Source organism: Micromonospora sp. IBHARD003 (assembly GCF_056106285.1).
On sequence record NZ_JBWBBX010000001.1, the window covers coordinates 5,166,144 to 5,222,451 of the forward strand.

Annotated in this window: 53 protein-coding genes (1 of these 53 running past the window's edge); 32 read left to right on the plus strand and 21 right to left on the minus strand. The window is 68.7% G+C overall.

Annotated features, from left to right (window positions below; translation table 11 throughout):
- Both ACTWOL_RS23010 and ACTWOL_RS23015 read left to right on the plus strand, forming a co-directional pair.
- Positions 1-1,023, plus strand: partial view of a metallophosphoesterase gene (locus tag ACTWOL_RS23010; RefSeq protein ID WP_474298639.1) — the 3' portion only. Its footprint begins 369 nt before the window's first position; only the last 1,023 of its 1,392 coding nucleotides appear in the window; its start codon lies beyond the left edge, outside the window; it ends in the stop codon at positions 1,021-1,023.
- A gap of 327 nt (positions 1,024-1,350) precedes the next feature.
- Positions 1,351-2,025, plus strand: coding sequence for a hypothetical protein (locus ACTWOL_RS23015; protein WP_474298640.1), 675 nt, complete (start codon positions 1,351-1,353; stop codon positions 2,023-2,025).
- A gap of 149 nt (positions 2,026-2,174) precedes the next feature.
- Here the strand turns inward: ACTWOL_RS23015 and ACTWOL_RS23020 are convergent, their stop codons facing one another.
- Genes ACTWOL_RS23020 through ACTWOL_RS23030 form a run of 3 tightly spaced genes read right to left on the minus strand, consistent with a single transcriptional unit; the run spans position 2,175 to position 3,766 of the window.
- Positions 2,175-2,915: a TetR/AcrR family transcriptional regulator gene (locus ACTWOL_RS23020; RefSeq protein WP_474298641.1), complete on the minus strand. Its 741-nt coding sequence runs from the start codon at positions 2,913-2,915 to the stop codon at positions 2,175-2,177.
- Positions 2,916-2,926: 11 nt separating this feature from the next.
- Positions 2,927-3,331 (minus strand): thiol-disulfide oxidoreductase DCC family protein, encoded by a 405-nt coding sequence (locus ACTWOL_RS23025; protein WP_474298643.1) that lies wholly within the window; start codon positions 3,329-3,331, stop codon positions 2,927-2,929.
- Between the two features lie 6 nt (positions 3,332-3,337).
- A complete protein-coding gene (locus ACTWOL_RS23030; RefSeq protein ID WP_474298644.1) occupies positions 3,338-3,766 on the minus strand; it encodes a hypothetical protein in 429 nt (142 codons plus the stop codon).
- Positions 3,767-3,891: 125 nt separating this feature from the next.
- Here ACTWOL_RS23030 and ACTWOL_RS23035 point away from each other — a divergent pair, with 125 nt between their 5' ends.
- A complete protein-coding gene (locus ACTWOL_RS23035) occupies positions 3,892-4,734 on the plus strand; it encodes an alpha/beta fold hydrolase (protein WP_474298645.1) in 843 nt (280 codons plus the stop codon).
- Between the two features lie 45 nt (positions 4,735-4,779).
- Here ACTWOL_RS23035 and ACTWOL_RS23040 read toward each other — a convergent pair whose 3' ends face one another.
- The gene (locus ACTWOL_RS23040; RefSeq protein WP_474298646.1) at positions 4,780-5,223 is read right to left on the minus strand and encodes a MarR family winged helix-turn-helix transcriptional regulator; all 444 of its coding nucleotides are present in this window, start codon (positions 5,221-5,223) and stop codon (positions 4,780-4,782) included.
- 150 nt (positions 5,224-5,373) lie between these two features.
- Here ACTWOL_RS23040 and ACTWOL_RS23045 point away from each other — a divergent pair, with 150 nt between their 5' ends.
- Positions 5,374-6,417 (plus strand): SMP-30/gluconolactonase/LRE family protein, encoded by a 1,044-nt coding sequence (locus ACTWOL_RS23045; RefSeq protein WP_474298647.1) that lies wholly within the window; start codon positions 5,374-5,376, stop codon positions 6,415-6,417.
- A gap of 84 nt (positions 6,418-6,501) precedes the next feature.
- Here ACTWOL_RS23045 and ACTWOL_RS23050 read toward each other — a convergent pair whose 3' ends face one another.
- The 6 genes from ACTWOL_RS23050 to ACTWOL_RS23075 all read right to left on the minus strand — a co-directional run bounded on the left by ACTWOL_RS23050 (position 6,502) and on the right by ACTWOL_RS23075 (position 11,281).
- Positions 6,502-6,990, minus strand: a complete 489-nt coding sequence (locus ACTWOL_RS23050) for a hypothetical protein (RefSeq protein WP_474298648.1) — start codon at positions 6,988-6,990, stop codon at positions 6,502-6,504.
- 93 nt (positions 6,991-7,083) lie between these two features.
- Positions 7,084-7,848, minus strand: coding sequence for a succinate dehydrogenase iron-sulfur subunit (locus ACTWOL_RS23055; protein WP_474298649.1), 765 nt, complete (start codon positions 7,846-7,848; stop codon positions 7,084-7,086).
- On the minus strand, positions 7,848-9,602 hold the full coding sequence (gene sdhA / locus ACTWOL_RS23060) for a succinate dehydrogenase flavoprotein subunit (RefSeq protein WP_474298650.1): 1,755 nt from the start codon (positions 9,600-9,602) through the stop codon (positions 7,848-7,850). Before sdhA ends, ACTWOL_RS23055 begins: the two co-directional genes overlap by 1 nt.
- A gap of 25 nt (positions 9,603-9,627) precedes the next feature.
- Entirely contained in the window at positions 9,628-10,104 is a 477-nt protein-coding gene (locus ACTWOL_RS23065; protein WP_474298651.1) for a succinate dehydrogenase hydrophobic membrane anchor subunit, read from the minus strand.
- 8 nt (positions 10,105-10,112) lie between these two features.
- Positions 10,113-10,490 (minus strand): succinate dehydrogenase, cytochrome b556 subunit, encoded by a 378-nt coding sequence (sdhC, locus tag ACTWOL_RS23070; RefSeq protein WP_474298652.1) that lies wholly within the window; start codon positions 10,488-10,490, stop codon positions 10,113-10,115.
- A 155-nt stretch (positions 10,491-10,645) separates the two neighbouring features.
- Positions 10,646-11,281, minus strand: a complete 636-nt coding sequence (locus ACTWOL_RS23075) for a 2-oxo-4-hydroxy-4-carboxy-5-ureidoimidazoline decarboxylase (protein ID WP_474298653.1) — start codon at positions 11,279-11,281, stop codon at positions 10,646-10,648.
- A gap of 192 nt (positions 11,282-11,473) precedes the next feature.
- Here ACTWOL_RS23075 and ACTWOL_RS23080 point away from each other — a divergent pair, with 192 nt between their 5' ends.
- The 3 genes from ACTWOL_RS23080 to ACTWOL_RS23090 all read left to right on the plus strand — a co-directional run bounded on the left by ACTWOL_RS23080 (position 11,474) and on the right by ACTWOL_RS23090 (position 14,796).
- A complete protein-coding gene (locus ACTWOL_RS23080) occupies positions 11,474-13,090 on the plus strand; it encodes a beta-N-acetylhexosaminidase (RefSeq protein ID WP_474298654.1) in 1,617 nt (538 codons plus the stop codon).
- A 193-nt stretch (positions 13,091-13,283) separates the two neighbouring features.
- On the plus strand, positions 13,284-14,141 hold the full coding sequence (locus ACTWOL_RS23085) for a DUF4328 domain-containing protein (protein WP_474298655.1): 858 nt from the start codon (positions 13,284-13,286) through the stop codon (positions 14,139-14,141).
- A gap of 127 nt (positions 14,142-14,268) precedes the next feature.
- Entirely contained in the window at positions 14,269-14,796 is a 528-nt protein-coding gene (locus ACTWOL_RS23090) for a hypothetical protein (RefSeq protein ID WP_474298656.1), read from the plus strand.
- Between the two features lie 50 nt (positions 14,797-14,846).
- Here the strand turns inward: ACTWOL_RS23090 and ACTWOL_RS23095 are convergent, their stop codons facing one another.
- Positions 14,847-16,610 (minus strand): FG-GAP-like repeat-containing protein, encoded by a 1,764-nt coding sequence (locus ACTWOL_RS23095; RefSeq protein ID WP_474298657.1) that lies wholly within the window; start codon positions 16,608-16,610, stop codon positions 14,847-14,849.
- 148 nt (positions 16,611-16,758) lie between these two features.
- Here ACTWOL_RS23095 and ACTWOL_RS23100 point away from each other — a divergent pair, with 148 nt between their 5' ends.
- Together ACTWOL_RS23100 and ACTWOL_RS23105 are read left to right on the plus strand one after the other, a co-directional pair.
- On the plus strand, positions 16,759-17,409 hold the full coding sequence (locus tag ACTWOL_RS23100; RefSeq protein ID WP_474298658.1) for a maleylpyruvate isomerase N-terminal domain-containing protein: 651 nt from the start codon (positions 16,759-16,761) through the stop codon (positions 17,407-17,409).
- A 98-nt stretch (positions 17,410-17,507) separates the two neighbouring features.
- Positions 17,508-18,872, plus strand: a complete 1,365-nt coding sequence (locus ACTWOL_RS23105; protein ID WP_474298659.1) for an FAD-dependent oxidoreductase — start codon at positions 17,508-17,510, stop codon at positions 18,870-18,872.
- A gap of 6 nt (positions 18,873-18,878) precedes the next feature.
- Here the strand turns inward: ACTWOL_RS23105 and ACTWOL_RS23110 are convergent, their stop codons facing one another.
- The 5 genes from ACTWOL_RS23110 to ACTWOL_RS23130 form a co-directional block, all read right to left on the minus strand.
- Complete coding sequence (locus ACTWOL_RS23110; RefSeq protein WP_474298660.1) at positions 18,879-19,820, minus strand: squalene/phytoene synthase family protein; 942 nt, start codon at positions 19,818-19,820, stop codon at positions 18,879-18,881.
- Positions 19,821-19,919: 99 nt separating this feature from the next.
- Complete coding sequence (locus tag ACTWOL_RS23115; RefSeq protein ID WP_474298661.1) at positions 19,920-21,182, minus strand: MAB_1171c family putative transporter; 1,263 nt, start codon at positions 21,180-21,182, stop codon at positions 19,920-19,922.
- Positions 21,175-21,660: a hypothetical protein gene (locus ACTWOL_RS23120; RefSeq protein ID WP_474298662.1), complete on the minus strand. Its 486-nt coding sequence runs from the start codon at positions 21,658-21,660 to the stop codon at positions 21,175-21,177. The genes ACTWOL_RS23115 and ACTWOL_RS23120 overlap by 8 nt, the downstream gene beginning before the upstream one ends.
- 518 nt (positions 21,661-22,178) lie before the next feature.
- Entirely contained in the window at positions 22,179-22,907 is a 729-nt protein-coding gene (locus ACTWOL_RS23125; RefSeq protein ID WP_474298663.1) for a helix-turn-helix domain-containing protein, read from the minus strand.
- A gap of 419 nt (positions 22,908-23,326) precedes the next feature.
- A complete protein-coding gene (locus tag ACTWOL_RS23130; RefSeq protein ID WP_474298664.1) occupies positions 23,327-23,854 on the minus strand; it encodes a hypothetical protein in 528 nt (175 codons plus the stop codon).
- A gap of 360 nt (positions 23,855-24,214) precedes the next feature.
- On the opposite strand from ACTWOL_RS23130, the gene ACTWOL_RS23135 reads away from it, so the two are divergent.
- The 9 genes from ACTWOL_RS23135 to ACTWOL_RS23175 all read left to right on the plus strand — a co-directional run bounded on the left by ACTWOL_RS23135 (position 24,215) and on the right by ACTWOL_RS23175 (position 39,391).
- Positions 24,215-32,899 carry a golvesin C-terminal-like domain-containing protein gene (locus tag ACTWOL_RS23135; RefSeq protein ID WP_474298665.1) on the plus strand — a complete coding sequence of 2,895 codons (8,685 nt, stop codon included), beginning with the start codon at positions 24,215-24,217 and terminating at the stop codon, positions 32,897-32,899.
- A gap of 122 nt (positions 32,900-33,021) precedes the next feature.
- A complete protein-coding gene (locus ACTWOL_RS23140) occupies positions 33,022-33,558 on the plus strand; it encodes an SMI1/KNR4 family protein (protein WP_474298666.1) in 537 nt (178 codons plus the stop codon).
- A 310-nt stretch (positions 33,559-33,868) separates the two neighbouring features.
- Entirely contained in the window at positions 33,869-35,026 is a 1,158-nt protein-coding gene (locus ACTWOL_RS23145) for an SMI1/KNR4 family protein (protein ID WP_474301239.1), read from the plus strand.
- Positions 35,027-35,097: 71 nt separating this feature from the next.
- Positions 35,098-35,691 (plus strand): SMI1/KNR4 family protein, encoded by a 594-nt coding sequence (locus ACTWOL_RS23150; protein ID WP_474298667.1) that lies wholly within the window; start codon positions 35,098-35,100, stop codon positions 35,689-35,691.
- 83 nt (positions 35,692-35,774) lie between these two features.
- Positions 35,775-36,044: a hypothetical protein gene (locus ACTWOL_RS23155; RefSeq protein ID WP_474298668.1), complete on the plus strand. Its 270-nt coding sequence runs from the start codon at positions 35,775-35,777 to the stop codon at positions 36,042-36,044.
- 44 nt (positions 36,045-36,088) lie between these two features.
- On the plus strand, positions 36,089-36,868 hold the full coding sequence (locus ACTWOL_RS23160) for an RNA polymerase sigma factor (protein WP_474298669.1): 780 nt from the start codon (positions 36,089-36,091) through the stop codon (positions 36,866-36,868).
- Positions 36,865-37,695 (plus strand): hypothetical protein, encoded by an 831-nt coding sequence (locus ACTWOL_RS23165; protein WP_474298670.1) that lies wholly within the window; start codon positions 36,865-36,867, stop codon positions 37,693-37,695. The genes ACTWOL_RS23160 and ACTWOL_RS23165 overlap by 4 nt, the downstream gene beginning before the upstream one ends.
- A 211-nt stretch (positions 37,696-37,906) precedes the next feature.
- Complete coding sequence (locus ACTWOL_RS23170) at positions 37,907-38,824, plus strand: L,D-transpeptidase family protein (RefSeq protein WP_474298671.1); 918 nt, start codon at positions 37,907-37,909, stop codon at positions 38,822-38,824.
- Positions 38,825-38,959: 135 nt separating this feature from the next.
- Positions 38,960-39,391 carry a hypothetical protein gene (locus ACTWOL_RS23175; protein WP_474298672.1) on the plus strand — a complete coding sequence of 144 codons (432 nt, stop codon included), beginning with the start codon at positions 38,960-38,962 and terminating at the stop codon, positions 39,389-39,391.
- Positions 39,392-39,449: 58 nt separating this feature from the next.
- On the opposite strand, the gene ACTWOL_RS23180 is transcribed toward ACTWOL_RS23175, so the two are convergent.
- The gene (locus ACTWOL_RS23180) at positions 39,450-40,379 is read right to left on the minus strand and encodes a helix-turn-helix transcriptional regulator (RefSeq protein ID WP_474298673.1); all 930 of its coding nucleotides are present in this window, start codon (positions 40,377-40,379) and stop codon (positions 39,450-39,452) included.
- A 56-nt stretch (positions 40,380-40,435) separates the two neighbouring features.
- On the opposite strand from ACTWOL_RS23180, the gene ACTWOL_RS23185 reads away from it, so the two are divergent.
- From ACTWOL_RS23185 to ACTWOL_RS23230, 10 genes are all read left to right on the plus strand, one after another.
- The gene (locus ACTWOL_RS23185) at positions 40,436-40,606 is read left to right on the plus strand and encodes a hypothetical protein (protein ID WP_474298674.1); all 171 of its coding nucleotides are present in this window, start codon (positions 40,436-40,438) and stop codon (positions 40,604-40,606) included.
- Positions 40,603-41,151 carry an NIPSNAP family protein gene (locus tag ACTWOL_RS23190; protein WP_474298675.1) on the plus strand — a complete coding sequence of 183 codons (549 nt, stop codon included), beginning with the start codon at positions 40,603-40,605 and terminating at the stop codon, positions 41,149-41,151. The genes ACTWOL_RS23185 and ACTWOL_RS23190 overlap by 4 nt, the downstream gene beginning before the upstream one ends.
- Before the next feature lie 303 nt (positions 41,152-41,454).
- On the plus strand, positions 41,455-41,934 hold the full coding sequence (locus tag ACTWOL_RS23195) for an XRE family transcriptional regulator (RefSeq protein ID WP_474298676.1): 480 nt from the start codon (positions 41,455-41,457) through the stop codon (positions 41,932-41,934).
- Positions 41,935-41,970: 36 nt separating this feature from the next.
- Positions 41,971-42,528, plus strand: a complete 558-nt coding sequence (locus ACTWOL_RS23200; RefSeq protein WP_474298677.1) for a hypothetical protein — start codon at positions 41,971-41,973, stop codon at positions 42,526-42,528.
- Between the two features lie 34 nt (positions 42,529-42,562).
- On the plus strand, positions 42,563-43,786 hold the full coding sequence (locus ACTWOL_RS23205; protein WP_474298678.1) for an MAB_1171c family putative transporter: 1,224 nt from the start codon (positions 42,563-42,565) through the stop codon (positions 43,784-43,786).
- Positions 43,783-45,354 (plus strand): amidase, encoded by a 1,572-nt coding sequence (locus ACTWOL_RS23210; protein WP_474298679.1) that lies wholly within the window; start codon positions 43,783-43,785, stop codon positions 45,352-45,354. Before ACTWOL_RS23205 ends, ACTWOL_RS23210 begins: the two co-directional genes overlap by 4 nt.
- Positions 45,355-45,603: 249 nt before the next feature.
- Positions 45,604-46,029 (plus strand): hypothetical protein, encoded by a 426-nt coding sequence (locus tag ACTWOL_RS23215; RefSeq protein WP_474298680.1) that lies wholly within the window; start codon positions 45,604-45,606, stop codon positions 46,027-46,029.
- Positions 46,030-46,042: 13 nt separating this feature from the next.
- A complete protein-coding gene (locus ACTWOL_RS23220) occupies positions 46,043-46,378 on the plus strand; it encodes a hypothetical protein (RefSeq protein WP_474298681.1) in 336 nt (111 codons plus the stop codon).
- Positions 46,359-47,375, plus strand: a complete 1,017-nt coding sequence (locus ACTWOL_RS23225; protein WP_474298682.1) for a hypothetical protein — start codon at positions 46,359-46,361, stop codon at positions 47,373-47,375. The genes ACTWOL_RS23220 and ACTWOL_RS23225 overlap by 20 nt, the downstream gene beginning before the upstream one ends.
- Positions 47,376-47,466: 91 nt before the next feature.
- Complete coding sequence (locus ACTWOL_RS23230; protein WP_474298683.1) at positions 47,467-48,024, plus strand: hypothetical protein; 558 nt, start codon at positions 47,467-47,469, stop codon at positions 48,022-48,024.
- A gap of 107 nt (positions 48,025-48,131) precedes the next feature.
- On the opposite strand, the gene ACTWOL_RS23235 is transcribed toward ACTWOL_RS23230, so the two are convergent.
- The gene (locus ACTWOL_RS23235) at positions 48,132-48,410 is read right to left on the minus strand and encodes a DUF397 domain-containing protein (RefSeq protein WP_474298684.1); all 279 of its coding nucleotides are present in this window, start codon (positions 48,408-48,410) and stop codon (positions 48,132-48,134) included.
- Positions 48,391-49,245, minus strand: a complete 855-nt coding sequence (locus ACTWOL_RS23240) for a helix-turn-helix domain-containing protein (RefSeq protein ID WP_474298685.1) — start codon at positions 49,243-49,245, stop codon at positions 48,391-48,393. Before ACTWOL_RS23240 ends, ACTWOL_RS23235 begins: the two co-directional genes overlap by 20 nt.
- 173 nt (positions 49,246-49,418) lie before the next feature.
- Between ACTWOL_RS23240 and ACTWOL_RS23245 the strand changes: the two genes are divergently transcribed.
- A complete protein-coding gene (locus ACTWOL_RS23245; RefSeq protein ID WP_474298686.1) occupies positions 49,419-49,625 on the plus strand; it encodes a hypothetical protein in 207 nt (68 codons plus the stop codon).
- Positions 49,622-50,062 carry an ATP-binding protein gene (locus ACTWOL_RS23250; RefSeq protein ID WP_474298687.1) on the plus strand — a complete coding sequence of 147 codons (441 nt, stop codon included), beginning with the start codon at positions 49,622-49,624 and terminating at the stop codon, positions 50,060-50,062. Before ACTWOL_RS23245 ends, ACTWOL_RS23250 begins: the two co-directional genes overlap by 4 nt.
- Positions 50,063-50,103: 41 nt before the next feature.
- Here the strand turns inward: ACTWOL_RS23250 and ACTWOL_RS23255 are convergent, their stop codons facing one another.
- Entirely contained in the window at positions 50,104-52,395 is a 2,292-nt protein-coding gene (locus tag ACTWOL_RS23255) for a peptidoglycan recognition protein family protein (RefSeq protein WP_474298688.1), read from the minus strand.
- A 444-nt stretch (positions 52,396-52,839) separates the two neighbouring features.
- On the opposite strand from ACTWOL_RS23255, the gene ACTWOL_RS23260 reads away from it, so the two are divergent.
- Positions 52,840-53,814 carry an AraC-like ligand-binding domain-containing protein gene (locus ACTWOL_RS23260; protein WP_474298689.1) on the plus strand — a complete coding sequence of 325 codons (975 nt, stop codon included), beginning with the start codon at positions 52,840-52,842 and terminating at the stop codon, positions 53,812-53,814.
- 128 nt (positions 53,815-53,942) lie between these two features.
- Positions 53,943-54,308 carry a hypothetical protein gene (locus tag ACTWOL_RS23265; protein ID WP_474298690.1) on the plus strand — a complete coding sequence of 122 codons (366 nt, stop codon included), beginning with the start codon at positions 53,943-53,945 and terminating at the stop codon, positions 54,306-54,308.
- Between the two features lie 1,270 nt (positions 54,309-55,578).
- On the opposite strand, the gene ACTWOL_RS23270 is transcribed toward ACTWOL_RS23265, so the two are convergent.
- Complete coding sequence (locus ACTWOL_RS23270; RefSeq protein WP_474298691.1) at positions 55,579-55,797, minus strand: hypothetical protein; 219 nt, start codon at positions 55,795-55,797, stop codon at positions 55,579-55,581.
- Between the last annotated feature and the right edge of the window lie 511 nt (positions 55,798-56,308).

A 56,308-nucleotide genomic window follows, 5' to 3' on the forward strand; every position in this document is an offset into this window, starting at 1 on the left:
CCCACGGCAGCGGTGACGGCCCCCACTAGGGCCGGTGGCTCCGCGACGGGCGGTGGCTCCGCGACGGTGGCCGCGGAACACACGGCCCCGTCCGGTCCGGTCGCCGTGGACACCCCGCCGGACGCCGTAGCGGACACCCCCGCGGATGCGCCCTCCGCCGGCACGGCCCCGGAGCCCGGGGCCGTCGCCCCCGGCGATCTGACGCGCCGCCTGTTCGTCGCGCGCGTCGCCGGCGGTGCCGCGGCAGCGGTCGCCGCGGGGACCGTCGGCTACGGGACGTACGGCGTACTGCGCGGGCCCCGGGTGAAGCGGATCACCGTGCCGCTCGCCAAACTCCCGCGCGGGACGCACGGTTACCGCATCGCCGTCGTCAGCGACATCCACCTCGGTCCGATCCTCGGCCGTGCCCACACCCAGCGGATCGTGGACACGATCAACGCCACACAGCCCGATCTCGTGGCCGTCGTGGGCGACCTCGTCGACGGCAGCGTCGCCGATCTCGGCCGGGCCGCCGAGCCGCTGGCGCAGCTCGAGGCACGGGACGGTGCGTACTTCGTCACCGGCAACCACGAGTACTTCTCGGGCGCCGACGCCTGGGTCGACCACGTCCGTGAACTCGGTCTCACCCCGCTGCGCAACGCCCGCGTCGAGGTCGCCGGCTTCGACCTCGCGGGCGTCGACGACGTGGCGGGTGAAAGCGAGGGTCACGGCCCCGACTTCGCCCGCGCCCTCGGCGACCGTGACCGCGGCCGGGCCGCGGTGCTGCTCGCCCACCAGCCCGTCGTCATCCATGACGCCGTACGCCATGGAGTGGACCTCCAGCTGTCCGGGCACACCCACGGCGGCCAGCTGTGGCCGGGCAACCTGATCGCCGACCTGGCCAATCCGACCCTCGCCGGACTCGAACGCTACGGCGACACCCAGCTCTACGTCTCACGCGGAGCGGGCGCCTGGGGCCCGCCCGTCCGGGTCGGCGCACCGTCCGACATCACGATCGTGGAGCTGGCCTCCCGCCAGGCCTGACGGCGCCGAGTCAGCCCCCGAGTCAGCCCCCGCGCGAGCGGCCGGTTTCGCCGCGGGGGCGGGTCAGACCGAACGGTCCCGGCCCTTCCCCTTCGCCGTGTGCCTCGGCTTGCCCGTTGCCGCCGTGCTCGCCGCACTGTCTCCGTGCCGCGCCCGTCCGCCGCCGTGAAAAGCAACGGTCCCGGCCGGACCGTCCGAGCCCGGTGACGGCTGTGTCCCGGGTCGGTGACACCGGGCCTCCCGGTACTGCGCCGCGACGAGGCCGTTGCTACGTTCCCGGTCCTGGGTGCGGCCGTGGGGCCGCCTGGAACAGGGGGGAAGTCTCAGATGAACGTCAACGGCAACCGCTTCAGACCCGTCGTCCTCGCGCTCACGGCCGTCGCCATGGCCGCCGTGCTCACCGGGTGCCGGGACGACGGCTCCGCGGCCGGAGCCGGCGCGCCGAGCGCGGGTGCGACGGCCGTCCCGTCGCCCGGGGCCGCCGACGTCGCCGAGCCCTCCGGGACGCCCAGTGCCAAGCCCGCCGGAAAGCCGGGTGCCAAGCCGGCCGGCAAGCCTGCGGAGAAGCCGGCCGGGAAGCCTGCGGAGAAGCCCGGAGCCAAGCCCGCCGGTCCGGCAGCGCCGGGCGCCGACTGCGCCAGTGAGGCACCGGACCCGGACCATGTCGACCCCGACGAGCTCGCGGTCTACCGCGTCGAGGAGCTCGACGGCTCCACCGGGAAGGTCAACCTCGTCATCCAGCACGGAGCCTGGGGATGCCCCGGGAAGGACACCGACGGCGCACCCTTCGTCGTCACCGGCGAGGACAGCCGCTGGGCCCTCGACCAGGCCGCGTACGTCACCGCCACCACGCCCATCACCGAGAGCACCGAGAACCAGCGGATCGGTGTGCAGGAGCTGATCGACTGGATCAACGCGCACCCCGACTCCGGTCTGGTGTTCAGGTACAAGACCGGCGACGACGGCGCCATCCACCGTCTGGAGCAGGTCTTCACGCCGTAGCGAGCGGCCTGCCCGACGGCCCCCGGACGATCGGGCATCCGGGGGCCTGGGGCGTTGAGGGTGGTGTGGGGGCGTGAGGGCTCGGGAGTCCTCGGGCCGCGCCCACCGGCGCCCCAGGGTTCCGGCAGACGGCCGGGCCGGGGTTTTCGCTACTTGGCCACGCCGCTGCGGACCTTGGGCACGACGAACTCCTGCATCAGGTCCACCGCGTCACGCACCAGCGGGCGGACGATCTTGAAGCGGGACAGGCGAACCGCGCGGGCCACGAGCGGCGTGCACTTCAGCACGAAGGCCTGGGTGCGCTCCGTGCCCTCGGTCCGGTCGAAGACCCAGTACAGGACCACGCCCATGAGGTACAGCCACAGGAGATCCGGCAGCAGCGCGCTCAGCTCCCGGTCCAGCTTCGCGCCCACCTGGGAGCCGTCGAGCACGTCACGGAAGATCTGCACGGCCTGGGCGCGGGCGGGGTGGGACTCGTCCGAGAAGGGGCTCAGCGGGCTTTCCGGATCTGCCGCCGTGCTGAAGAACTGGGCCGCGAACTCGTGGTACGGGCGCGCGCATTCCACCCAGGCCGTCACCGCGATCTGAAGGCGTTCTTCGAAGTCCTCGATTCCCCGAAGGCGCTCTTGCGTCATGGCGGCGTGCTCGCGGGTCATCCGGTCGTAGAAGCCGGTGATCAAGGACGCCTTCGAGTCGAAGTAGTAGTACGCGTTACCGACCGACACTCCGGCTTCCTGGGCGATGGCCCGCATGGTCGTCTTGTCGTAACCGCGCTCCTGGAAGAGCCGCATGGCGGTCTCGAGGATGAGCGTGCGGGTCTGCTCGCTCTTGGGCGGCTTCGCGGCGGACTTGTCGCTCTTGTCGTCCTGGGGGGCGTTCACGTCGGTCACGGTGCCCGAGCCTAACGGGGCGGAACGGGGGCCTCGCACCGCCCGTCCTCGCAGGACGCCGCCGTGGCCTCCCGGTACTTCGCGGCGGCGATGACGGTGGCCCGGGCGAAGGGCGCGCCCGCGGGGGTCGCCAGCCAGTGGGCCTTCGGCCGGTGCTCGGCCAGGGCCCAGAGGCAGACGACGAAGGCGGCGGTGGACCGGTACACCTGGCCGCGGTCCCCGACCACGGTGATCTCCCGCAGGGTGCTCTCGTGGTCGAGGTCCGGGAAGCGGCGTCTGGCCTCGGCCGATGCCGCGGGCACCAGGTCCAGCGGGACCAGCTGCCGCTGCCGCGCCAGCCAGTGCCGCAGATGGACGCAGAGCGAGCACTGTGCGTCGTAGAGCACGGTCAGACGCTTCACCGGTACGCCGCCCATGACCGCTCACACTCCCGAGGCCGGTGCCGCCCAGGGACCCTGCTCGCCGGTCCAGCCCTGCGGCGGCATGGGCGGGGTCTGCTCCCGCTCCATCATTCCCCGCCGGCGGATCTTGTTGAGGACGTAGACGTTGCCCAGGTGCATCACCCCGAGGACGAGCAGGACGACACCGAGCTTGACCGAGAGCGCCTCGAAGAGCCCGCGGGCGCTGGTGACGCTGTCGTCCTGGTTGAGGTAGAGCGCGACGAAGCCGAGGTTGACGAGGTAGAAGCCGACCACCAGCAGATGGTTGACGGCATCGGCGAGCTTCTCGTTCCCCTTCAGTACGTCGGCGAGGAAGACCCGTCCGTTGCGGCTGAGCGTGCGGGCCACCCAGACGGTGAGCGCCACGCTGATCAGCAGGTAGACGGCGTAGGCGAGCACAGTGAGGTCCATGCCTCACCCTCCTTTGAACGTGTTCAAGCGGTGTTGTCATGGACTGTAGACCCGTTCTTGAACATGTTCAAGTCGCTCCGGAAATAGGGCGGCGGGCGTCCGGGACAGCCCTTAGGGTGGGGCGGATGACGCTTTCTCACGATGTGACGGGGCAGGGCCCCGTGGTGGTGCTCCTGCACTCGTCCGTCTGTGACCGCCGGATGTGGGACGCCCAGTGGCAGGACCTGGTCAGCGGCGGATACCGGGTGGTGCGCTGCGACTTCCGCGGCTTCGGCGGCAGTCCGGCCGAGGCGGTGCGCCCCTACCGTGACGCGGACGATGTGCTCGCCCTCCTGGACGAGCTCGGTATCGGCAGCGCCGCACTCGTCGGCGCGTCCTTCGGCGGTGGGGTCGCCGTGGAGATCGCGGCGCGTCGTCCCGGCCGGGTGACCGCGCTGGCGCTGCTCTGCGCCGCGCTGCCCGGGCATCAACCCGGTCCGGCGCTACGGGACTTCGGTAGTCGCGAGGACGAGCTGATCGAGGCGGGCGACCTCGAGGGTGCCGTCGAGCTGAACGTGGCCACCTGGCTGGGCCCTGACGCGGAGGAGCCGGTGCGTGAGCGCGTGCGCGCGATGCAGCGCCACGCGTTCGAGATCCAACTGGCCGCCGACCGGGCGGCCGAGGCGGCGGGCGATGAGCGGGGCGACGAGGTGGCGGCCGACGGCACGGCCGACGCGACCGCCTCGGAGGTGGGGGCGCCCGAACCGGTCCTCGACCTCACCGCCGTGAGGGCGCCCACGCTCGTCGTCACCGGGGCGCACGACCTGGACGACTTCCGCGCCATGGGTTCCGTTTTCGCCGGACGGATCCCCGGCGCCCGGACCGTCGAACTGGCCTGGGCAGGTCATCTGCCGTCGCTGGAGCGGCCCGCGGAAGTGAGCGACCTTCTCGCGGGCTTCCTCCGCGACCGTCTTCCGCCGGTCGGCTGATCGCCCGTAAGCCCGCTGCCGCGCACCGGCGGCCACGGCGCGGTCTCAGTCCGTACGGGCCGCGTCGAGGAAGCCGATGCAGCGGCCCAGCAGCTCGATCAGGGTGTCCCGCTCCTGGGGGCTGAACTCCGCGGCGAGGCCGCGCTCGACGCGTACCGCGCGGGCGTCGGCGTCCGCCACCACCTCCCGGCCCGATTCGGTGAGCCGGGTCTCGAGGATGTTCTTGTGCCACTCGTGCGGGGTGCGTTCGATCAGTCCGCGCTCCTGCAGGTTCTTCAGCACGGTGGTCATCGTCGGTGCGGTGACGCCGCACGCCCTGGCCAGGGCCGCCGCCGACATACCGGGGTTCCCCGACAGATGCAGCAGTGCCGCGTACTGCGGCACCGTCAGGCCTGCCGGCTTGAGCGCGGCGTGCTTGGTCGCGTTGAGCGCCTGTTCGGCTCGCTTGATGTGGGAGCCAAGGCGCTCGGGGGCAGGCATCGACGTCATCTGCGCATGGTAACGACCCCGGATCTTCGAACCTTGACGATCATTAGAGTTCTAACTATGGTTCGTGTTCGTAGTAAGGCTACGGCTCTAATGAGAGTCGAGAGCGCGAGAACACCAGGCACCAAGACGAGAACACCAAGAGAGGACGCCATGCCCCGCGTACTTCAGCGCCGCATACGCACCCGCACCCTCGCCGTGGCGGTGACCGCCGTCGCCGCCGTCCTCCCCCTCGCTTCCACGGCGCAGGCCGCCGGCCCCGGCACCCGTACGGCCTTAGCGGCCGGCGCCGAGGCGCACACACGGATCTCCCCGGCGTACGTACTCCCGGGCGACCGCGTCTACCCCGAAGGCATCGCCGCCGACCCGCGCACGGGAGACCTCTACGCCGGGTCCTACACCGACGGCACGGTCTTCAGGATGACGCCCGGCCGGCGGGTGGCCGAGACGTTCCTGCCTGCGGGCGCCGACGGACGGCACACCGCCAACGGTCTGAAGGTGGACCGGAGCGGAAGGCTGTGGGTGACCGACTCCACGGCCGGAGTGTCCGTGTACGACGTGAAGAGCCGCCGGCTGCTCGCACGCTTCCAGGTGTCCGGCGACGGCCCGGTCTTCGTCAACGACCTCGCCCTCACCCCCGACGGCACCGCCTACCTCACCGACAGCCGCCGCGCCGTGGTCTATCGCGTCACTCCGCGCCAACTGCGGCGCGCCCAGGCCGCCGGCGTGCCCGCCCCGCTCACCCCGCGGTTCGACCTCAGCCGCCGTATCGAGCCGCACACCCCGGACGCGTACACCCTCAACGGGATCGTCGCCGACCCGGCCGGACGTTATCTGCTCACGGTGGACATGACCGGGGGCGATCTGTACCGCATCGATCTCACCACGGGACGGATCGATGAAGTCGCCCTGCACGGGGGCGACATGGCGATGGCCGACGGAATGGAACTGCAGCACGGCAGGCTGTGGGTGGTCCACAACACCACCGACACGGTCAGCCGCTGGCGGATCACCGAGGACGGCCACGCGGCCCGCGTGGAACGCCGGGTGACCGACGAGGCCCTGCAGTTCCCGACGACCGCGGTGCGCCGGCAGGGGACGCTGTACGTGGTGCGCTCGCAGTTCGACAAGGGCGGCCCCGTGGGGCCGGGCACTCCCGAGGTTCCGTTCACCATCGCGGCCGTGCACGGTATCTGAGCACGCCAGGCGAGCACCCGGGGAACCCCGGGTGCTCGCTGCTCTGACGTTCGGCCGTACAGACGCCCAGGCGACCGAAATCGCTCAGACGCTCAGCGTGCGCGCGTAGTTGATCTGCCCCATCACCCAGTGAAGGGTGCCAGGGCCGGTCGCCGGGATCATCGTCGTGTGGTGGCGGCCGCCGCTGGTGACGCTCACCTGGACGAAGCCCGTCGTCGTCTTCTCCTTCATCAGCAGGAAGAACAGGCCGAGCAGACAGAAGACCGCGAAGACCACCGCCAGCACGATGCCGACGGTGGGGATCTTCTCCTCGGTGCGGGACATGTCCGTGACGTTCCACACCGCCCCCTTGAGGGGGAGCGTGCCCGCAGGGGTGACGATCGAGTCCTGCAGCACGGTGATGTCCCCGATGGAGAGCAGCGGCATCCCCTGAGCGCCCGCGACGGCCGGCACTCCTTGTGGATAGCCGTATCCGGGCGGGGTGTTGGGGTAGCCGTAACCGGCGCCGGCGGTGCCCGGGGGCTGTGTCGGCCCCCACTGGTATTCCCCGCCGTCCTGGTAGGGGTTAGGCACGCTCATCAGTCCCCGCTCTCGCATGACAAAGGCCCGTTTCCGTACGGTGAGCGTACAGAAACGGGCCCCTGGCCGGTGCTTTGACCCGTCGGATCAGAAACGGCGGGTGATCAGCGCGCGCTTGACTTCCTGGATCGCCTTGGTGACCTCGATGCCACGCGGGCAGGCGTCCGTGCAGTTGAAGGTCGTGCGGCAACGCCACACGCCGTCCTTGTCGTTGAGGATCTCCAGACGCTGCTCCCCGGCCTCGTCACGCGAGTCGAAGATGAAGCGGTGCGCGTTGACGATCGCGGCCGGGCCGAAGTACTGCCCGTCGTTCCAGAACACCGGGCAGGACGACGTGCACGCCGCGCACAGGATGCACTTGGTGGTGTCGTCGAACCGCTGGCGGTCCTCGGCCGACTGCCGGCGCTCACGCGTCGGCTCGTTGCCGGTGGTCACCAGGAACGGCATGACGTCCCGGTACGCCTGGAAGAACGGCTCCATGTCCACGACCAGGTCCTTGAGGACCGTCAGGCCCTTGATGGCCTCGACCGTGATGGGCTTCTCCGGGTTGATGTCCTTGATCAGCGTCTTGCAGGCGAGCCTGTTCTTGCCGTTGATCCGCATCGCGTCGGAGCCGCAGATGCCGTGCGCGCAGGAGCGCCGGAAGGTCAGCGTGCCGTCGACGTCCCACTTGATCTTGTGGAGGCCGTCGAGCACCCGCTCCTTCGGGTCGATCTCGATCTGGAAGTCCTGCCACTCCGCCTCGGCCGAGACCTCGGGGTTGAAGCGGCGGATCCGGAACGTGACCGTGATGTACGGGGACGCGGGGCTCGCCGGGACCGCGTCGGACTTCTCGAGTACGGGGGTTGCCATCAGTACTTACGCTCCATCGGCTGGTAGCGGGTCTGGACGACGGGCTTGTAGTCGAGACGGACTGTCTCGGAGCCGTCGGCGCCGACCTCGCGGTACGCCATGGTGTGGCGCATGAAGTTGACGTCGTCGCGGTTCGGGAAGTCCTCGCGGTAGTGACCGCCGCGGGACTCCTTGCGGGCGAGCGCGGAGACGGCCATGACCTCGGCCAGGTCGAGCAGGTTGCCCAGCTCGATCGCCTCGAGCAGGTCCGTGTTGAACCGCTTGCCCTTGTCCTGGATGGACACGTTCTTGTAGCGCTCGCGCAGCTCGGCGACCTTCTCGACGGCCGTCTTGATGGTCTGCTCCGTGCGGAACACCATCACGTTGGCGTCCATCGTCTCCTGGAGCTCCTTGCGGAGCTGGGCGACCCGCTCGCTGCCCGTGGAGTTACGCAGCTGGTCGATCTGCTTCCGCACCAGGGAGGCGGGGTTCTCCGGCAGGTCGACGTAGTCGGCCTTCGCCGAGTACTCGGCGGCGGCGATACCGGCGCGGCGCCCGAAGACGTTGATGTCGAGCAGCGAGTTGGTGCCCAGGCGGTTGGCGCCGTGCACCGACACACAGGCGACCTCGCCGGCGGCGTACAGACCCGGGACGACGGTGGTGTTGTCGAGGAGGACCTCACCCTCGACGTTGGTGGGGATGCCGCCCATCGCGTAGTGCGCGGTCGGCTGGATCGGGATCGGGTCCGTGTAGGGCTCGATGCCGAGGTACGTACGCGCGAACTCGGTGATGTCCGGGAGCTTCGCGTCCAGCTGCTCCGGCGGCAGGTGGGTGAGGTCCAGGTAGACGTGGTCGCCCTCGGGACCGCAGCCGCGGCCCTCGCGGATCTCCGTGTAGATGGAGCGCGAGACGACGTCACGCGAGGCGAGGTCCTTCATGACGGGCGCGTACTTCTCCATGAAGCGCTCACCGTCCTTGTTGCGGAGGATGCCGCCCTCGCCACGGGCGCCCTCGGTGAGGAGGATGCCCATGCGCCAGATGCCCGTCGGGTGGAACTGGAAGAACTCCATGTCCTCCAGCGGCAGACCGCGGCGGTAGACGGCCGCCTGGCCGTCACCCGTCAGGGTGTGCGCGTTGGAGGTCACCTTGAAGAACTTGCCGCAGCCGCCGGAGGCGTAGATGACGGCCTTCGCCTGGAAGATGTGGATCTCGCCGGTGGCCAGCTCGTAGGCCACCACGCCGGCGGACTTCTTGACGCCGTCGACCTCGGTGATCAGCTGGTCCAGGACGTAGAACTCGTTGAAGAACTCCACGCCCTCCTTGACGCAGTTCTGGTACAGCGTCTGGAGGATCATGTGGCCGGTGCGGTCCGCGGCGTAGCAGGACCGGCGGACCGGGGCCTCGCCGTGGTTGCGGGAGTGGCCGCCGAAGCGGCGCTGGTCGATGGTGCCGTCCGGCGTCCGGTTGAACGGCAGGCCCATCTTCTCCAGGTCGAGGACGGCGTCGATGGCCTCCTTCGCCAGGATCTCGGCGGCGTCCTGGTCGACCAGGTAGTCACCGCCCTTGACCGTGTCGAAGGTGTGCCACTCCCAGTTGTCCTCCTCCACGTTCGCCAGCGCGGCGGCCATGCCGCCCTGCGCGGCGCCCGTGTGGGAGCGGGTGGGGTAGAGCTTCGTCAGCACGGCGGTGCGGCTGCGCTTCGTCGCCTCGATGGCGGCGCGCATACCGGCGCCGCCGGCGCCGACGATGACGGTGTCGTACTTGTGGATCTTCATCAGTGGTTTCGCCTCTGCCCCGTGCCTAGCGGATGTTCGGGTCGAAGGTGAAGATCACCAGCGTGCCCAGAAGGATGGTGAACACCGTGGCGGTGTACAGCAGGCCCTTGAGCCACAGGCGCGTGTTCGCCCGCTCCGCGTAGTCGTTGATGACGGTACGCAGGCCGTTGGCGCCGTGCAGCATGGCCAGCCACAGCATCAGCAGGTCCCAGACCTGCCAGAACGGGGACGCCCAGCGGCCGGCCACGAAGGCGAAGCCGATCTTGGAGACGCCGCCGTCCAGCACGAGCTGGATCAGCAGGTGGCCGATGACGAGGACGACGAGCACGACACCGGACAGGCGCATGAAGAGCCATGCGGCCATCTCGAAGTTGCCGCGGGTGGTCCTCGGGGTCCTCGAGGTGCGCTTGCGCGGCGGCTCGATGACGGGGGCCGGGTGGTCGGCGTCGTAGAGGCCGACGCCCTCGACGGCCCCGATCGCGGAAGGGGTCTCAGCAGACATGTCGTTCCTCACCCGAACAGTTCACGTGCGGCGTGGCCGAGGACCGGGTAGATGGCGCCTGCCATCAGCACGATCCAGACGACCAGGACGTACCAGAGCATCTGCTTCTGATAGCGGGGGCCCTTGGACCAGAAGTCGACGGCGATGACACGAAGGCCGTTGAGCGCGTGGAAGAGGATTGCGGCCACGAGGCCGTACTCCATCAGCGCGACGATCGGATTCTTGTACGTCGCGACGACCTCGTCGTAGGCCTCGGGTGAGACGCGGACGAGCGCGGTGTCCAGCACGTGTACGAACAGGAAGAAGAAGATGAGGACGCCGGTGACTCGGTGAGCCACCCAGGACCACATACCTTCCCGGCCGCGGTACAGCGTTCCAGCCGGCACGGAAAAACCCTCCGGGAGCGGGGATTGGAGCCGGCCGCCAGCGTTCTACCAAAGGTGACAGCTCTGTCGGTCTGGCCCGGCCGGGTACGGTCCACCGGCCCCGGCCATGGTAGCGACGAGTTGTCGGTTCCCTCGCGCGGGGTCGTTATGTGTGATCAAACAGGCACGGACGGGCTATCAGGACGGCCTTCCGGGTGACCGGAATGGCTCTGTGCAGCGGGATTCGCCACCAGGTGCGTGAGCCGGGCGCGCGCCAGCCCGCGGAGTTCGTCGGTGGCGACGACCCGCTCCTCGTCCGGATCGTTGCCGAGTCGTGAGCGGATCGCAGCCAGTATCTGGTTGGGCTGTTCGTCGGGCCGGTAGCCGTCGAGGCAGATCACGAAGGCGTGGCCGAACCGGCTCTCGTAGGCGGCCTGGGCGGCGTGCAGCGCCGTGTGGGCGGCAGCGGGCGCGCCCGGCGGCAGCGCCGAGGACGACTCGTCGGTGAGCGCCTCGACCAGGTCGGCCACCGCGAGGTCGTAGCTCGCCTCGTCGGCGGCGGCGAGCAGCGAGTGCAGATCGGGGTAGGGCCGGTGGGCGGCGACGCGCCGGCACCAGCGGCGGCTTCCGCAGCAGGCGAGAAGGGCGGCTTCGGCGGCGCCCGGGGGTGCGGTGTTGAACCGTTCGAGACCGGGCAGGGGAGTGGGACGGGAGGGGCCGGCGGGGGCCGGGACCCGCGGGAGGCCGGTGTGCGATGCGCTGGACAGCGTGTGCTCCTCGGCTCCTCGGCAGCTGCCACCTGGGTGTTCCACGCAGGCGGATGCCTGCGAACGTGTGAGGTGGATGAGCTGTAACGCTATCCATGGCGGGTCGGAAAGCGTCCGGTTGATGCATGATTTTCACTCGGACGAGAGGTTTTCGGCGCGCATGATAGACGAAGTCGCCCGACTTCGCCTGATTCATCTTGATTGGTCATACTTCTTCGGGATGAGGAGGCTGATCGGATGATCTGGCGGTCCAGGCGTACATGGCTCACGGGCTCGACGGCGGCGGTCGTGGCCGCCATGACGGCGGTGGTCTCCTGCTCGTCGGGGGCCTCGGGGAGTGCGCCGGCGGACTCCCGGGCCGACGCTCAGCGGCCCCCCGCCGCCACCCCTTCCCCCACGCCCACGCCGAGCCCCACGAAGAGCTATCCGCTCTCCACGGCGCCCCGCACCATCCCGTCGGTCCGCACGCACGAGGCGGCCCGCGGCCCCGGCTGGCGGCCCGCTCCCGGCAGCGCGGTCGTCGTCGCCAAGGGCAGCGAGGCGCTCGCCGACGAGGCCCGGCTGCTGGCCGGGGAGCTGAAGACTGGCGTCCGCAACAGCGGCCCCGTGCGTCCGGGCGATGTGGAGCTGGCCCTCGGCCCGGCCGGTTCGGGGGCGCCGGAGTCGTACACCCTCACCACCCGTGGCAACCGGGTCCGGATCACCGGACCCGACGAGGCGGGCGTCTTCTACGGCACCCGCACCCTGAAGCAGGCGCTGCACTCCGGCGGCACCATGCCGGAGGGGGTCGTGCGCGACCAGCCGGACCGGCCGCAGCGCGGGCTCAACGTCGACATCGCGCGCAAGCACTACACCGCGGGCTGGATAGAGGCCCGGCTGCGCGAGATGGCGGACATCAAGCTGAACACGCTCGGCCTGCACTTCTCCGACGACCAGGGCTTCCGCATAGCCTCCGACTCGCATCCCGAGGTCGTGTCGGCGCAGCACCTCAGCAAGGCCGAGGTGCGCCGGATCATCGCCCTCGCGAAGAGTCTGCACATCACCGTCGTGCCCGAGATCGACTCGCCCGGACATCTGGGCGCGGTCCTGCGGGCCCACCCGGATCTCCAACTGCGCAACACCCAGGGCACACCGCGGCAGGGCGCCATCGACATATCCAAGCCCGGGTCCGCGAAGATCGTGGACGATCTGCTGCGCGAGTATGCGGGCCTCTTCCCCGGCGGCTGGTTCCACGTCGGCGCCGACGAGTACCAGGCGCTGACCGTGCGGGATCCGGCGGCGTCGTACCCGCAGCTCGCCCAGGCCGCGATACGCAAGTACGGCCCGAACGCCGGTGTGAAGGACCTGGCGACCGGCTGGCTGAACGACCGCGCCGCCGTCGTGCGCGCCGCGGGGAAGCAGCCCAAGGCGTGGAACGACGGGTTCTTCCGCGGGGGCGTGACCAGCGCCGACAAGAACATCGAGGTCGAGTACTGGACCGGCAAGGAGATCGGGGCGCGGCCGCCGCAGGAGTATCTGGCGGAGGGCCGCAAGGTGGTCAACCTCAACGACGAGTACCTCTACTACGTGCTCGGCGAGCCCAACGAGTTCACCTATCCCACGGGCCGGCGCATCTACGAGGAGTGGAACCCGCTGGTCCTGCGCGGCAGCACGGCGGTCCCGGCCCGCTACTCCGGGCAGATACCCGGCGGCCGGCTCGCCATCTGGAGCGATCTGGCCCAGGCCCAGACCCAGGACCAGGTGGCGGCGGGCATCCGGATGCCGTTGCGGGCGGTGTCCCAGAAGCTCTGGACGCCGGGCAAGCCGCCGCTCGGCTGGGCGGCGTTCACCGGGCTGGCGAACCGGCTCGGCTGAACCGGCCGAACCTGCCTGGGCGGAACCCCGGGCGCGGCCGGGCGTAGGGACCAAGCGCAGGGGCCGGATAACCCGCTGGACGGCGCTCGGCCGGGGCGCATAAGGTCCGCGGGCGGTCGGTGACCGGCCGCGAGCGCCTCCCTGGGGAGACGAGGCGCGACGTTCGTACCACTTCAGGGGGGAAGTCTCAGCCGTGCTCTGCTCCAACTGCGCCACGCAACAGGCCACGACGGCCGGAGGACTGTGCGGCGGCTGCGCCGCTGCACAGGGCGACACCGCTGCACAGGGCAACACCGCGGCCATGCCGCCCGCGCCGCAGGCGCCGTCCGCGGGGCCGTACCCGCACCCGGCTCAGGCACCGGTGGCGATGTACGCACCCGGGCCGCCGCTGCGTGTGCCCACGGGGCTCGCGCAGGCGGTCGTCGTGCTGCTGTCGCTCGTGATAGTCGCCGATCTGGCGATGCTGGCGGCGGCCGTCCAGGTGCGCGCGTTGCTGCAGAACGTCGCCGCCCACACCCAGGACGAGCTGGACAGCGCGGACCTGTTCATGGCCGGCTCGAGTGTGCTCTACACGGTCCTGTTGCTGGCGACGGGCGTCGTGTTCATCATCTGGTTCCACCGGGCGCGCATCACCGCCGGGCTGTTCCGGCCCGATCTGCAGCGCCGCGGCTCCGGCTGGGCGATCGGCGCCTGGTTCATCCCGATCGGCAACCTCTGGCTCCCCCGGGGAGTGGCGAGCGACATCCTGAACGCCTCCCGGCCCGACTTCGGTCAGGAGAAGGTGAAGGGTGCCGCGTCGGACGGCCTCCTCAACGCCTGGTGGGCGATGTGGGTGGTGTCGTGGGTGATCGGCCGGTTCACGGACAAGGCGTACGAGAAGGCCGAGAGCGTCGACGAGATCCGTGAGGCCGCGAGCGGTCTCATGCTCGGGGATCTGGCCGACATCGCCGCGGCGGTGCTGGCGATCCTCTTCGTGCGCAGGCTGACGCGCATGCAGGAGGCCAAGGCCTCGGGCGCGATGGCGCCCATGGGGCAGTTCCAGCCCGGATAGGCGCGTCAACCGCCCGGCATTTCGGGCGAGTCGGGCACTTTTCGGCTGACCAGGTGACGATTTTGAGCCACCTGGCGCAGAATGAGGCACGTGACCATGCAGCGTCCGCACCGTTCGGGAGGCGTCGATGAGCCTGGTGGAACTAATCGCAGAAGCGGATGAGAGGAGCCTGGCCGCGAGCGGCCTGGCCTGCCTCGACCGCTGTCTGCCCCTCCTCGTCGACGAAACCGACGTGCTCCGTCCGCTCTGGGCGGGAATCGCCGACGGTGCGGACGGCTGGGCAGGGCAGCTCGAGACCACCAGGGCAGCGCTCGACGACCCGGCCGTGATCGGCGAAGCCGTCGCCCCGGTACGGAAGATGATCTGCGCCGCTCCCGCCGAGTGGTCCGCGGAGCCGCTCGCCGAGTGGGCCGCGGCCTGCTCGGCCCTCGTGCTCGAACTCCATCAGGATCTCGACCCGAGCGGCGGTGCGCAGGGCCCGCTGGCCACGGGGGAGCAGCGCCGGCAGGTCCAGATCCTGGAGGCCCTGTCGTCGATCCCGGGCGGTGCGGGCCTGCGCAGGGCGCTGGACCTCTCGGTGGAAGGGCAGCGTGTGCTGCGCGCCGCCCTGTCCCGCCGGGCGCGGGCGGCACAGGACCCCGGGGACCCGGCCTGAGCGTCGCCACCGCATCCGGCCGGGCTCGTTGACGTGCCCGGCCGGCCGGTTCACCTCCGTGACGCGACCGCCCCGTCGCGTCCGCCCTTCGCCAGGACCGTCCCGTCGGCCACGAGCTCCGCGTATCCGTCGCCGTCGGTGTCCCGCGCCGTGAACGACGTGCCGAGAGTCCACGGACCGTCCAGCGTCGGCGCGCCCGTGGTGGTGAGTCCTGTGGCCGAGCCGTGGAAGGTGGCGATGACCCGGGCGCTGGCAACGGCCAGGTCGGCGAATCCGTCGCCGTTCAGATCGCCGGCGGCGATGGCCTGTCCGCCCGCCCCGTAGAGGGTCGCTGGGGAACCGGTCCCGAAACCGTTCGCGGTGCCCTTGAGCAGGACGAGGGACAGAGCGCCCGTCTGCGTGTGCACGGAGAGTACGGCGTCCTCGAAGCCGTCACCGTCGAAGTCTCCGGTCGCCACCTGGACGTCCGCGCCCATGGCCGCGCTTGTGCCCGGGGCCGCCGCGCCCGTGTTCTGCACCGTCTGCGCCGGGTTCAGTCCGGCGGCCATGGCCGCGGCCAGCGCACGGATCTCGGGCAGCTTGGCGTACAGCTTGTCACCCGGGCAGTCGGTTGCGGAGCCGTCGCGATGGCCCGAGATCCGGCGGAGGCTGACCCGCTGCCCCGCCCGGTACTTGCCGTTGTTCGTGGACACGGTGAGCGTGACGCTCCCCGAGGGGTCCTGACGGTAGAGCCCGAGCTTCCAGGCGGCGACCGAGGCGACCGCCTTGCGGACGGCCGGGACGGTGGTTGCGGTCATGTAGTCGCCCAGCACCGAGACACTGCTGGTGTCGACGTTGAGCCCGAGGGTGTGGGCGCCCTGTACGGGGCGGTCGATACCGCCGGCCCGGCCCTCGAAGATCTTGCCGCACTTGTCGACGAGGAAGTGGTAGCCGATGTCGTTCCAGCCCTGGCTCACCACGTGGTAGCGGAAGATGGCCCGGATGATCGAGGGCGACTGGGCACAGGTGTAGTTGTTCGAGCCCGCGGTGTGGTGGACGAACACCGCCTTCGTGGTCTGGTTGTACCGGGGCGGTTCCTCGACGAGCGACTCGTCCGCGCCCCAGCCCGAACGGGGAACGACGGGCGGCCTCGGGGCCACGGCCTGGACCTGTGCACCCGCGGTCGGGGACGGAGAGGCCGGCGACAGCGGCAAGGTGGGTGACAGCGGCGAGGCAGGCGCCGACGGCAAGGGGAACGACTGAGGCGCCGACGGCAAGGGGAACGGCTGAGGCGGCGACGGCAGCGGCGACACCGGCACCGAGGCCCTGTCGTCCTCCCCGGGGTCGATCAGCTCGAGCCGCAGGCCCTTCGGCAGCGCCTGGCCCTGTGCCCGCAGCTGGATCCCGTCGGACGGCCCGGTCCACAACGGCGACGTCCCGCCGCGCAGCGCGACGCCCGACCGCTCCGGACCCGGCTCGGGCGCACCGATGTCGTCGTCGAGCGCCCGCCACTCGGACCAGACCCCCGTACGGCTGTCCCGGGCACGGACCTTGACCGTGCCGCCCAGTTCGGCGCGAGGATCGTTCCAGGTCAGGCCGATCAGGCTGAACGGCTGTGTGGTGCGTGCGGGGAGGTTCTGCAACGCCGGGTCGTCTCCGGCGGGCACGGGGACGCTGTGGACGTCGCCGGCCCGCGCGTCGGGCGTGGAACCGGCTTGCGCACCCGTCGTGGAAGCGGGCACGGCGGATGTCGTGGGCCCCGTGAGCGGGAGTCCCACGGCAAGGGCGGCGGCGAGTACGGCACTGCGTGAGCGCATCGGGACGCGGCTGGTCATGGCGCGCGAGCTTACGTACGCAAGTCCCGGCAGCGGCGCGACCCGGCCCTGACCGCTCCGTTGATCGCCCGAAATGAGGAGGTGATTGACGGGCTATCGGCGTACGTCCCGACTGCTGTTCGGGTGATGTCGTTGATACGGTCCCGGCATGGCCGGAGATCACGTATCGACACGCACGCCCGTCTCCCCGGACGACGTCCAGCACGCCGTGCGACTCGCGCTCACGGCCCTGCGGGCCGGTCTCGGCGGCGACTGGGAGACGAAGGCCGGGACCCTGGAGTGGACGTGCTGGGAGACGGTCGAGCACCTCGCCGACGACCTCTTCGCGTACGGCGCCCAGCTCGGCCCGGAGGCGCCCCCGCTGGACGGCGACGTGCCCTTCGACTGGGTGAAGCGCCGAGAGGGTGGACCGGCGAACGTGACCTTCGCCGACCGCGCCGCCGGCCCGGCCGGGCTGCTGATGGTGCTGGAGGCGTGCGGGGCGATGCTCACCGCGATGGTCCGCACGGCATCGCCCGAGACGCGGGCCCACCACGGTTACGGGGTGTCGGACCCGGAGGGCTTCGCGGCGATGGGCGTCGTCGAGACCCTCGTCCACACCCATGACATCGCCCAGGGCCTCGGCCTGCCCTGGAACCCCCCGGCCGGACTGTGCGGCCGGGTCCTCGCCCGCCTGTTCCCCGACGCGCCCTCGGACACGGACCGCTGGCCCACCCTGCTGTGGGCGACGGGCCGCGGCGAACTGCCGGGCTACGACCGGCGGGAGTCCTGGCGCTGGTACGGCGCGGTGCCGGGGTAAGGGGTCCTGGGCGGTGGCCGCCAGGGCCGAATCCTCGGGGCTTCCGGCAGGCGTTAGCGTTACCGCACCGTAGCGGTGATGCGTCGAGGGGATGCGGTATGAGCCATGCTGTCGTTGTCGGGGGAAGCATTGCGGGTCTTATGGCGGCTCGGGTGGCGAGTGAGCACTTCCGCAAAGTGACGATCGTGGAGTCCGACGACCTCGATGTGCCAGGGGCGGTGCGTCGTGGCGTGCCGCAGACTCCTCAGCTCCATGCGCTTCTCCATATGGGACGTGTCCAGACCGACCGGTGGTTTCCAGGTCTCTCACAGGAAATCCTGGAAGCCGGTGCGGTCCTGGGAGCCGATGAGCAGCTGCGTCAATATGCCGACGGCGTAATGAAAGTGCCGGTATCGGGATACGAACTCATCGGCGCCACACGCGAGCTGATCGAGTCCCATATTCGGCGGCGAACTCTGAGCGTCGGAAACGTTCAGACGCTTCGAGGCCGGGCCGTCGGAATCGCGCTCGACGATCCCCATCGGCCGGACCGGGTGAGTGGCGTCCTCTACGAGCCGAGGCACGGAGCGGGCGAGTCCGGCGAGCGCCGGATATTGCACGCCGACTTTGTCGTGGACGCCACAGGCCGCAACAGCCGCATGCCCCAGTGGCTCGAGGAACAGGGCCGGCAGGCGCCGGAGACCGAGACCATGGCCATTGACCTCGGATACGCCACTGCTCTGTTCAGGCGTGGTGATGAGCTCCCGGACGTGAAGGTGGTCCATTCCCTGCCCGGCAGCGCTGTGGTGGGGGACGGCCAGCCGGATACCGGAGCCATGGCAGAGGTGGAAGGCCGTCGATGGATGGTCGTCATCGCGAACTACGCCTCAAGGAGACCGAGTCGCGATCGCGAGGAGTTCCTCCAGCGCTGCAAGGAACTTCAGGCCGCACCTTTCGGAGAGGTCGCGGCACGATGCGAGATGCTCGGCGACGTGTCCACGTACCGCATGGTCGACAGCCGACGGCATCACTACGACGTGATGGACCGGCTGCCGGGGGGACTTGTGGTCGCGGGAGACGCCGTCGCCAGTTTCAACCCCGTCTACGGCCAGGGCATGACGTCGGCCGTCCTGCACGCATTCTGTCTTGCCAGGCATCTGGAGCGCTGTGCGTCACCTCACGAGCCCGCCAGAGGGTACTTCCGCGATGTCGGCGTATTCGTCGATGCCGCCTGGCAGGTCTCCACGCTGCGCGACCTGGCCCAGCCTCATGTCGACGGCCCGTACCCCCGCGGATACGGAATCACGAAGCAACTGGGCCGGCTCGTCTCCGAGGCGACCGTCACGGACGCCAAGGTGAACAGGCAGTTCCTTGATGTCGCCCATATGATCAGTCACCCGCGTTCCATGCGGAGCCCGGGCTTTGTCCTCGCCGTGACCAAAGCCGTACTCGCGCAGCGGTTGAAGCGTCGGCCGGTGCGATGACCGGGGTCAACGGTCGCGGTGGTCGGGGTGGCCGCCGGCTCGTCCACCCCGACGTACGGAGCGGTACTCCCGGGCCAGAATGCGGATGGCTGCGACGACGGGCGTCCTCGGAGCGCTTTCGGTAAGCGCCGGTCCTTTCTTCTCCAACGCGGACAGCCGTGCTTCCTGGAGAGCCACGAAAGCGCGGATGAACGGCCGGCTCGCCGGCTCCACGAAAGTCGTGAGTTCACGCGACGCGGTCAGCCCTGGGCGGATCCGCGCGGCCTGCTGCTCGATGAGTTCACCGATACGCCCGGAGCCGTTGCCGTCATGGAGTTCCCTCCGTGTGACGCCATGCTGGTCGAGTGCCTCTTGCGGTATGCCGAGGCGTCCGTTTCGCAGGTCTTCCGCAATGTCTTCCAGGAAGTCGAGGCGCTGGCTCGACTCGATGAACGTGCGGCACGCACCCGAGTACTCGTCTGCTGCCGACGGGGGCGCGAGCAGGCAGGCTATGAGCATGAAGGCAGGATGCGAGTAGGCGTCGACGTAGCGCTGGAAGTCGGCTTCGGTGGCGAAGCCTTCGCATGTCACCTCGGCGGGAGCGCCGTCGAGGAAGCTCTCGACATGGCTTCGCAACTGCGGGTGCCTGGTGACGGTGTGGAGCAGGGCTCGCAGAACCGGCAGGCCGGCTGATCCGCCGTCCAACGCTGCCCGTACGCGCCCGTCCCAGTCGGAAAGCGCCGTGAGACGCTGCTCGAGAGGGCCCTGATCGATGCGGTCGTCAGTGACGTGCATGAAGGCGGTGGCGGCGATGACGTCCGGTACGAGAGCAGGGGGCAGCAGCAGCCTGACCGCTGTGTACTCGGCTCTCGCGAAGCGAGCCACCGTGCGACGCTCCTCGCTGTAGTCGCGTCGGTGTGAGGGCTCCTCGATGCCCGCCCGGTCGAGGGTGTCCGACCATGTGGTCACGATCACGTTGGTACTTCCTCCGAACCACTGGATCTGGCGTGTCGCCGTGTTCGCACGGTCTGTCTTCGCCGCCGGCCCCCTGGGTAGCGGTCCTGCCCCCTATGGCTCACGGCCGGGAACGTCTCCTGCGGGGGCGGGCAGGCCCGGAGCTGGGATTTCCGCCATGAACGGGTGGCCGAGGGCCCTCGCGACTCGGAGCAGACGCTCTCGTTCACGGCCGGCAGGAGTGCTTTCGCCCGGCAGGGGAGGTGGAGGGCCGTCGGGCTCGGCGACGCGGCCGCCGACCGCCACGCGCCGTGCGTGCTGAAGGCGCTCGACCGCGTCACGAAGGACCGCCGCGGTGGCGAGTGCTTCGAGTTCAGCGGCGGGCAGACGCTGAGCAGGGTCCAGGCTCTCCTGGAGGACGCGGACGGCGTCGAGCGGTTCGGCTGACACCCACGGGCGCAGCGCGCGGATCCCGTCGAGGATCTCGATGATGCGCCGGTGAAGGTTGAAGCTCACATTGGCCGTCGGATGGTGGTTCCGGGAGCTGTTCGCACCGAAGGCGAGGTCCTGGTCCACTTTGCCTACCACCAGGTCCCACAGGGGCTGCAACGTCTTGATGTCCCGGCGCTCTCGCAGCCACGCGCCGACGACAGCTCCGGAGAGACCGTAGTACGCGATCAATGCGCCGATGGAGCCGAACGTGGATCCGATGACTCCGACCTGGTCGAGTGCGTGGTTGCCCAGTGCGGCTGCGGCGATCGCGGGGACTCCGCACACCACGTACCCGAAAAGGAACAGCATCGCGATCGCGAAGGACGTCAGGGAATGTTGTACCTGAGGGTCGGCGACCCGAATCCTGCGGCATTGCCGGAACGTGTTCAGGGTGCTGGTGGTCAGCGTGCACAGGAACACGGTCAGGAACGTGAGGATCAGAGGATCCTGCGCGTACACGGTGTTGAACTTGAGCGGATCCGATTCCGCGGACAGATCGGCCGACAGAAACAGGATGATCATCGAGACCGCGGCGACCGCGTAGGTCACGGCCCAGAGGGCGACCCGTCGGCGGAGCACCCCCTTGGACTGCTGCATCTGCGGATTCCACAGGAGCGTGAGCAGATGGAGGTGGGCGAAACTCGCCAGGATGCCGACGTAGACCGGCAAGGTGGCGAAGCTGGGCCGGCCGGTGGCCTCTCCCACGATCCGGTACACGGTGGGAGAGGCCAGTGCGAAGTTCGCACAGGAAATCGTGTTGGCGGACACGATCAGCGCCAGCGTGGGCGTGGGGTCACGCAGCAGAGCCAGGAACTTCCAGCTCGCGAGGATGAGGCTCAGAGCGGCGATGACCAGGTAGACGATGTTTGAGACGCTCTCAGACACCCGATCTCCTGTGTGTGAGGACCGAGGTCAGGAACCCCGCGTTTCCCTGATCGCTCCGCAGTTGCAAGTGCCGCTGGAGCATCACGGTGGCGAAGGCCTCCGCGCGTCTTTCGTGGACGTTGTCGTAGTGGGACCTGGTGAGGACCTGGAGCACCGGCCCCGGATTGAGACCGGGCAGCAGCTGCCGCACGGTGTCCTCCATCAGAGGCTGGTGCGTTTCGTCCTCCGAGGGGTGCTCCTCCCACAGGTGCCAGAGTTCGTGCAGGCTCGCATGGAGCCTGGTCAGTTCGCTCGCGTTGGCGTCGACGACGATGTAGTCCCGTTCGCGGCCGCGGGCACAGAAGGCCGAGACCTGGCGCGGTAGGGGAGCTTCGGTGAGCGTGATGGGTTTGCCGCGGCGTTCCGCCACCGTGTCGACGAGATCCTGCAGTCTGCGAACGCCCGACAGTCTCAGGTCGCGGCGGATGAGTCGTGACATCGACCATGTTGCGGCGGAGATGGACAATTGTTCCCGCGTGGACGCCAGGAGAGATCTCGCGTCACGGCGCCACCGGCGATCCACCGGCTCGGATGAATGGCCGCCGTCTGATGGGGACTTGTTGCTCGTGGGCTCATCCATGACTCAGTGAGTGGCCTATCTCCGCCGTGTGGACGGCGGCAGGAACCGCGCCGAATCCCGCAACCGTCAATTCCCTCCGAACCCTCTCCATGTGCTCTCCTCGGGTGGCGACTTGAGCAACTCGCAGCTCACAGACCGCGTAGGGGTTGCCGAGGAATGGTTCTCCCGGTCACTCGCGTCCGTACGCGTCTTCGAGACGAGTCACCGTCAGAAGGCTGGTCGATCTTATACGTGGCTTCGAGTCAAGAAGCCCTCCAGATCGGGCAGTTCCGAAAGAGGCGCGGCGCAAGAGTGGGCATAGCGGATGAACTTCGCAGCAGGAATGCCAGTGTCGGCGCACCAGTGCCGGGAGCGTCTCCGCAGAGGCCGGTCCGGAGTCAGGACCGGGTGGAGGAGTCGGCGTCCGGCCCGTCGCCGTCCGGCCGGACCAGCCCGAGCACGCCCCAGATCAGGGGAAGGATCCGCTTCCTGCTCCTGGACGGCAATGACCGCACCTGGTCGGTGAGGGCGCGCACCTCCGGATCGTCTTCCTGGTTCAGTGCGATGGCGAGTGCCTCTCGCAGCTCCAGGCCGATCGTGTCCTGTCCTGTGTGCGCCAGACTGCTTCGCATCGCGAGCTGGGAGATGCCCTTGCCCTGGATGAGGGCGAGGTGGGTCAATTGCTCGTGGATGGGGACCAGGGCCCTGAGGAGTGCCTGGCGGTCGGTGGCGGTGAAGAAGCCGGGCGGAACCCCGAAGAACGCTTCCAGGTTGGCGAGGACTGCAAGCCCGGGACTGCGCTGGCCCTTCAGCAGATAGCCCACCGCTCCGTGGGAGATCCCGGCTCCGGCGCCGATCTCGTCGAGTGTGAACTGCTTGCCGTCGGGCTTGAGGCGTGTGGATCTGAGGAAGACGAGGCGCTGCTGGAAGATCTCATGGACGTCTTCGGCCTCTACTTCCCTGCCGTCGAGGAGAGCGTGTATCCGGTCGGCGGCGATGCCCGTCTCGTGCGAGACCTTGCCGATGTCGATCGCGCTCCGGTCCAGGCCCAGCCCCCTGAGCAACTCGTCGATCGCTCCGACAGCCGCGGCGAGCTCATCGACCTGAGCGGCAGCAGCGGCTTCCATGCGGGGGAGTCTCCTGGTCGGTAGGCAGTTCCGGCCGCATGCGCGGGCCTGCCGGAAGGTTATCGGTCGCTCAGGCCCTGCGTCACCCGCTCACCGACACAACTGTGACAGATATGCGGAAGAAGAGCCCTGGGCAACGGCGCATCCATCGTTTGATTCAACGATTGTTGACAGTCTTCGGCTTGGTGCAGCAGGATCAACCCTGCCGTGAGCTGACCCTGCCCGTACCCAAGTTCGTTGCCACCGCCCGTTGTTGACCGGTGCGGCGGACATGTCCGCGACGCTTCTTCCCACCATGCCCGGTCGCCCGTGTCCCTTCGTGGACCGCGCGCCCGATCACCGGGCTCGCCCTGCCCTCACGGGGGTGGGGCGGGGCGAGCCCGTACCGCACGCGGGGGCCTTGGTGAACCGTTTTGTGGTCAGCCGGCGGCGGGCAGTGCCCCCGTGCAGGTCGTACGCCCGAACGCGCCCATGGCCGTGGCCCGTTGCACGTGCTTGCCGCGGATGGCGAGCGTGCAGGACGCCTGTCCGCCCTTGCCGTCGAGGACGACGCCGACGGTGGGAGCCTTGCCGAGAGGCACCTGGACCGACTTCTTCCAGGGGAGCGTGACGTCCTTCTCCACCGTTGCCGCGCCGGACTCGCTGCGGGCGAGATACGAGATCTCCGCCCTGCCCGACCCCGTGACCTCGTAGGTCACCTCGGCCGTCGGGACCGCGCGGGGCTTCGGCGGCTCCGGCGTGCTGAGGATGCCGTATCCGACGAGCCCGCCGCAGGCGAGCAGCACGGCGGCGGCGATCAACAGGCCACGCCGGTCGGGGGAGTTCTCGCCGCGCCCGCTCTCCGGTGCCCCCGGGACTTCACTCCCCTGGCCTTTCGTCTCCGGGGCTTTCTGCTCCGTAAGTTCCTTGTCCGGTGCCGTGTTTGTCGATGGTGCTTTCGCTGACATGGGTGGGCTCCGGCTTTCGGTGATTGGCTGACGTGGAACCGGGCGGTTATACACCACGCCGCAGATCCGGTGCGAGCGAGCGGAGGAAACGGGCGAACCGCATCGCATTCTGCCTGTGGATTGTCCAGTATGTCTGGGCAGTTGACATGGCGTCAGCCCGCTGGTTAGAAATCCCGCCGCGATCTCCGCGAGTCGTGAACTGCCTTCTTCTCGCGGTTGTTTCGCATTGCTCCAAGCCGGGCGGAAACCTCCGCGACGGCTCATTCGGCGTGCCCATTTCGCATGCGGCGGGATGGGCACGCCGATGCGAAAGGCATTGAGGTGAAAGTTCCGTACAGGAGATATCTCTCCTGTCTTGTCGTGTCGGCGGTAGCCGGTACGCTATTGCCGCAAGTCGCCTATGCGGCCCCCGCGTCGGCGTCGAAGGACGACGACAAGGGCGTCATCGACAGCATCGTGGGCTGGTTCTCGGACGACGACGAGGGCCCGAAGCCCCCGGTCGGCGGAAAGCTGGAGATAGCCAGCCGGCAGAAGCTGCCGAAGGGCAAGGCGCTACCGCAGGCGAAGCGGGTCAAGGAGCTGACGGGCAAGCGCACGTCGCAGGCGCGCTACTGGCAGCTCTCGGACGGGCGGATCGAGGCCGAGCTGACGGCCGTGCCGACGTCGTACAGGTCCGGGAAGTCCTGGAAGCCGGTCGAGACGACCGTGCACACCAGCCCGGACAAGGGCTTCGACTTCGCCAACACCACCAACACCGGCAAGAGCTGGTTCGGTTCCGACGCCCGCAGGCTGATGCGCTTCGAGGCGGAGGACGGCCGGGCGGTAACCCTCGGGCTCGAGGGCGCGGCCAGGCTGCTCACGCCGCAGGCCAAGGCCGACCGGGTCCTCTACAAGGACGCGGTCTCGGGCGCGGACCTGTCGTACCGGGTCGGGCACGGCGAAGTGAAGGAGGACATCGTCCTGGGCGAACGCCCGGCCAAGCCGGTGTCGTTCACCTTCACCCTGAACACCGAGGGCCTGACGCCGAAGGCCCGCAAGGACGGCTCGATCGCCTTCTACGGTGAGGCGCCGCAGACCCCGGCGATGGTGATCCCGGCGCCGTACATGACGGACGCCACGAAGGACCCGCTGTCCCCGACCGGCGGCACCTACAGCAACAAGGTCACCCAGACCCTCAGCCGCAGCGGCAAGGGCTGGAAGCTCACCGTCACACCGGACGCGAAGTGGCTGGCGGCCAAGGAGCGTCAGTACCCGGTGGTGATCGACCCGACGATCACGGTCACACCGGACGCGACCGCGTCCCAGGACACCATGATCCTGTCCGACCAGCCGGGTGTGAACTTCAACAACACCTGGAAGCTGTCGGCGGGCAAGACCGACACGGGCACTTCCCGGTCGCTGATCAAGTTCCCGCTGACAGAGATCCCTTCGGGTGTGACGGTCGACACCGCCCGCCTGGAGATGTATTTCGACCAGGCGCACACCACCAACGGCAACGACGTCACCATCGGCGCCTACCGGGCGACCGGCGCATGGGACGAGTCGACGGCCAACTGGACGAACACCAACGCGCTGGTGGGCGAGCTGTCGGGCACCACCGTCCAGCAGGACGACGGTGATCCGGGCACGGCGGCGGTCGGCGAGTGGCCGGGCGGCACCACCACGGGTGGCGCGGCGACCGACAACGACTACGCCTCCAACAAGAACGCGCTGACGGGCGAGACGTACACCTGGCAGCCGCAGATCCCGGAGACCGCGTCGTACCGCGTCGACGTGCACTACCCGGCGGCGGCGGACGCGGCCACGGCCGCGCCCTACACGGTCACTCACCGGGACGGCACGAACAACTACACGGTCAACCAGACCGGTTCGGGCGGTGTGTGGAAGACCCTGGACTCCACCCAGCGGTACTTTTCCAAGGGCAACGCCGGCAAGATCGTGCTCGGCGACACCGGATCGGCCACGACCCGTACCCTCGCCGACTCGATCCGGCTGGTGAACCCGGCCTCGATCGTGAAGAACACCGGCGAGTACAACCAGTGGCACAAGTTCGCGGTGACCGACACGGTCCAGAAGTGGGTGTCGGGCACGGCCGCGAACCACGGGTTCGTGATCAAGGGAACCGACGAGTCCGCGACCGCGCTCACCGGCGGCCCGCGCTACGAGGCGGCCGACGGCAACAGCTACGGCGGCGAGACCTCCACCTACCCGCGGCTGACGGTGACGTACGACAAGGTCGGCGCCGCGCTGAACTCGCCGACCGTGGTGCACTCCACCGGCCCGGAGCTGTCCTGGCCGACGTACACCAACACCACGGGTGACACGGACCTCGACATCGTCGAATACCAGCTGCACCGCTCCACCCAGCAGGTCTTCACCCCGTCCGCGGCCACGCTGGTCGCACCGATCGACAAGGCCGCGACGGCCTACACGGACACCACGGCGGTGCCGACCCCGGACTCCAGCTCCAGCGAGATCGGGAAGTCGTACTTCTACCAGCTCGCGGTCAAGACCAAGGGCGGCGAGCTGCTCGGGTCCCCGACCCGGGTGGTGGGCATCCCGAAGGCCGGCCGGACGATGAAGATCATCCAGGCGGGTCAGACGGACACCACGCTCTCCTCGCAGCTGCCTACGGCCAACCACGACGGACTGATGTCCTGGAGTCTGCCCCAGACCTGGCTGAGCGTCGGCAACAACTCCACCACCTACGGCAAGACCCGTGCCGTGCTGAAGTTCCCCACCAGTGACATCCCCTCCACCGCCACGGTGCTGGAGAACAAGATGTACATGTGGGGAGCGGAGACCACCAGCACGACCAACGGTGCGATCTACGAACTCCATTCGCTGACGCGGGACTTCAACGAGACCCAGGCGACGTGGAACAACGCGACCTCGACGACGCCGTGGACCACGGCCGGCGGTGACTTCTCCGCCGCGGTCGCCGACACCGTCCCGCAGATCACCGACGAGGTGGGCCGCCACTGGTGGGACGCGACCGGACTGATGCAGTCCTGGGTCCGTACCCCCGCCAACAACAAGGGCGTCGCCGTCAAGCTGAAGGACGAGACGGCCACCGGCCCGCAGGAGCGCACCCTGTTCCTGTCCGCCGAGGCCGCCGACCCGCAGCTGCGGCCGTATATGCAGGTCATCTACGTCGACTCGACGACCGAGGACACGTACTACGCGCCGACCACCCCGGCCCGTATGACCCCGAACTCGCAGTACACGGTCGAGTTCACGGTCACCAACACCACGTCGACGGCATGGGCGGCCGGTGAGCGGCAGCTGTCGTACACCTGGAAGCTGCCCGACGGCACGGACGTCACCACCGGCGGCAACCAGCTGTCCACCGCGATCCCGGCGCTGCTGCCGGGCAAGTCGGCCACGATCCAGGCACAGGTCAAGACGCCCATCAACTCCGATGAGGGCAACAAGCGCCTGGACTACGTGCTCGGCTGGGACATCAAGAAGGTCGCCGACGGCTCCTGGCTGTCCGCGGGCACGGGCGCCATCCCGCCGCTGAAGCAGAACGTCAGGGTCGAGGACCCGACCTCCAACACGCTGGGCCTGGAGAAGTTCTACTCGTACACGGGCAAGAACACCGGTGCGGGCTCGACGGTCATGAACAACCTGGGCTCCGGCAACAGCGTCTGGTCGTACAACGCGTTCGCCAACCCCGGCCGCGGGCTCAACACCTTCGCCCGGTTCGCATACAACAGTCTCGACACCTCCGACACGGTCGCCGGTCACGGTTGGTCGTTCCAGGCAGCCGGACCGATCCGGCTGGGCGCGCCGCTGGACTTCCACCCCAACCCGAACCCGACGGAGATCCGGCTCCCGGACGGCGACGGCACCACGCACGTCTTCCGTAAGCAGCCCGACGGGACCTGGAAGGCCCCGGCCGGTGTCCACTTCAACGTCACGATGAAGGCGGGCCTGGACTGCAAGCCCACCAAGGACCCGGTCCCGGACGCCTGGACGCTCACGCGCCCCGACGGCACGCGCTTCCTGTTCGGCTGCGACGGCTACATGACCTCCACGGTCGACAAGAACGGCAACACGCAGACGTTCACCTACGAGGAGCGCAAGTCCAACAACAAGCCGACCAAGTTCCTGGCCTACATCACGGACCCGGCCGGCCGGCAGTCGCTCACCGTCGACTATTACAAGAAGGGTGATGCGTCCTACGAGTACATCAACGACACGGGCGCGAAGGTCACGGGCTCGAACCTGACCAACTCCAAGATCTACGACCACGTGAAGTCCATGACGGACATCTCGGGTCGCAAGATCGCCTTCTATTACACCGCCAAGGGCCTGCTCGGCCAGATCACCGACGGCGTCGGTTCCAGCCAGCCCAAGGACTTCCGATTCACCTACGACGCCACGCAGGGGAACAAGAACGTCAAGCTGGTCAAGGCGACCGACCCGCGCGGCAACGCCACAGAGCTGGCGTACTACGCCCCGCAGACCGGAGACGACCCGAAGTACCACTGGTGGACCAAGACGATCAACGACCGTCTACAGGGCGCCACGGGCTTCACCTACGTCGCGAACGCCGGGAACACCAAGTTCACCGACACCACTGCCACTGACGCCGAGTCGCACGCGACCAAGTACGTCATCGACGACTTCGGGCGCGGTGTGCAGACGACGAACGCCAACTCTCAGGTCACCAAGATGGGGTGGGACGCGGAGAACAACGTCACCTACTTGGAGGAGAACAACGGCGCGAAGACGGCGTACTGCTTCGATCAGAAGACCGGTTACCCCCTGTGGTCGAGGGACGCGGAGAACAACAAGGCCGGTGTCCCCCCGTCCTCGGACTGCGCGCCCGGCGTGTATCCGGCGAACTCGACGAGATTCGAGTACCAGACGCGCTTGGACGGCTACTCGGCGGACATCTTCACCAAGACCTCTCCGGAGGGCCGCAAGTGGCAGTTCGGGTACGACTCGTTCGGCAACCTGAAGACGGTTACCGACCCCAAGGGGGTCGCCACCACGACGGCCGGTGACTACACCACGTCGTACGAGTACGACTCCTACGGCCAGCTGAGCAAGGCGATCGACGCCAACAACCACTCCGCCTCCAATACAGGGTTCGGGCCGACCGGCTACCCGGAGAAGATCACGGACGCACTGAACAATTCGATGTCGTACGTGTACGACGAGCGCGGCCAGGTCACCGAGGCCGTCGACCCGCTGGGCAAGAAGACCACGCAGACGTACGACACCTTCGGACGCCCGCTGGTTTCCACGGTGCCGAAGGACCAAGCCGCCGGCGTGCTGATCACCTCTCAGGCCCCCGTGTACGACGCCAACGACAACGTGACCAAGTCGACCGCGCCCAACGGCGCGGTGTCCACAGCGGTCTACGACGCGGCGGACCAGGTGGTGTCGGCCACCGCACCGGCGAACAACAACACCGATCCGCGCACGTCGACGTACACCTACGACAGGGTCGGAAACCTGAGGACGTCCACCGAGCCCAAGGGCTCGCTGACGACGTCGGACGCCACCGATCACCTGACGACCAGCACCTATGACGCGATCTACCAGCTCACGGCAGTCGAGAACGCCCAGGGCCACCGGATCACCTACGCCTACGACGACGTGGGCAACGTCAACAAGGTCGTCGACCCGAAGAAGCACGCCACGGCCGACCCGGACGACTTCACGTCATCGTCGCTGTACGACCTGAATCACCGGGTCGTACAGGTCACTGACGCGGCCGGCAACTTCACCAAGCAGTCCTACGACAAGGACGGCCTCGTCGTCTCTACGACGGACAAGGAGAACAACACCACCACCATCACCTACGACGAGCGCGGCAAGAAGACCGAGGTCAAGGTCCCACGTGAGGGCGCCACGACTCGTTCGACGAAGTTCGAGTACGACCAGGTCGGCAACACGACCCGGGTGATCACCCCGCGCGGCACGGCCACCGCCAACGCCGACGACTTCGCGGTACGAACGACGTACGACGAGCTGAACCGTCCGAAGCGGCAGTACCAGCCGTACGACCCGAACGATGCCCGTCACAACAAGGCGGATGTCTACACGGAGACCACCTACGACGCGGTGGGCCGTGTGGCGAAAAGCTCCTCGCCGCCGTCGGAGGGTGAGACGGTCCGCAACGACACCACGTACACCTACTTCGACAACGGTTGGGCCAAGTCCGCTACGGACGCGTGGGACATCGTCACCACGTTCGACTACAACGACATGGGCCAGCAGGTGAAGCGCACGCTCACCTCGGCGGGCGGATCTTCCGACCGCACCATGGCCTGGTCGTACTACGCCGACGGTAGCCTGAGGTCGAAGTCGGACGACGGTGTGCCGGTCGGCAAGAGTGTGGTCCTCGTCGACAATTCGGACGCCCAGAACGTCTCCTCCACCGGTACCTGGGCAACGGGCAACCTCACCGGGCAGCACGGCTACGACCACCGCACCCACACAGCGGGCAGTGGCACGGACGCGTTCACCTGGACACTGCACATCCCGAAGGACGGCACCTACACCGCGTATGTGAAGTACCCGAAGGTGACCGGAGCGGCGACGGCCGCCAAGTACACGCTGACCCGCGGCACGACAACCGAACCGTCGGTCACGAAGGACCAGAACGCGTCCGCCGGCGCCTGGGTGTCGCTCGGTTCCTACAGCCTCAAGCAGGGCGAGGACACCAAGCTCAAGCTCGACCAGAACAGCAGTGGCGTGGTCGTCGCGGATGGTGTGAAGCTCGTCCGGGACACCACCGGTGAGACGGACACGGAGAAGAACTCCTTCGCGTACGCCTACGACGTCAACGGCAACATGACGTCGATCGACGACACCTCATCCGGCGCGAAGATCGACGCCTACACGGTCGCGTACACGGGCCTCAACCAGGTCCAGAAGGTGACCGAGGCGCTGGCAGGCCAGGAGAAGAAGGTCACGTCCTTCACCTACGACATCAACGGCCAGACCGATACCGTCACGCACCCGGACCAGTTCGCCGAATACACCTACGACCTTCGTGAGCTGGTCAAGACTGTCTCCGTGGGCAAGTCGGCGACCGACACCTCGCCGAAGGTGTCGTCGTACACCTACACCGCCCGCGGGCAGAAGTCGAAGGAGACCAAGGCCAACGGAAACACCGTCGACCACACATACCTCCTCGACGGAGCTGTGAAGACGACCACGGAGAAGAAGCCCAACGGAACCCTGGTCGCCTCGCACACCTATGCCTACGACGCCAACGGGAACAAGGCGCAGGACGTCGCCAGGAAGATGAACGCCGACAACCACGCGGCGTTCCTCGACTCCACGACGGACTACACCTACGACCCGGTCGACCGGCTCACCAAGACCGTCAAGACGGGCAACGGCGCGGGGACGGACACCTACGTCCACGACGACAATGCCAACGTCATCAGCCAGACGGTCAAGGGCACCACGACCACGTACAACTACGACCGCAACCGGCTGCTGAGCGGCGCGTCGGGCGGCCAGACTTCGAAGTACACCTACGACCCGTTCGGCCGTCTCGAGACGGTCACTGCGGGCGGCAAGGTCATCGAGCGGAGCGTGTACGACGGCTTCGACCACGTCGTGGAGTCCCAGAAGGCGGACGACGCGGGCGTGCTGAAGTCGACCAAGTACACGTTCGACCCGCTGGACCGCACGTCATCGAAGACGGCGGACGGGAAGACGACCGACTTCACCTACCTGGGCCTCTCAGGCGAGGTGCTGGGTGAAGAGGTCGCCGGCAAGGTCACCAAGTCGTACCAGTACAGCCCGTGGGGCGAGCGTCTGTCGCAGGTCAAGCACAACGACGACGGCACGACGGAGGATGGTTACTACGGCTACAACAGCCACACCGACGTCGAGACGCTCACCGACAACAACGGTGACACCAAGGCCACCTACGGTTACACGGCCTACGGTTCGGACGACAAAGACGACTTCACCGGTATCGACAAGCCCGACACCGCCGACCCGACGAAGGAGGCCTACAACCCGTACCGATTCAACTCCAAGCGGTGGGACGCCCATTCCGGCACCTACGACATGGGCTTCCGCAACTACAGCCCCGGCCTGAACCGTTTCACCACCCGGGACATGTACAACGGGGCACTCGCCGACATGAACCTCGGCAACGATCCGTTCACCGGAAACCGGTACGCCTTCGGCGGCGGTAACCCGTCCAGCAGTGTCGAGATCGACGGACACTTCGACTGCGGCATCTGCAGTGAGGTTGCCGATACCGCGAGCGACTGGCTGAAGAGCGCGGCCAATGAGGTGGACGATGCTGCCTCGAAGACGGCGTCCAAGGTCGGTTCCGGTGCGCTGAGGTTCCTCGGCAAGGCGTCGGGAGTCGGCACCGCGATCTATGTCTTCCTCGATACGCTCGGTTTCGACCTCGACGGGTCGTCGACAGCGTCCCGTGAGTCGGCGATCGGCGAGGAGTACAACTACAACCTCGGACGCCTCACCACTCCGGACAAGGACGTCGAGTGGCGGCCCTACGCCGACTTCGCTCTGAGGCAGGACAACTGCAGCAAGGGCCAGAGCGCGATCTACTACCTGCCGCTCGACGGGCAGGGCAGGGCACAGGGCGGGCGCGCCTGCCTGACGGCCGGTGACTACAACTACGAGAAGGACGACGGTTCGGAGGCATTCCCGGGGGTCACGTCGAAGATCTTCGGTACCCGTACCCAGTTCCCGATCGACTGGTCGAAGATCCCCAAGGGCTACTACAGCCGCCAGACAGCGGACAGGCAAGGGCTCGACTACGTTCAGCGCGGCCATTTGATCGGCAAGCAGCTTGGTGGCAGCGGTACCGACATGCGTAATCTGGTGCCCCTGTACAACGAGACGAACTCTCCGGTCATGTCGAGCTTCGAAAACGAGGTCGCCGCCCGGGTCAAGGCCGGTGAGACGATCTACTACCAGTCCGATGCGAATTACACCGGGAACAATTCGATCCCGGACAGTATTTCCATCAGCTGGACCAGTCTGACCACTGGCCAGTCAAAGGCAATTAACATACCCAACGTACCTTGACCCCGATGAAGGGGAAGAGGTCGCCGAGGTAAACTGAGAAGAGGCTCCGCCCCCGAGTGCCGACCCGTGCTCGGGGGCGGAGCCACCTTCGGTTGCCCCGCAAAAATCGGAGAATTTTGCAAATGTCGTGGGTCGAGCAGATCTTGGAAGCGGTCGGCCGTGGGTCGGAAAATGTGCACGTCGACTGGCCGGCGGTGGAGTCGGAACTGGGCACGCCGCTTCCGACGGACTTCAAGCAGTTGTGCGAGGTGTTCGGTAGGGGTGAGTTCAACGGCTTTTTGTATCTCTACGCGTCCAAGGGTGGTAGCCATCTGGAGGTGATCGACAACCTGCGACGGCTAAATCGCGCGCTCGAGCGATTTCCCGAGTCCGAGAGTGTTTACGAGCCCTATCGGATCTACGCCCCCGGTAAAGGGGGGCTCATCAGGTGGGCAGGCGCAGCGGCCGAGGGGTACGAGTACTTCTGGCTCGCGAACGACCCGGATCCAGAGAACTGGCCGATCGTCGCGCGTACGGATTGCACGGAGGAATGGCACACTTACCGGACGAGTACTTCCGAATTCGTGCACCGCATGTTGACGGATGAGGAGTTCAAGCCGTTCACCATGACTCGGTACGCGCCGTCGCCGCACTATGTGTCCTACGCCGATCCGGAGTGACGAAGCCAGTTGCGGGACAGCCCTTAGGGCCCGCCGATCCGTCGGCGGGCCCTGACTGCTTTCCGGCGGGTGCGGTCGCGAATTCCCGCGGATGCGGCCGGCGCACCGCACGGCCCGTTGTGCCCGAAATGTCCGGTGCCTGGTTTTCGGCGGCGCGGCCGTTGTATAACCGGCCGACTCGAAGCGCGGCGCTGTTCGGTCGCGCTGTCCGACGAGCAGAAGGACTTTCCGTGCTGGACTCATTCCGTGGCTGTTCGCCCGAGCGGTCCACTGCCGCCGGTCCCGGTGGCAGGGGGTGGTGAACGTGGAAATGCCCATCCTCGGTGACCTGTTGGAGGCGTCGGCACCCGAGCGCATACCCGTCGACTGGGACGCGGTCGAGGCATGGCTCGGCGTCGGGCTGCCCGCCGACTACAAGGCCCTCGCGGCGTATGGACCGCTCGACATCGGCGAGTTCATCTGGCTGCACACCCCTTGTGCACAGGACGGCAGACACGACTACGGCTCCTGGCTGAAGTCGACCCACCGCAGATGCCGTGTCGCCTCCAGACGCGTCCCTCCGCATGAGCCGCCCGCCTTCTGGCCGGAGCCGGGCGGGCTGCTGGCGCTGGGGGAGACCCGGGCGACCAGCTGTCTGTTCTGGGACACATCGGCGTCCGACGACCCCGGGGCATGGCCGGTCGTCATCTTCCACCAGGACGCGGTCTACCAGGGCGTGAACCCCTGGCACAGCTATGGGACCCCGCTGGCGGAGACCCTCGTCGCGCTCCTGCGCGAAGGACTGCCGCTCCCCGGCGGCGGGAAGCTGGGGCCGCTGCCCGCCACGCTGTCGCGGACCGCTTTCCTCACCCGGGCGCGGCCCTGGACGCCGCCGAGGCCGAGGTACGACGCCGAGACCGAGGCACGCCGCCGGACCGCGCTCTCCGAGGGCGAAGGGCTGGAAGCGCTGCGGGACCTGCTGCCGCCGCCCGGGAAGCCGTATCTGGGCGACCGCGACTGGCCGTGGCTGTACGAGCAGCTGGGCACCCGGCTGCCCGCCGAGTACGTCACGCTGATGGAGACGTACGGCGGAAGCACCTGGCTGGGCTGGCTCCGCGTGGCCGCGCCGCTGGACACCGGACACGCCGGGGTCGTGGCAGAACAGTGGTACCGCAACGCCTACCGCGGGTTGCGGGCGAACTTCCCCGAGTACAACCCGCTTCCGGTCTGGCCGGAGGAGGGCGGCTTCCTGCCGTTCGCGTCGAGCATCGACGGCGACCAGATCTGCTGGCTGACGGAGGGCGACGACCCCGACGACTGGCCGCTGATCGTGGTGCCCCGGCACGCGGACCAGGGCGGGCCGCTGCCGATGGGTCTGACGGACACGCTGCTGGAGTGGCTGCGGGGGCGCTTCCGGTGGGAAGGGTTTCCGGGTTTCGACGTGGACGACGATCCGCTGGAGTTCATCAGGCTGGAGAGCTACGGGTGACCTGCCGGGCCCTCGCGTCCTGGCAGTAAGCGTGTACGGCGGTAGGCATGTGACGGGAAGGAGCGGCAGCGGTGAGCGGACATCCCCTGACGGCGGACCTCGCACGGCTCGTGCCGGAGACGGACGGCGTGGACGAGCTGATCGACTGGAGCGCGATGGAGGAGATCTGGGGGACGCGTTTCCCCGCGGACTACGTCGCCTTCATGGAGGTGTACGGAGCCGGGCAGCTCAGCGAGGAGATCGGCATCCTGATGCCCGTCCCGCGCCCCGACGCCTACTCGGACGGATCGGGGCTGGCGGGTGAGACGGCGAACGCCCGCGGCACCTGGGAGATGCTCGGCGGCAGACGGGTGCTCGACGTGGCCCCGGAGTCCATCCTGGCCTGGGGTTTCAGCAGCGGCGCGGACGTCTACGGCTGGCTGACGACGGACGACGACCCCGATCGGTGGCCCGTGCTGGTCTGCGGGCGGCACACGTCTCCCGCCTTCCAGGTCCACTCCTTCGGCATGGTCGAATTCCTGCGCAGACTGCTCGCCGATGACGGTTTCCAGGAGGAGACGATCAGTGTCGCGCTCCCGGAGGAGCCGTCCTTCGTCAACTGGCGTGAGCAGAAGCGGCGCTGGGAGGCCGGGCTCGCCCCCTGCTCGGGGGAACCGTGGGGGTAGCGCAGAACCCGGCGGAGGCCCGGTGACCGGCCCGCGTCGCGTGGGTCGGCGATCGCCCGCGCCCGACGGCATACCGTCGCACCATGAGCGAGAACTTCGTCGTGCACGAATACGACAAGCCGAAGCCGGCCGGCGGCTCGGCGGACCGGAGCAGGAACGTCCGCAGGGTCCATGTGGCACCGGCCGCCCCCGGGAATCCGGACGCTCCCGGTCCGCGGACGATGTGCGGCAAGGACACGTTCGGGATGGAGGTGGCGGCGGGGCGGCCTGCCGGGAATTCCGGCGAGCCGTGGTACGACCCCGCGTACACCGACCTGGTATGTCCCGAATGCGACCTCGTCATGGAGGTCTGACGGGCGGGGCGCCGTGTCACGGGGTCCCGGGTACGCGGCCCCTGGTGTCGGATCCGCTGGGTAAGGTGGTCGACCGGCTCGAGGCGGAGTGGAGGAGTCCGTTCAGCGGCTGGGCGCGTCGTCGCGCGCGGCCGTGCGAGCCCGGGGCGCCGTGGGAGTTCCTGGAAGTTCCCTCGTGCCGCCTCGATGAGGCCCGGCTGCTCCGGGCCACGGACGAAGAGGGATGTGTGGAGGCGTACGACGGGGAGCTCGGCGTCACCGTCGCGCGTGCTCAGCAGGGGGATGAGGACGCGTTCGCACGGGTGTACCGGCTGGTGCAGCCCGGGCTGGTCGGCTACCTCCGGGGACTGGTCGGCGACGAGGCCGAGGACGTGGCGTCCGAGGCCTGGCTGGAGATAGCCCGCGATCTGGGCCGGTTCCGCGGGGACGGTCCCGGCTTCAGAGGCTGGACCGCTACGATCGCCCGGCACCGGGCGCTGGACCATCTGCGCAAGCGGCGGCGGCGTCCGCAGACGTCGCTCCTGGAGCAGGACATGCTCGAGATCCCCGGTGGGACGGACACCGCTGACGCCGCTCTGGAGTCCGTGTCCACCGCGCAGGCGATCGCGCTCATCAGGGGTCTGCCCCAGGACCAGGCCGAGGCCGTGCTGCTGCGGGTCGTGGTCGGTCTTGACGGGCCCGCGGCCGCGCGGGTGCTGGGCAAGCGCCCCGGGGCCGTACGGTCCGCCGCGCACCGGGGGCTGAAGAGACTGGCCGAACGAGTGGCACAAGCGGGCGGTGGGCCGCGTGCACCACGCCGCGCGGTGAAGGACGAGACGACATGAGACCGGAACGGGAAGAGCCCCGCACCCCAGAGCTGGAAGCGCTGTTCGAGGCGGCGCGCCGTCCCGGTGCGCCCGGTCCGGCGGCCCAGGACCGGGCACTCGCGGCCTTTCGCGCGGCGCGCGACGCGGGACTGCACACCGTGCCCGTGCCGTGGTGGCGACGCCGGCGCCAGGACGACTGGCGTCCTGACGGTGAGCGGCGTCGCGGCCGTCTGGTCGTCAGGGCCCTGGTCGCGGCGCTCGTCGCGGGGACCCTGGGCGGCGTGGCCGTCGCGGCGGGCACCGGTACCATCCCCTCGCCGTTCGACGGCGGTGACAAGCCCGGATCCGGCGTCCCCCACCCGGCTCGGAGCGGCGGGACCGAAGGGACGCGGCCGCCGGGCGCCTCGGTCCTCCCGTCGCCATCCGGCGGTCCCGACGGGCGCGGTCGCGGGCCGGGGGGAGCGGCGTCGGCGGCGGACGTCGCGCATTGCCGCGCCTATCTGGCCTCGCTGGACCGCAAGGGCGTACCGCCCCGCAGTGAGGCGGCGGCGCGCCTGGAGGAGAAGGCCGGCGGTCCTGAGGCGGTACGGGCCTGGTGTGAGGAACTGATCGCCTCCGAACAGCGGGAGCGGCAGAAGCAGGAGAAGCGGCAGGGGCAGGAGCCGGGCTCCGGTGCGGGGCAGGGCGGCGCTCCGAAGGACGACTCCGGCGCCGCGAAGTCTTCCAAGGCGCCGGAGGAGCCGTCGGCCGCCGACCAGTCGGGTGTCGACCAGCCGGATGTCCAGGCGCCGGCCGTCGACCAGCAGGACACCGAACAGGGGAAGCCGGCCGGCCGCGCCGGGTGACCCGGCCCGTGACGAGGCTCATCCCAGGGCGGTTCCACGGGCCCCGGTAGCCCGTTATGCCCTCTACGTCGTGAATGCGCGTCGCCTGGTTTTCGGGCGCGGCGGCCGTGTATAACCGGTCGGCCGTGTCGCGCGGCCGTGATGTACCGCGCCCTCCTGACGACCCGAGGATCACTTCGTGCTGCCCTTGAAGCGCCCTGTTTCTGTGGTTATGTCCGTCATCGGTGCCGTGGTGCTGATGTCGGCCTGCGGGAGTCAGGAGGCCGTCGACTCCGCCGGGTCCTTCGTGTCACCCACGGCCGACGTCGCGCGGGAGCCCAAGGACGGAGCCGGTGCCTCCCCGTCGGCGAGCACGTCCCCGTCCGCATCCGTGTCCGGCTCGGCGTCGCCTTCGGCCTCCGCGTCCACCACCGGATCCGCGTCCGCGTCGGCGCGGGGCTCCGCGCCGGCGTCCGTCACCGCGGGCGCCCGGGCCGGTGGCGGCAGCGGCGCGGACGGGGCGGGAACGGGGCAGGGGGCCGCCGCCGCGCCGGCCGCCCCGAAGTTCCCCGTGCCCGTCGACGTCGGCAACGCCACACAGATCGTGACGGTGAAGGCGAGCGGCTCGTACGCCACCGTCACGGCCTGGTCCAAGGGCTCGTCCGGCTGGAAGGCGGTCATCTCCGACAGCGGCCGCGTCGGGTCGAACGGTGTCGTCGACGGGGCCACCCGCCGGCAGAACACGTACACCACGCCGTCCGGCACGTACACGATCACCCAGGGCTTCGGCGTGGAGTCCAGCGGTACCGCCATGCCGTACACGAAGGTCAACTCCAGTCACTGGTGGGTCCAGGACCCGGAGTCGAAGTTCTACAACTCGATGCGCACCGAGGTGGGCGCGGACTTCCCGCTCACCGAGGCGGGCGAGCGCGGCAGCGAACACCTCGTCGACCACCCCACCCAGTACGCCAAGGCGCTGGTCGTCGACTTCAACAGGTGGCCCGCCGTGCCGGGCCGGGGAGCGGGGATCTTCCTGCACGTCAACGGCAGCGGGGCGACCGCGGGATGCGTCTCGGTGCCGCGGGCGACGATGGACCGGATCATGGGGTGGATCAGCCCGTCGGCGCATCCACGCATCGCGATCGGCTGATCGCGCCCACGGCAAACAGGGAGAGAGCTCGGTGCCGAACCGGGGGAGGCCGTACACGCGGCGACGGTGCTCGATGTGAGGGCCGTCACACGGTCTCCCCGTGATGGTCGTGGCATCGCCGTCGCTGGGTCAGACATGGACAGCGACTTCGCCACCATGCCCGGCGCGCAGGGCATACGCGTGTACGTCACCCGGTTCGTCGGGCAGCTGACGGCGAGGAACCGGCTGCCGCTCGACTACTCCGTCGCCAGTCTGCGGATCGTCGACTTCGTCGTCGACGGGCTGCGCCGTGGCCACTCCGAACGGGCGCAGGTTCAAGAAGTCCTGAGCGGTCTCGGGGCGTACGTCGGCGAGGTGATGGTGCGCAGGGCCGGCGGGAAGTGGGTCGATTTCGACGCCGAGCAGCGGGAGTACTTCGGGCAGCCCATCGGAGTCAGGATGCCCGACGGCCGGGTCTGGAATCCGCTGGGCAAGGTGGTCAACCGATACGAGACGGGTCCGGAGGAGTCGGTCCAGCGGCTCTATCTGACGCTGCACGGCCGCGCCGGCCGGAAGGTGCCGTGCTGAGGGTGCGCTGAGGTCGGTGCGGGGCGGGCCGGGTTGGGAGAGGTCCCGCTGCCCGCGGTCAGACCTCGTAGCGGACGGCCAGGGTCCGTACGGTCTCGGCGATACGGTCGCGGAGTTCGGCCGGTGCCATGACCTCGACGTCGCTGCCGAGCCGCAGGAACTCTCCGTGGGCGTGGTCGATCGATTCGATGGGCACCCGGGTCTCCGTCCATCCGTCACCCGCGGCTGTCACACCGAGACGGCGGGCGCCCTCCGGGGTGAGCCGCACCCGTGCCTCCCCGGTGTGCAGCCGGGCGCGGAAATCGGACACGTAGCCGTTCCAGTGCGTGGACAGGTCGAACCCGTCCGGGATGACGGACTCTTCTTCCAGGGGCCGGAGTTCGAGGATCTGGTCGACGCGGTAGGTGCGGATTCCGGATGGCCCGCCGGCGACCAGGTACCAGCGGCCCGCCTTGAGCACCAGCCCGTACGGTTCCACCCGCCGCTCGATCTCCTCCGGTGCCCGCCAGCGCCGGTAGCGCAGGACCACTGCCCGCAGCTCCCACACCGCGGTGGCGACCGCGGCCAAGTGGGGCGTGCGGTCGGCGTCGCCATACCAGCCGGGTGCATCGAGGAGGAAGCGTTCCTGGATCCGCCCCGCGTGCTCGCGCAGCTCCGCCGGGAGGGCGGCCCGCAACTTGAGCTGGGCGGTGGCGAGCGCCTCGCCGAGCCCGAGCTCGGCGGCGGTGCCGGGGAGTGCGGCGAGGAACGCGGCCTGGGCCTCGTCCGCGGTCAGTCCGGTGAGACGGGTCCGGTAGCCCTCGACCAGCCGGTAGCCGCCCGCGTGTCCGGCGTCGCCGTACAGCGGGATACCGGCGCCGGCGAGCGCCTCGACGTCCCGGTAGACCGTCCGGACGGAGACCTCCAGTTCCTCGGCCAGCTGCCGGGCCGTCATCCGGCCCCGGTTCTGCAGCAGCAGAAGCAGGGTGACCAGTCGGCTCGCGCGCATGCCGCCCAGTATCCACTGACAGTGGATGTCAGTGGAGTGTTCCTAACCTGCGGCGCATGAACGACTTCGACTTTCAGCACCGCGCCCGGGACAGGGCCGACCGCCGTCCCACCGCGCCGCTCGGCTCGCGCCCCGGCACTTGGGAGCAGGAGTTCCCCGCCGGCGGCCGCACCTGGGGGCTCAACCGGACCATGGACTTCACCCGCACCGGGCGGGCAGACGTATGAGGATCGTCGAATTCCGGCAGTACACCCTGCATCCGGGAAGCCGGGAGACGCTGATCGACCTGTTCGAGCGTGAGTTCGTGACCGGTCAGCAGGCGGCCGGCATCACCGTCGGCAGCCGTTTCCGCGACCTGGACGATCCGAACCGCTTCGTCTGGATGCGCGCCTTCCCCGACATGGTGCACCGCCGGCGCGCGCTGGAGGCGTTCTACACCGGTCCGGTCTGGCTGAAGCACCGCGACGCCGCCAATGCCACCATGGTCGACAGCGACGACGTCCTGCTGCTGCGTGGCCCGGGCTTCGCACCGGAGCCGGGCATTCGCGAGATGGTCGCGACGATCTGCCTGCCGCCCGACGCGGCCGCCTTCGACGCGTACGCCGCCCGGCACCTGTCCCCGGGCCATGCGCTGCAGCGCACCGAGCACGCCGAGAACGATTTTCCCCGCTTGCCCGTCCGCACCGGGGAGGACGTACGGGTGTGGTTCGGCCCGGCCGAGCCGCCCCCCTGGCCGGTCCGGCGGCTGCGGCTGGAACCCGTGACCGCGTAGGTCCTGTCCGGGCGACCTTCCCGGGTCCGCGTCGCGGCGGGTGTGCAGGTGCACCGGCCCAACGCGTTGGCCCGGGAGTCATCCGCGGCGGCGGTGTTCGCGAGCGCCGCGAACATGGTGAGCGCGTGTTCAAGTGCTGCCCCAAGTGCCTTCCCGCGCACGCACTTTGGCCTGAAGTCCGCACAACCGGCCACACCTGCACGCCCACGACCGGATCGGGGCTTCCCTTCCCGGGGGCGTCAACTATAGTTACGCGCAACGAGCGCAACTATAGTTACGCCCGACCGAGGGGGTGCGGCATTGGTGGAACAGGGAGTTGGGCCCGAAGAGCAGGAGACGGCCCGACCGGTTCCCGTCCCCGGCCCCGGTGCTCCCTTCAGCGACCGCCTCAACTTCCTGTTCGACCGGGTGCGTCCTCCGGGGGCGGAGGAATACACGAACGCCCATGTGGCCCGCACGATCTCGTCGTACGGGGAGGACGGTTACACACGCGCCCACATCAGCCTGCTCCGCGCGGGCAAGCGGACCCCGACCATCACCATCGTGCCGCTCCTCGCCCGCTTCTTCGGCGTGGAGGCCGCCTACTTCGTCGAGGACGAGGTCACGCGGAAGATCACGACGCAGTTCGAGATCCTGCGGAAGCTGAAGGAGGGCGGGGTCGAACAGATCGCGCTCCGGTCGATGGGCGTGTCCGCCGCCGGTCAGCGCAAGGTCCTGGCCGCGCTCGAAGCCGTACGCAGGGAGGAAGGCCTGCCCGACGACCCCGCAAGGGACCTGCCGTGAGCAGCGACCGGTGTCTTCAGGAGAGGGGGAAGCTCCATGTGGCTCAGCCGTCGTAACCGCGGAACAGGCCGCGAGGCCGACGCAGCTGCCGATGAAGTCGAGCGCCGGAGCAGGGAGTTCGTCGAGAGCCTCGGCCTGCCCGCCGTCGACAGCGTCCTGGAACTGGTGCCGTTCATGGAGGAACGCCTCGGCCGGTCGATCCGGCTCATGCCGTTCGCCTCGGACCCCGCCGACCCCGACTCCCTGGACGCCTCCGCCCCGTGCGGGCTCTGGCTCGCCACCGCGGACACCGACTACGTCTTCTACGACACCGCCATCAGCCGGGCACACGCCGAGATCATCGTGGGCCACGAGTTCGGCCACATGCTCAAGCGCCACCGGGGCAACGCACCGGTCGACGCGGGCAGCCTCGGCGGTCTGATCACCGACATCGACCCCGCCACGGTGCAGCTCGTCCTGGGGCGGACCCGCTACAACGAACCGGAGGAGTTCGAGGCCGAGATGCTGGGGTCTCTTCTGCAGGAACACGTGAGCGCGTCCCGGACACGGGACGCCAGGGAAGCCGACCCGATAGCCCGCACGTTGCTGCGCTGACGGAAGCCGACGGAAGCCGACGGAACAGAGCCCCGTGAAAGACATCCTCCACCCCCTCTGCCTCGCCATCGCCGGCACCGGGTTCCTCGTCCTCGTGCGTGACCTGGGCAGGAGCCGCCGCGACCCGGCGCTCGTCGCCCTGGCCTTCACCTACGGTTTCTCCGCGCTCAGTTACGCCGTCTCCCTCACCTGGGTGTGGGTACGCGTCGACGGCCTCTTCGGCGTCCCGAACATCGTCGTGCCGATCGCCCAGGGCTTCGTGATCGTCGTCCTCGCCCTCCAGGCGACCGTCCTCGCCCACTGGTCCCGCCCGCACGACGAAGCCCGCCGCCGCAGCCGCCTCCTGCTGGTCGCGGCCCTGGCGGTCATCGTCGCCATGGCGGTGCTGTTCGCGTCGCTCACCCCGGCCACCACCAGACCCACCGACTTCTCCCTCTACTACGCGCACGACCCGGCCTTCCAGACCTATGTGCTGCTGTACTTCGGCACGTACAGCGTCGCCGAGACCTATCTGGCGGTGTCCTGCTGGACGTACGCGCGCAGAGCCACCAACCGGTCGATCGCCTTCAGCCTGCGCCTCGTGACCGGCGGAGCGGTCATCACCCTCGGGTACAGCGGCATCCGGATCGCCGGCATCATCGGGGCGGAGGCGGGGTTCAGCGTCAGACACCTCAACGACTTCGCCTGGGCCTGCGGGGACATCGGTGCCACGCTCACCCAGATCGGCTACCTCATCCCCACCGTCGCCCGGCGTGCCGCCGACGTCCGCGGCTGGGCCACCGCACACCTCCGCTACCGGCGCCTCGGCCCGTTGTGGTCCGCACTCGACCAGGCCGACCCCGGCATCACCCTGCGCCGCCCGGCCCGCCAGGGTCAGGACGTGCTGCGCGGCCGCAGCGCCCACTTCCCCCTGCTGCGCCGCCGGGTCGAGATCCGCCAGGGTCAGAAACTGATGCGCCGCTACCTCGACCCGGTCGTACGGGCCCGGGCGGAGACCCGCCGCGCGTCCGAAGGGCTCTCGGGAGCCGCACTCGTCGCTGCGGTCACCGCAGACCAGATCCGCGCCGCCCTCATCCGGCACGCGGCGGACGAACCCGTCGACAGCCCCGCCGAGTTCGCCGACGCCGACCTCTCCCTCGCCACCACGGAGGACGAACTTCTGCACCTCGAGCGGGTCGCCGCGTACTTCACACCCCCCGCGAGCGAGCGCCGCAACGCTTCCGACGTCCGCAGCGCCACCACAGGAGCCCGTTCGTGATCCTTCGTCGCACCCTGCTCATCGCCTCCATGGCCGTTGCCGCGGCGGCGTCCATGGCCACCATGTCCGCGGCCGCCCGCCCCCGCACGGGTGCCGCGACGCCCCCGCGCACCACCGGCCTGCACCTGGCACCCGCCCGCGAACAGCTCGCCGCGCTGCGCCGGCGCACGATCACCAGCCGCGCCCTGCTGGAGCAGTATCTGCGGCACATCGCCGAGACCGATCCCGGCCTCAACGCCGTCATCACCCTGGACGCCGACGGCGCACGCGCGGCGGCCGACGAGGCCGACCGCCATCTGGCCACGACGGGCAAGCCGATCGGCCCCCTCCACGGCCTGCCCCTCACGGTCAAGGACGCCTTGGAGACGAAGGGCCTGCGCACCGCCTGCGGCTCCCCCGACCTCACCGACCACGTCCCCGACCGGGACGCGGACGCCGTCGCTCGCCTGCGCTCAGCCGGAGCCGTCATCGTCGGCAAGACGAACGTCCCGGTCATGTGCCAGGACCTGCAGACCTCGAACCCGGTCTTCGGCACGACCAGGAACCCGTACGACGAGACGAAGACCCCGGGCGGATCCTCCGGAGGGCCGTCGGTCGCCGTCGCCTCGGGCATGACGAGCGTCGAGATCGGTTCCGACCTCGCGGGCTCCCTCCGCCTCCCGGCCGCCTACTGCGGTGTGTACGCGCTGCGCCCGAGCGGGGGCATCGTCCCCACCCGCGGACACATCCCCCGGCCACCGGGCTGGCTCACCACCTCCGACATGCTCACCCTCGGCCCGATCGCCCGGAACGCCGACGATCTCGAGGTCCTTCTCGACGTCCTGGCCGCCCCTGCCCCGGCCGAGGCAGCCGCCTGGCGGATCGACCTCCCCGCTCCACGGCGCGGCCGGCTCGCGGACTACCGCTTCGGAACGTGGCGGGACGACCCGTACTGCCACGCCGACGAGGACATCCGCCGGATCCTCGACCAGATCTCCGGGCTCCTGCGCTCCGAGGGCGCGACCGTCGACCACGACACACGGCCCGTGGACTTCGCCGGCAGCGACAAGCTGTTCCAGCGCCTCATGTTCGCCACGGCGAGCGCCACGGCCACCGACGCAGGCTTCGCCGATGACATCGCGGCAGCCGACGAGATCCCCGCCGACGACCCGAGCGGCCTGTTCCTGCACTCGCGCACCATGCGCCACCGGGACTGGCTGCGCGCGAACGAGGAACGCGAGCAACTGCGCGGCCGCTGGGCCGACTACTTCGCCACCCACGACGTCCTCATCACACCGGCCGTCCCCGCCCCGTCCGTCGACGACCAGACGTCCACACCGGTCCCGGCGAGGTTCATTACCGTCGACGGCGAGAAGCGCCCGTACTTCGACCAGACGGCCTGGCTGAACCTGGCGGGCCCCGTGGGTCTCCCGGCCGTCGTCATGCCCGCGGGCAAGACCGCCGGCGGACTGCCGCTGGCCGTCCAGATCATCGGCCCGTACCTCGCCGATCGCTCGGTGATCGACGTGGCCAGGCATCTGGCCCGGCACCTTCCCGGCCCCGCCCAGCCGCCCGCGTCCACCGCGTGACCGGGCGCCCATGACCGGGCTCGCTCTGCCCCCACGGGGGTGGGGCGGGGCGAGCCCGCACAGCGGAGGGGGCCGGGCCGGGTGAACCGGCATGGCCGCAGCGGCAGTTGAGGTGCGAAACCCTGCCGCACGTTCGTGTGTTTTTCGTGTGCGCCTGTGGGCCGGAGTAGGGGTCCCGACGTGCGTCCTCCTACGCTGAGGGCGGCCAGAGCGGCCGGACATGCTGCTGGGTTGTGATCAAGGGGGATCATGTCGTTCGACGAGGAGTGGGCGTCGGCCGTCGCCGCTGCGAAGGCGAATGCGGGCACGCGGCTGAATTCGTTGGACGGGGGCTCGCCGGGTGGCGTCGGGGCTGCGGACTACAAGGTCACGTCCCCGGATCTGAAGGCCGTCGGGAACGAGGCCCAGATGCTGTACCACTGGTTCGAGTCGGATGCCTTCCATGCGGGCGCCACGACCGACACGGCGTCCACCAGCCTGGACGCGGACGGGTTTCTGACGGGTTCGGCTCTGTGGACCGCCTGGGACACCTGGCGTACGCAATGCGAGACGCTGCTGAGTGCCTGCGCGCACATCCACAATCACCTCGAGGACACGGTCAGCACCCATGGGAAGGCCGAGGAAGTCCTCGTGACCAACTTCTCCATGGCCGAGATCGACAAGCACTTCAGGTGACGTGGGGGCGCACGTGTTGACATTCGATCAGGTCCTGCACGCGAAACTCGGCAGCCTCAAGGAGGCGGTCACGGACTGGTCCGAGACGGTCACCAAGTTGACCGAGACCGAGGACAAGGCGGTGAACGGCCTGCTCAAGAAGGCTGAGAAGGCCGAATGGGCGGGCGAGAACGCGGGTGTGACCCAGGCTTTCGTGAAGAAGACGGCCAAGGAGTTCGGAGACGCGCTCAAGGAAGCGACGAGCATCAGGAACATCCTGAGGGACGCCCACAACGAGTTCCAGGCGGCCAAGAAGGACCTGGAGAAGCTCGTCGAGGACGCTCCCGGCAATGGAGGCGCTCTCCCATAACCCCGAAGCGGCGACGAACACCTTCGATGACAAGTCCGTGCTCGAGCATGTGCTCCAGAGTGCGAAATACACGGAGCGTGGCGCGTCAGTGGGAGTCGCGCTGGAGGCGGCGGTTACGGGGGTTGGGGACGGGGAGAGGTCCTGGCCCAAGCCACACAGTCAAACGCAGGTCGAGATCATGACGAACGTCATGCATGCCGTCGCGCAGCCGGATGGAGGCTCGGATCTCGTGAAAGCGGGGATGGGGGAAAGTCTTGGCGACATGGCAAGCTCTTATATGCCGGAGATCAGTCGCTCCCTAGCCGGCCCTGGTACGGAATCGATCTTGCTCACCAATGGTCCCGCACACGGCGAACTCGGCACGACGGACACGAAACGGTTCCTGTACGAGGTCTCCAAAGACCCCATGGGTAGAGCCGGCATTATCGTCGGTGAAGGCGTCTACACGTCAAGCCTTCTTGAAGCCCATATAGCTAACCCGACTCTGCATATCACGGTTGCCGAGAGTGCTGGGGTTATCGAGGGCATCGTGGCGCATTCGAATGCGGATACTGAAATCTCTGATGCGCTCGGTGTCGAAAAGGACCAGAACGACGCCTTGAAGAGTAAGAGTGACTTCCTCAAGTCCGTCATCGCTGCAGGTGTGGGGGTGGGCACCGTTGCCCTTGTTCCTGCGGGTCCGGCCGGTGCCGCAGCGGGAGCGGCGGCTAGTGGGTTCTTCGGTGGGGTCGCTGGTATGGCTGTTGACCGGATCGCGGAAGGGCAGCAGGCGCAGGGTGCGTTGGACAGATCCCTGTATTCCTCTGGCCTGAGCCTTGAAGCGTCGCAGAAATCCGCACTTTTGCAGACACAGCAGTCGGCGCTAGACGCAATCGAAAGGCATGATTCCCAGCTGAAGCCCGAGGCGACGAGGAATCTTATCCGCGACGCGCTGAATGAGGGACGGCACACCAGCGATGGAATGCTGGAGGACACCCATGCCCGTCCGAGTGCATAGGTTGGGAGCAGGAGTGACACAGCCCGCACGATTGGACCGGAAGAGGCAAGCGATAGCCGCCGTCGTCGGCTGTCTCGTTGCTGTCGGAGGGGTGTTCGGCTACATAGAGGTCTTTACCAAGGGGCTCGACCGACTGCCTGACAGGCCTTGTGCGGGGGCGGTGGAACGAGCAACCGCGGCCAGTGCGCTGCCAGCTGCGCGGAAGGCCAAGGAGCGGGGGCGGCTCACCTCGTCCAGTGACGGGGACTTCACGTTCTGGTGTTATGTGCGCACCGATGACTCCACGATCTCTGGCGAGGCGCAATCTCGCGATGCTTCCGTGAATAACTGGCTTCGTTTTTACGAGGGGCAGCAGGACGGCAAGCCCGTTACGGCATCGGCTGGGGATGTGAAGGTCCTCGCACTGCCCAACCTCGCATCGGTCTATGTTCCTTGCACGCCACCGCGTAAGAAGGCCGACAAGGCGCTCCAGTCGTTCTCGCTGGTGGTGGAGGCGAGGACCATCGGGGAAACCCGCGTCGAAGGCGCTGAGCTCCGCCAGGTGCTGATGGACTTCGCCTATCAGCTGGCCAAGCACGCGTACGCGGCCGGTGAGTGCCTGGAGTCGCGGAAGTTCCCCGCGGAACTACCTCGGCTCAAAGCCAACTGAACCTGCTCTGAGCTCGACAGCCATGGAGTGCCAGCGCCACGCTGCGCGTATCGCTGACGGGGACTGGCCGCCCGAGGTAACTCGGGTGGCCAGGACGCCTTCTGCGGTTACGCCTTGACGGCGGTGACGAAGGCGGACCAGGCTCCGGCGGGGATCACGAGGACGGGGCCGTCGGGCACCTTGGAGTCGCGTACGGGGACGACACCGGGGAGGCCGTCGGCTACCTCGACGCAGTCTCCGCCGCTGCCGTTGCTGTGGCTGCTCTTACGCCAGCGGGCGGCACCCAGGAAGCCTTCCGCGACCTCGAGGCAGGCTCCACCGTCGCCGTTGCTGTGGCTGCTCTTGCGCCAGACCGCCGTGCTCAAGTCAATGTGGTTGCTTGCCATTTCGGAAATCCTCAGCCGCTTCCTCGATCAGGGCCTGGGACGCCTTGGGTGACAGTGCGGCGGCCCTGAGCCGATCGTATGCCTTGCGATACAGCTTCACGAGCGCTGGATCGTCGATAGTGTCGCCGCTGTACTGAGCTTCGGTGTACACCAAGGGCGGGGCGTCCGGGAAGGTCATGATGATGGCCATCCCCATCATGAGCGGGTGCGCGCCGCAGTTCCACGGCAGGATCTGTGGAACGATCCGTCGGCGCGTCGCCAACGCCGCGATGCGATCCAGCTGTTCGGCCATCTCCTCTGCCGGGAGAATCGACTGGCGCAACAGCTGCTCGGGCAGGATCGTCCAGTACTCCGGTGTGTGGTGGTCGTCCTCGAACAGTCGGGCCCTCCCCAGCCGAGCGTTGACCTTCACCTCCACCGCCTCGTCGGGCGCTGTCGGATGCGTCGCCCGCACCACCGCGCGCGCGTACGGCTCCGTCTGCAGCAGCCCGGGAATGAGCGTCGGACTCCAATCCTCGATCGTCTCCGCGTGCTGTTCCGCCTCCAGCACCCGCTCGAAGTACTTCGCGTGCCCCCGCCGCCTCGCCCGCCCCACGTCCTCGCAGCAGCGCCGGAAGAAGCCGTCGGTCTTCAGCACCCGGTCGACGTGTTCCGCCAGCTCCGCCGGCATACGGCGCTCCCCGCGTTCGATCTCGCTGAGGTGGCTCTGCCCGTAGAAGCTGCCCTCCACCAGCTGCTGGAGGGTGAGCCCGGCCTGCTCCCGCTGGAAGCGCAGCTCCTTGCCGTAGAAGGTGGGGACGCCCGCCGAGCCGTCGATGTCCTTGCGCCGTGCCATCGTTCACCGCCTGGTGCTGTTACCCGACCGTTCCCGGTGATTCCCGCGGGGTCCCAACCGCGCCACACATGCACGCCGTTCACGTACGGGAATCCAAACCCTTCCCACGGTAAGCCCTTTCACGTCACTGTGTGCGTGATTCGTCACAGAGCGCACAGGAAAGGCGTACCCCCATGCACGACGACACCGGAGCCGACGAGTGCACCGCACAGCTCCGTGCCGCCCTCGCCGCCCACGGCATCACGCTGCCGTCCCTCGGCGTCGATCTGCCGAGTTTCGCGGACCGTTCCGGCAGTCCGCCGCTCATCGCGCTCGGCAACTGCAATCTGACCACCGCCCACGCGCTGGTTGCCGCGCTGCGCGCGGGAGCCGCCCGATGAGTGCGACGCCGCCGCTGACCCTGGAGCTCCTCGCCACACCGAAGGCCGTGCCCGAGGTCCGTCACGCTGTGCGTGCCCACATCGGCGGCTCCTGCGGCGATCTCCAGCTGTGCGTCAGCGAACTGCTCACCAACGTCGTCCGCCATCTCGGCGAGGGCGTGCCGGTGGCCGTCCGCGTCTCCCGTGGCGACGGCGGCCGTATCCGGCTGGAGGTCACGGATCCCGACTCCCGGGCTCTGCCCGTCGTGTGCCGGGCCACCGGCGGCGACGAGACGGGCAGAGGGCTCGCTCTGCTCGATGCCCTGGCTGTGCGCTGGGGCGTGGAGCAGGGCCCCGGCACCAAGACCGTCTGGTGTGAACTGCCGGACGGCGAGGCTGGGTTCCCCTCACCGGTAAGGCCACGAAAGAGCGCTGCCGCCCACCCGGGTTCCGGGTGAGCGGCAGCGTCAGCAGGGGTCCCGGCGGGGCCGGGGCCCCCTTACTTCAGATAGACGAGCCCGTCGGTCGTCACCGTCGGACGGCCCGTGGTACCGACCACCACGATTTTGACGGTGTGCTTGGCGGACGTCGTCCAGGTCTTCGTCCAGATCGCGTCCCGGTACTTGGTGGTGGTGGACTTGAGGTCCACCGTCGCCACCTTCACCCCGTCCACGTAGACGTACGCCTGACCCGACGTCGATGCGCGGGAGACCACCCAGGCCGCGGAACGGCCGGTGAACGTCCATGTCAGGGAGGCGTTCTTCGTCGCGCTGGAGTACGAGGCGCTGCCGAGGTAGCTGGTGGACGAGCGAGTGGACCAGGTACCGCTGCGCACGGCGGAGGACTCCTGGAGGATCACCGGTGTGCCGGACACGGAGGCGGCCGCGGTGTTGCCCGCCTGGTCGTAGGCCGTCATGTTCCAGGCCGTGGCCACACCGGACTTGGCGGTGTGAGCGGCGCTCGCGACCGTGGGGCCGTACGTCTTCGCGAGCGGCGCGGTCAGCCGCACTTCCTTCAGCGCCGCGCTGTCGCTCGCCTTCCAGGACAGGGTGAGCGGCACGGCCGTGGTACTCACCGTGCCCGTGCGCAGCGCGAGCGAGGGCTTCGTCGTGAAGGTGGGTACGGTGGTCTCGGCGATCACCGTGGCCGCCGCGGAGGTGGCCGTCTTCCCGGACTGGTGGGTCGCCCGGACCGTCACCTTGTGGGTGCCGGCCGTCAGTGTCGCCTTCGCCGAGGTGGCCGAGCCCGCGGCCGACGCCACGACCTTGTCGTCGACGAGGAGTTCGTACGTGCTGATCAGCGAGCTGGGGGTGGAGGCCGACCAGCCGACCGTGATGCCGGCCTTGGTGTAGTACGTCGTGCCGGACAGACCGGCGCCGGTGACGGACTTGATGGCGAGTCCGGTGACCGGGCCCGCCGCCAGGTTGCGGATGGTGCCGAGCTGGGCGTAGAGCGAGTTACCGGGGCACTGGGTGTTGAAACCGTCGCGGTGGCCGTGGATCGTGGGCAGCGTCATCTGGGCGCCCTTGGCCCACGTCTTGCCGAAGTAGTTCTGGCCGCTGTCGCCGGCGGTGAGCGTCGTGGTCCCGGTCGGGCTGACGCCGTACTGGCCCAGCTTCCAGGCGGCGACCCGGGCCACCGACGTCAGGGCCGCCTGGGGCGGAGCGGTGTCGGTGTAGGTGCCGAGGACCGAGATGCCGGTCGTCTCGGTGTTGAAGCCGTAGGCGTGCGCGCCGAGCACGGGCAGGTCGGCGCCGCCCTTGCGGCCCTCGTAGACCGTGCCGCACTTGTCGACGAGGAAGTTGTAGCCGATGTCTTTCCAGCCCAGCTGCTTCACGTGGTACGTGTAGATGCCCCGCACCACCGCCGGGGCTTCGGCGCAGGTGTAGGTGTTGCTCTCGGCCGTGTGGTGGACCACGACGGCCTTGATCTTCTCGCCGGGGAGGTAGCCCGGCTCCTCCGGACTGATCGATTCGTCCGCTCCCCATTCCGCCCGTGAGGTGATCGGCGGGCGCGGGACGGTGGACGGCGGCGCGGTCGGGACACTGGCCGTGGGGGTCGGCGAGGACGAAGAGGAGGCCGAGGGAGAGGCCGTTTCGCCCGGTCCGGTGGACTCCGAGGGCGAGGCGCTCGTCGACGGCGTATCCGACGGCTGGTCGGTCGACGCCGGGGTGGTCGGCTCGTCGGCCGGTGCCGACGAGGAGGCCGGGGGCGGGGTGTCCTGCGGAGCGGGCGGCTCCGACGAGGCAGTCGGGGTCGCGCTCTCGTCCACGGTGAACGCGGCGGGGTCCATTCCCGTGACGCTTCCCCGGCCGGGGTCGACCATGTCCAGGCGCAGCCCGGCCGGGAGCTTCGACGAGGTCTTCCCGTCCGCCGTGACCCGGACCTCCACGCCGTCGGACGGGCCCACCCACGCGGGGTCGGTCCCGCCGCGGCGCGCCGTGCTCTCCCCGGGGCCGCTGTCGCCGCCGAGCTTCAGCCAGTGCGACCACTTGCCGGAGCCCACCGCGCGGGTGCGGGCCTCCACGGTGCCGGTGACACGTGCGGCCGGATCGGTCCAGGTGACACCGAGCATGCTGAACGGCTCGGTGTCGCGCTCGCCGAGCGAGGCGCTGCGACCGTCGCCGTCCACGTCCAAGTCATTCGTTCGGGATATGGCCTTGGGCGATCCGGCCTTTCCCTCCGTCCCGGCGTCGGCCCATGGCAGGCCGGTCACTCCCTGGAAGACGAGCACTCCGGCGAGTCCGGCCACCGCGGTGGCACTGGTGACCCAGATGCGGCGAGATCTCATGAAAGGTACGTATTCCCTACGTTCACTGTGGTACGGGCGGATGTTAAATGGGTCGAGCATCTACCTCAGCGCACAGGGGCCGGGATTCATCACACCCCGCGTGCCGCAAGGGGGCTGACAGAGCGTCACATTCGCGGGCCGACGGGGCTCGGCGGGCCCGGAGAGGGGCGGAGGGGAGCGGAGGTGCCGCAAGCGTGGCTGCGGCGAAAGGTCCTTTGCGGTGCCGGGACGCCGCGGTCGTCAACCACCACCACCTGCCGCTGACCCGGGCGTTCGACGGCGGCACGCTGTCCTCTTCGGACGGGCAGCGGTTGTCGAATCATCCGAATACGCCCTGTATGAGCTGCGCACAGTGTGGAGCGAGAACCAGGCACGCACTCCCCTTTCCGAGAGAGGGAAAAGGGGTAAAGCGTTCAGGGACTCGACAGACGGGGAGGACGCGAGATGCTGATCGAAAGGGTATTCCGCAGCGAGGACTTGCCTCCGGCAGACCGGTTCGACGGCTGGCACGAACTGGTCGGCCAGACCCATGCTCCACTGGAGCTGCGCAGTGACCACTGGGCGGATTTTCGGGCTTCCCAGCGTGTGCTGGACCTCGGTGCCGTATCGGTGTGGCCGACGACCTTCCAGCCGGTGTGCTTTCGGCGGACGCCGAAACTGATCCGGCAGTCCGATCCCGAGGGGCTGCACGTCTCGCTGCCTTTGAGCGGGCCGCTGCGCGCCGTCCGGGGCGAGGAAGAGGCCGTGTACGGTCCGGACAGCCTGTGCGTCGTCGACACCTCGCGGCCCGTCCACATCCACGGGGGTGACGACGGCGGTCTGCACACGGGAGTCGGGCTGGAGGTCCCCAAAGCACTGCTGCAACTGCCCCGGAACCAGCTCGACCACGTGGCCCGGCTGCGGCTGTCAGCGCAGGACGGGTTCGGCTCCCTGCTGGCACAACTGCTCACTCAACTGGCGAACGGCACCCATGCGTACCAGCCCGCCGACGGACCCCGTTTGGGGACGGTCGTGGTGGACCTGCTGTCCGCGCTGTTCGCTCATGCCCTCGACGCCGCCACCCTCCTCCTCCCGGAAACCCGCCGGCAGGCGCTCGTCTTACGCATCCGTGCCTTCGTCCAGCAGCACCTGCACGACCCGCACCTGACCCCGCCCGCCATCGCCGCCGCGCACCACATCTCCGTCAGCTACCTGCACCGCCTCTTCCAGCACGAAGAGGAAACGATCGCGGCCTGGATCCGCCGCCGGCGTCTGGAACGAGCCTGCCACGCCCTCGCCGACCCGGCTCAGCGCACCACACCGATCCACGCCATCGCCGCCCGCTGCGGCTTCCCACGCGCGTCCGACTTCACCCGTGCCTTCCGCACCGTCTACGGCATCCCGCCCAGGGACTACCGCCACCGGCGCATCGCCGAGTAGACGCATCGCCAATGTGGTGTGCACTCAGCGCTAACGAAATCCCTGTGGCTGCGGCCTATCGTGAGAAGCGCACTGGCACCCACCGGCCAAAAAGCCGAAGGAGAACGATGCGGAAGCCACGTTGGGTCATGGCAATTCTCATGGCATTCGCCGCCGTGCTGCTATCGCCGGGGACGAGCAGCGCCGGAACGAACAGCGGCTGGGTCTACACCACCGATTACGACCCCGGCGGAGTCGGAGCCTTCGGGCACGACGGCGACTGGATCAAGGTGTGCGACGAACAGGCGGACGGCTACAACGTCAGCATCCACCTGTTCAGGATGAGCGACTACAAGGATCTGGCCACGCTCAAGACGAATGACGGCCATCTGGACTGCGAGAGCAAGAGTTTCGCAAGTGTGGTGCCCGAGAACATTCGAGTGGGCATCAGGGTGTCCCTGACGAAGAATGGGCACGAGAAGTACGACGGCCGGAAATTCAACCTGATTTCCTAGGGTAGTCGCGGCCGTTGAGGTGGGTACGCTCGGCAATTCTGTTCAGAGTGGAGATCGATACCAGACTCAACGATCACACACGCCTCAGGTTCCACACATTACAAAGGCACTAGGTAATCTTCTGAGGACGGGGGAGTTTTCCATGAAGTACAAGCTCGGCACGGGAATTTCCGCTGGAATGGCCCTGGGCCTTCTGGGCGCGGGCACGGCGGTAGCAGCCCCGGCCGGATATCCAGGTGGCCATGGGGCCGTTGCCATCCCGGCGGACCCGGCATCGTCGACGTCGACGGAATCCTCCACGCCGGAGGTGGCACCCGGCCAACAGCGCGCGTCGAGGACGGTCACGGTCTCGGTGCGGGGCTCAGACGTCGCCGTCCGCGCGTTCGAGTCGGCGAACAACTGCCGGAAATACCCGTCCAGCAGCTGCCGTCTCCTGGGGCGAGTGACGAACGTCAAGGCCCAGGCTACCTGCCAGAAGAAGGGGCAGAAGGTGACTGTTGGGGGAGCTACCAGCGCCTGGTGGACCTTCCTCGACCCCAATGGGCCAGTACATGGCGGCTGGGTGAGCAACGTCTACGTTCGCGGAGACTCACCGAAGTGCGCCTGACGGACGGGCCACTTGGCCGACACGCGCGCGAAGCCACACGCTGACGCTCTCTCAGCTGATCAGTTCCGTGCAGGGCCTGCTCGGATCGGCCCTTCGGGTGCCGGATCAGGTCAAGGATGCCGATCCGGGCGCCGATGTAGCCCTTGCCCGGCCTGGGTGGGCAGGCGCCCGCCGCGGCTTTGTAGGGCTGATCCGGGCGATACGGTCCGGCGGCTCGACCCGTTCCGCCCGGCACTGCACGAGCAGAGCCTCCCGCCGCCGGTCTCCACCAGCTCGACCGGACCCACCTCCGTCGACAGCCGCTCTGTCAGCCGCTGCTCGTCCACCAGGAGCTGTCCGGCCGATCATGAAACCCAGACATTCACGTGCTGAGAGCTGGCTGCGAGCCGTCAGGGCATGTGGGGTCAGGCAGGCCGGGATCGGTTCCGCCTTGAGGGTGTGAGAAACGCGTGACGCCCCGGTCAGCATGTGACCGGGGCGTCAGGGTGTTGGAGCCCACTAGGGGGTTTCTGATGGATCTCCGTGGAGGAAGGAGCGGCGTCCGGTGCGTGCTCTCGGGGTGCCGGCTGGAAGCCCTCGTACTGGACGTACTTGGGCTTTCGGCCGGTGCGGTGAGAGTGAGTGCCGGGCGTCGCGACGCCGCGGAGATCCGTCAGAAGCCCCCTAGCGGCGATGGTGGGCGTCGCTGGCCGTGGGCGGCGCGGTGTGCATGGCCACGATGTTGAAGGAAGCGCGGTCCTGTCCTGCCTGCATACGGGCCTGCTCCTCGATACGGAGTCCCTCGGCCGTCTCTGTCTGCTTCCCGTTGCGGCGCAGCAGCGTGACGATCAGCAGCAGAACCAGGCCGCCCAGAACACCGAAAAGCACTACTGCGAATGCCATGGTTATCTCCCCGTGTCGACGTGATCCAAGTATCGGTGCCCTCACGAGACCTGGCTATGGCTTACCCGGCCGAGGCGACATCGACTGGAACGGGCCCGTGTCCCTGATCGTCACACCAGGCCAACGGGCGGACTGCACCCGGTTCGTCGATGTGCTGGAGAAGATCCGCGTTCCCCGACCCGGGGCGGGCAGGCCCCGCAAGAACGTCTTCCTTGGGACCGTGACCGCGGCAGCCCTCATCATCTGGCTTCGATCGTGATCGCCCGTACAGCTCCTAAGCGACCCCGGGCTCCCAGGGTTTCGCGACTCCCCGGAACCTTCCGTCTCCCGATCTTCAGATCCCCCGATCTCCCTGATCTTCCGATCCCCCAGGACTTCCAAGGCCCCCAGGACTTCCAAGGCCCCCAGGACTTCCAAGGCCCCCAGGACTTCTGGGAGAAATCGGTGAAGTCGGGCGAAGCCGGGCCGATTCCGGCACAATCATGGGGAGTTCGGAAAGGACGACCGGGGC

What these genes read in the sequence shown, in the direction of transcription:
- ACTWOL_RS23015 (WP_474298640.1), top strand. Translation starts at nt 1,351, where the DNA reads ATGAACGTCAACGGCAACCGCTTCAGACCCGTCGTCCTCGCGCTCACG.
- ACTWOL_RS23025 (WP_474298643.1), bottom strand. Translation starts at nt 3,331, where the DNA reads ATGGGCGGCGTACCGGTGAAGCGTCTGACCGTGCTCTACGACGCACAG.
- ACTWOL_RS23030 (WP_474298644.1), bottom strand. Translation starts at nt 3,766, where the DNA reads ATGGACCTCACTGTGCTCGCCTACGCCGTCTACCTGCTGATCAGCGTG.
- ACTWOL_RS23035 (WP_474298645.1), top strand. Translation starts at nt 3,892, where the DNA reads ATGACGCTTTCTCACGATGTGACGGGGCAGGGCCCCGTGGTGGTGCTC.
- ACTWOL_RS23040 (WP_474298646.1), bottom strand. Translation starts at nt 5,223, where the DNA reads ATGACGTCGATGCCTGCCCCCGAGCGCCTTGGCTCCCACATCAAGCGA.
- ACTWOL_RS23045 (WP_474298647.1), top strand. Translation starts at nt 5,374, where the DNA reads ATGCCCCGCGTACTTCAGCGCCGCATACGCACCCGCACCCTCGCCGTG.
- ACTWOL_RS23055 (WP_474298649.1), bottom strand. Translation starts at nt 7,848, where the DNA reads ATGGCAACCCCCGTACTCGAGAAGTCCGACGCGGTCCCGGCGAGCCCC.
- sdhA (WP_474298650.1), bottom strand. Translation starts at nt 9,602, where the DNA reads ATGAAGATCCACAAGTACGACACCGTCATCGTCGGCGCCGGCGGCGCC.
- ACTWOL_RS23065 (WP_474298651.1), bottom strand. Translation starts at nt 10,104, where the DNA reads ATGTCTGCTGAGACCCCTTCCGCGATCGGGGCCGTCGAGGGCGTCGGC.
- ACTWOL_RS23080 (WP_474298654.1), top strand. Translation starts at nt 11,474, where the DNA reads ATGATCTGGCGGTCCAGGCGTACATGGCTCACGGGCTCGACGGCGGCG.
- ACTWOL_RS23090 (WP_474298656.1), top strand. Translation starts at nt 14,269, where the DNA reads ATGAGCCTGGTGGAACTAATCGCAGAAGCGGATGAGAGGAGCCTGGCC.
- ACTWOL_RS23095 (WP_474298657.1), bottom strand. Translation starts at nt 16,610, where the DNA reads ATGACCAGCCGCGTCCCGATGCGCTCACGCAGTGCCGTACTCGCCGCC.
- ACTWOL_RS23100 (WP_474298658.1), top strand. Translation starts at nt 16,759, where the DNA reads ATGGCCGGAGATCACGTATCGACACGCACGCCCGTCTCCCCGGACGAC.
- ACTWOL_RS23105 (WP_474298659.1), top strand. Translation starts at nt 17,508, where the DNA reads ATGAGCCATGCTGTCGTTGTCGGGGGAAGCATTGCGGGTCTTATGGCG.
- ACTWOL_RS23120 (WP_474298662.1), bottom strand. Translation starts at nt 21,660, where the DNA reads ATGTCACGACTCATCCGCCGCGACCTGAGACTGTCGGGCGTTCGCAGA.
- ACTWOL_RS23125 (WP_474298663.1), bottom strand. Translation starts at nt 22,907, where the DNA reads ATGGAAGCCGCTGCTGCCGCTCAGGTCGATGAGCTCGCCGCGGCTGTC.
- ACTWOL_RS23130 (WP_474298664.1), bottom strand. Translation starts at nt 23,854, where the DNA reads ATGTCAGCGAAAGCACCATCGACAAACACGGCACCGGACAAGGAACTT.
- ACTWOL_RS23140 (WP_474298666.1), top strand. Translation starts at nt 33,022, where the DNA reads ATGTCGTGGGTCGAGCAGATCTTGGAAGCGGTCGGCCGTGGGTCGGAA.
- ACTWOL_RS23145 (WP_474301239.1), top strand. Translation starts at nt 33,869, where the DNA reads ATGCCCATCCTCGGTGACCTGTTGGAGGCGTCGGCACCCGAGCGCATA.
- ACTWOL_RS23155 (WP_474298668.1), top strand. Translation starts at nt 35,775, where the DNA reads ATGAGCGAGAACTTCGTCGTGCACGAATACGACAAGCCGAAGCCGGCC.
- ACTWOL_RS23165 (WP_474298670.1), top strand. Translation starts at nt 36,865, where the DNA reads ATGAGACCGGAACGGGAAGAGCCCCGCACCCCAGAGCTGGAAGCGCTG.
- ACTWOL_RS23170 (WP_474298671.1), top strand. Translation starts at nt 37,907, where the DNA reads ATGTCCGTCATCGGTGCCGTGGTGCTGATGTCGGCCTGCGGGAGTCAG.
- ACTWOL_RS23175 (WP_474298672.1), top strand. Translation starts at nt 38,960, where the DNA reads ATGGACAGCGACTTCGCCACCATGCCCGGCGCGCAGGGCATACGCGTG.
- ACTWOL_RS23180 (WP_474298673.1), bottom strand. Translation starts at nt 40,379, where the DNA reads ATGCGCGCGAGCCGACTGGTCACCCTGCTTCTGCTGCTGCAGAACCGG.
- ACTWOL_RS23185 (WP_474298674.1), top strand. Translation starts at nt 40,436, where the DNA reads ATGAACGACTTCGACTTTCAGCACCGCGCCCGGGACAGGGCCGACCGC.
- ACTWOL_RS23190 (WP_474298675.1), top strand. Translation starts at nt 40,603, where the DNA reads ATGAGGATCGTCGAATTCCGGCAGTACACCCTGCATCCGGGAAGCCGG.
- ACTWOL_RS23200 (WP_474298677.1), top strand. Translation starts at nt 41,971, where the DNA reads ATGTGGCTCAGCCGTCGTAACCGCGGAACAGGCCGCGAGGCCGACGCA.
- ACTWOL_RS23215 (WP_474298680.1), top strand. Translation starts at nt 45,604, where the DNA reads ATGTCGTTCGACGAGGAGTGGGCGTCGGCCGTCGCCGCTGCGAAGGCG.
- ACTWOL_RS23225 (WP_474298682.1), top strand. Translation starts at nt 46,359, where the DNA reads ATGGAGGCGCTCTCCCATAACCCCGAAGCGGCGACGAACACCTTCGAT.
- ACTWOL_RS23235 (WP_474298684.1), bottom strand. Translation starts at nt 48,410, where the DNA reads ATGGCAAGCAACCACATTGACTTGAGCACGGCGGTCTGGCGCAAGAGC.
- ACTWOL_RS23240 (WP_474298685.1), bottom strand. Translation starts at nt 49,245, where the DNA reads ATGGCACGGCGCAAGGACATCGACGGCTCGGCGGGCGTCCCCACCTTC.
- ACTWOL_RS23245 (WP_474298686.1), top strand. Translation starts at nt 49,419, where the DNA reads ATGCACGACGACACCGGAGCCGACGAGTGCACCGCACAGCTCCGTGCC.
- ACTWOL_RS23250 (WP_474298687.1), top strand. Translation starts at nt 49,622, where the DNA reads ATGAGTGCGACGCCGCCGCTGACCCTGGAGCTCCTCGCCACACCGAAG.
- ACTWOL_RS23255 (WP_474298688.1), bottom strand. Translation starts at nt 52,395, where the DNA reads ATGAGATCTCGCCGCATCTGGGTCACCAGTGCCACCGCGGTGGCCGGA.
- ACTWOL_RS23260 (WP_474298689.1), top strand. Translation starts at nt 52,840, where the DNA reads ATGCTGATCGAAAGGGTATTCCGCAGCGAGGACTTGCCTCCGGCAGAC.
- ACTWOL_RS23265 (WP_474298690.1), top strand. Translation starts at nt 53,943, where the DNA reads ATGGCAATTCTCATGGCATTCGCCGCCGTGCTGCTATCGCCGGGGACG.
- ACTWOL_RS23270 (WP_474298691.1), bottom strand. Translation starts at nt 55,797, where the DNA reads ATGGCATTCGCAGTAGTGCTTTTCGGTGTTCTGGGCGGCCTGGTTCTG.